40 protein-coding genes are annotated in these 41,255 nt (G+C 40.4%); 23 read left to right on the top strand and 17 right to left on the bottom strand.

Going from position 1 to position 41,255, the window contains the following annotated elements:
* Positions 1-175 precede the first annotated feature (175 nt).
* The 4 genes from nadD to leuS form a co-directional block, all read right to left on the bottom strand.
* Entirely contained in the window at positions 176-826 is a 651-nt protein-coding gene (nadD, locus tag PE36_RS17690) for a nicotinate-nucleotide adenylyltransferase (protein WP_006033427.1), read from the bottom strand.
* A 33-nt stretch (positions 827-859) separates the two neighbouring features.
* Positions 860-1,897 (bottom strand): DNA polymerase III subunit delta, encoded by a 1,038-nt coding sequence (holA, locus tag PE36_RS17685; RefSeq protein WP_006033426.1) that lies wholly within the window; start codon positions 1,895-1,897, stop codon positions 860-862.
* A complete protein-coding gene (lptE, locus tag PE36_RS17680) occupies positions 1,897-2,571 on the bottom strand; it encodes an LPS assembly lipoprotein LptE (protein WP_006033425.1) in 675 nt (224 codons plus the stop codon). The genes holA and lptE overlap by 1 nt, the downstream gene beginning before the upstream one ends.
* Positions 2,572-2,800: 229 nt before the next feature.
* Positions 2,801-5,395: a leucine--tRNA ligase gene (leuS, locus tag PE36_RS17675; RefSeq protein WP_006033424.1), complete on the bottom strand. Its 2,595-nt coding sequence runs from the start codon at positions 5,393-5,395 to the stop codon at positions 2,801-2,803.
* 317 nt (positions 5,396-5,712) lie between these two features.
* Here leuS and PE36_RS17670 point away from each other — a divergent pair, with 317 nt between their 5' ends.
* Positions 5,713-6,219, top strand: coding sequence for a hypothetical protein (locus PE36_RS17670; protein ID WP_006033423.1), 507 nt, complete (start codon positions 5,713-5,715; stop codon positions 6,217-6,219).
* Positions 6,220-6,346: 127 nt separating this feature from the next.
* Here the strand turns inward: PE36_RS17670 and PE36_RS17665 are convergent, their stop codons facing one another.
* A complete protein-coding gene (locus PE36_RS17665) occupies positions 6,347-6,580 on the bottom strand; it encodes a hypothetical protein (RefSeq protein ID WP_006033421.1) in 234 nt (77 codons plus the stop codon).
* A 286-nt stretch (positions 6,581-6,866) separates the two neighbouring features.
* Here PE36_RS17665 and PE36_RS17660 point away from each other — a divergent pair, with 286 nt between their 5' ends.
* Both PE36_RS17660 and thiI read left to right on the top strand, forming a co-directional pair.
* The gene (locus tag PE36_RS17660; RefSeq protein ID WP_006033420.1) at positions 6,867-8,108 is read left to right on the top strand and encodes a DNA ligase NAD-dependent; all 1,242 of its coding nucleotides are present in this window, start codon (positions 6,867-6,869) and stop codon (positions 8,106-8,108) included.
* Between the two features lie 173 nt (positions 8,109-8,281).
* Complete coding sequence (gene thiI, locus PE36_RS17655) at positions 8,282-9,736, top strand: tRNA uracil 4-sulfurtransferase ThiI (RefSeq protein WP_006033419.1); 1,455 nt, start codon at positions 8,282-8,284, stop codon at positions 9,734-9,736.
* 105 nt (positions 9,737-9,841) lie between these two features.
* On the opposite strand, the gene PE36_RS17650 is transcribed toward thiI, so the two are convergent.
* Complete coding sequence (locus PE36_RS17650) at positions 9,842-10,744, bottom strand: ketopantoate reductase family protein (RefSeq protein ID WP_006033418.1); 903 nt, start codon at positions 10,742-10,744, stop codon at positions 9,842-9,844.
* Complete coding sequence (locus tag PE36_RS17645; RefSeq protein ID WP_006033417.1) at positions 10,737-11,084, bottom strand: VanZ family protein; 348 nt, start codon at positions 11,082-11,084, stop codon at positions 10,737-10,739. Before PE36_RS17645 ends, PE36_RS17650 begins: the two co-directional genes overlap by 8 nt.
* A 139-nt stretch (positions 11,085-11,223) precedes the next feature.
* Between PE36_RS17645 and PE36_RS17640 the strand changes: the two genes are divergently transcribed.
* Positions 11,224-11,706, top strand: a complete 483-nt coding sequence (locus PE36_RS17640; protein ID WP_006033416.1) for a YajQ family cyclic di-GMP-binding protein — start codon at positions 11,224-11,226, stop codon at positions 11,704-11,706.
* 87 nt (positions 11,707-11,793) lie between these two features.
* Here the strand turns inward: PE36_RS17640 and PE36_RS17635 are convergent, their stop codons facing one another.
* Positions 11,794-13,173: an MFS transporter gene (locus PE36_RS17635; protein ID WP_232286605.1), complete on the bottom strand. Its 1,380-nt coding sequence runs from the start codon at positions 13,171-13,173 to the stop codon at positions 11,794-11,796.
* 119 nt (positions 13,174-13,292) lie between these two features.
* The gene (locus tag PE36_RS17630; RefSeq protein ID WP_006033414.1) at positions 13,293-13,634 is read right to left on the bottom strand and encodes a hypothetical protein; all 342 of its coding nucleotides are present in this window, start codon (positions 13,632-13,634) and stop codon (positions 13,293-13,295) included.
* A gap of 350 nt (positions 13,635-13,984) precedes the next feature.
* Between PE36_RS17630 and PE36_RS17625 the strand changes: the two genes are divergently transcribed.
* Positions 13,985-14,509: a peptidylprolyl isomerase gene (locus PE36_RS17625; protein ID WP_006033413.1), complete on the top strand. Its 525-nt coding sequence runs from the start codon at positions 13,985-13,987 to the stop codon at positions 14,507-14,509.
* 114 nt (positions 14,510-14,623) lie between these two features.
* Here the strand turns inward: PE36_RS17625 and PE36_RS17620 are convergent, their stop codons facing one another.
* Both PE36_RS17620 and PE36_RS17615 read right to left on the bottom strand, forming a co-directional pair.
* Positions 14,624-15,184 (bottom strand): YajG family lipoprotein, encoded by a 561-nt coding sequence (locus PE36_RS17620; protein ID WP_006033412.1) that lies wholly within the window; start codon positions 15,182-15,184, stop codon positions 14,624-14,626.
* Between the two features lies 1 nt (position 15,185).
* Positions 15,186-16,313 carry a methyltransferase gene (locus PE36_RS17615; protein ID WP_006033411.1) on the bottom strand — a complete coding sequence of 376 codons (1,128 nt, stop codon included), beginning with the start codon at positions 16,311-16,313 and terminating at the stop codon, positions 15,186-15,188.
* A 74-nt stretch (positions 16,314-16,387) separates the two neighbouring features.
* Here PE36_RS17615 and PE36_RS17610 point away from each other — a divergent pair, with 74 nt between their 5' ends.
* The 17 genes from PE36_RS17610 (at position 16,388) to cysQ (ending at position 34,760) form a co-directional block, all read left to right on the top strand.
* Positions 16,388-16,699, top strand: a complete 312-nt coding sequence (locus PE36_RS17610; RefSeq protein ID WP_006033410.1) for a BolA family transcriptional regulator — start codon at positions 16,388-16,390, stop codon at positions 16,697-16,699.
* 413 nt (positions 16,700-17,112) lie between these two features.
* Positions 17,113-18,453, top strand: a complete 1,341-nt coding sequence (locus PE36_RS17605) for a Na(+)-translocating NADH-quinone reductase subunit A (RefSeq protein WP_006033409.1) — start codon at positions 17,113-17,115, stop codon at positions 18,451-18,453.
* A gap of 2 nt (positions 18,454-18,455) precedes the next feature.
* Positions 18,456-19,664, top strand: a complete 1,209-nt coding sequence (locus tag PE36_RS17600; protein WP_006033408.1) for an NADH:ubiquinone reductase (Na(+)-transporting) subunit B — start codon at positions 18,456-18,458, stop codon at positions 19,662-19,664.
* Positions 19,657-20,430, top strand: a complete 774-nt coding sequence (locus tag PE36_RS17595) for a Na(+)-translocating NADH-quinone reductase subunit C (RefSeq protein ID WP_006033407.1) — start codon at positions 19,657-19,659, stop codon at positions 20,428-20,430. The genes PE36_RS17600 and PE36_RS17595 overlap by 8 nt, the downstream gene beginning before the upstream one ends.
* The gene (locus PE36_RS17590; protein ID WP_006033406.1) at positions 20,423-21,052 is read left to right on the top strand and encodes an NADH:ubiquinone reductase (Na(+)-transporting) subunit D; all 630 of its coding nucleotides are present in this window, start codon (positions 20,423-20,425) and stop codon (positions 21,050-21,052) included. Before PE36_RS17595 ends, PE36_RS17590 begins: the two co-directional genes overlap by 8 nt.
* A 3-nt stretch (positions 21,053-21,055) precedes the next feature.
* Positions 21,056-21,664: an NADH:ubiquinone reductase (Na(+)-transporting) subunit E gene (nqrE, locus tag PE36_RS17585; protein ID WP_006033405.1), complete on the top strand. Its 609-nt coding sequence runs from the start codon at positions 21,056-21,058 to the stop codon at positions 21,662-21,664.
* 48 nt (positions 21,665-21,712) lie between these two features.
* On the top strand, positions 21,713-22,933 hold the full coding sequence (gene nqrF / locus PE36_RS17580) for an NADH:ubiquinone reductase (Na(+)-transporting) subunit F (RefSeq protein WP_006033404.1): 1,221 nt from the start codon (positions 21,713-21,715) through the stop codon (positions 22,931-22,933).
* A 45-nt stretch (positions 22,934-22,978) separates the two neighbouring features.
* Positions 22,979-23,968, top strand: a complete 990-nt coding sequence (locus tag PE36_RS17575; protein WP_006033403.1) for an FAD:protein FMN transferase — start codon at positions 22,979-22,981, stop codon at positions 23,966-23,968.
* 8 nt (positions 23,969-23,976) lie between these two features.
* Positions 23,977-24,201: a (Na+)-NQR maturation NqrM gene (gene nqrM, locus PE36_RS17570; protein WP_006033402.1), complete on the top strand. Its 225-nt coding sequence runs from the start codon at positions 23,977-23,979 to the stop codon at positions 24,199-24,201.
* Positions 24,202-24,469: 268 nt separating this feature from the next.
* Positions 24,470-26,692: a M4 family metallopeptidase gene (locus tag PE36_RS17565; RefSeq protein ID WP_157517810.1), complete on the top strand. Its 2,223-nt coding sequence runs from the start codon at positions 24,470-24,472 to the stop codon at positions 26,690-26,692.
* A gap of 400 nt (positions 26,693-27,092) precedes the next feature.
* Positions 27,093-27,740, top strand: coding sequence for an outer membrane protein OmpW (gene ompW / locus PE36_RS17560; RefSeq protein ID WP_043994710.1), 648 nt, complete (start codon positions 27,093-27,095; stop codon positions 27,738-27,740).
* Positions 27,741-27,953: 213 nt separating this feature from the next.
* Positions 27,954-29,006 (top strand): DNA polymerase IV, encoded by a 1,053-nt coding sequence (gene dinB, locus PE36_RS17555; protein ID WP_006033399.1) that lies wholly within the window; start codon positions 27,954-27,956, stop codon positions 29,004-29,006.
* 175 nt (positions 29,007-29,181) lie between these two features.
* Positions 29,182-30,090, top strand: a complete 909-nt coding sequence (gene cysD / locus PE36_RS17550; protein ID WP_006033398.1) for a sulfate adenylyltransferase subunit CysD — start codon at positions 29,182-29,184, stop codon at positions 30,088-30,090.
* 15 nt (positions 30,091-30,105) lie between these two features.
* A complete protein-coding gene (gene cysN, locus PE36_RS17545) occupies positions 30,106-31,527 on the top strand; it encodes a sulfate adenylyltransferase subunit CysN (protein WP_006033397.1) in 1,422 nt (473 codons plus the stop codon).
* Between the two features lie 9 nt (positions 31,528-31,536).
* Entirely contained in the window at positions 31,537-33,267 is a 1,731-nt protein-coding gene (locus tag PE36_RS17540; RefSeq protein ID WP_006033396.1) for an SLC13 family permease, read from the top strand.
* A gap of 7 nt (positions 33,268-33,274) precedes the next feature.
* Entirely contained in the window at positions 33,275-33,910 is a 636-nt protein-coding gene (cysC, locus tag PE36_RS17535) for an adenylyl-sulfate kinase (protein WP_006033395.1), read from the top strand.
* Positions 33,911-33,983: 73 nt separating this feature from the next.
* The gene (gene cysQ, locus PE36_RS17530) at positions 33,984-34,760 is read left to right on the top strand and encodes a 3'(2'),5'-bisphosphate nucleotidase CysQ (protein ID WP_006033394.1); all 777 of its coding nucleotides are present in this window, start codon (positions 33,984-33,986) and stop codon (positions 34,758-34,760) included.
* Between the two features lie 2 nt (positions 34,761-34,762).
* Here the strand turns inward: cysQ and PE36_RS17525 are convergent, their stop codons facing one another.
* The 6 genes from PE36_RS17525 to metN all read right to left on the bottom strand — a co-directional run bounded on the left by PE36_RS17525 (position 34,763) and on the right by metN (position 40,144).
* Positions 34,763-35,590, bottom strand: coding sequence for a TIGR03899 family protein (locus tag PE36_RS17525; RefSeq protein WP_006033393.1), 828 nt, complete (start codon positions 35,588-35,590; stop codon positions 34,763-34,765).
* 198 nt (positions 35,591-35,788) lie between these two features.
* The gene (locus PE36_RS17520) at positions 35,789-36,337 is read right to left on the bottom strand and encodes a YtfJ family protein (protein ID WP_006033392.1); all 549 of its coding nucleotides are present in this window, start codon (positions 36,335-36,337) and stop codon (positions 35,789-35,791) included.
* Positions 36,338-36,489: 152 nt separating this feature from the next.
* The gene (locus PE36_RS17515) at positions 36,490-37,476 is read right to left on the bottom strand and encodes a hypothetical protein (protein WP_043994706.1); all 987 of its coding nucleotides are present in this window, start codon (positions 37,474-37,476) and stop codon (positions 36,490-36,492) included.
* Between the two features lie 149 nt (positions 37,477-37,625).
* Positions 37,626-38,432: a methionine ABC transporter substrate-binding lipoprotein MetQ gene (metQ, locus tag PE36_RS17510; protein ID WP_006033390.1), complete on the bottom strand. Its 807-nt coding sequence runs from the start codon at positions 38,430-38,432 to the stop codon at positions 37,626-37,628.
* Positions 38,433-38,463: 31 nt separating this feature from the next.
* A complete protein-coding gene (locus PE36_RS17505; RefSeq protein WP_006033389.1) occupies positions 38,464-39,120 on the bottom strand; it encodes a methionine ABC transporter permease in 657 nt (218 codons plus the stop codon).
* Positions 39,110-40,144, bottom strand: a complete 1,035-nt coding sequence (gene metN, locus PE36_RS17500) for a methionine ABC transporter ATP-binding protein MetN (RefSeq protein ID WP_006033388.1) — start codon at positions 40,142-40,144, stop codon at positions 39,110-39,112. The genes PE36_RS17505 and metN overlap by 11 nt, the downstream gene beginning before the upstream one ends.
* Positions 40,145-40,409: 265 nt before the next feature.
* On the opposite strand from metN, the gene gmhB reads away from it, so the two are divergent.
* Positions 40,410-40,964 carry a D-glycero-beta-D-manno-heptose 1,7-bisphosphate 7-phosphatase gene (gene gmhB, locus PE36_RS17495; RefSeq protein WP_006033387.1) on the top strand — a complete coding sequence of 185 codons (555 nt, stop codon included), beginning with the start codon at positions 40,410-40,412 and terminating at the stop codon, positions 40,962-40,964.
* The last annotated feature ends 291 nt before the right edge of the window (positions 40,965-41,255 follow it).

Genomic DNA, 41,255 nt, shown 5'->3' with positions numbered 1-41,255 from the left:
ACAACTTGGATGTCGCGGGCTTTCATGTCTTCAATTTTATCTAGTACAAATGCTTGCAGGTCAGAAATTTGCAAGGGTCCTCCAGAGGAACTTTATCGAGTTAACCGCGAATTATAACAGTGAATAATGCCTAAATATATACCTAGCTTGTATCTGAGCGAGTATCTCTTGCAGTTTATTTATATAAGCTATTTTTATGTATATAAGACAGAACATTATCAGGCAGTAGATATTGAGGGCTTTGCTGATGTTTAATCAACTGACGGATCCGTGTCGCCGATATTTCTAATTGCGTGCTTGGCCAGAGTAAAATCCGGCCTTGTTTTTGTTGCTGTAGGACTTTGACATCCATTGTTTGCACTTGTTCAAATAATTTTTGCACTTCTGGCGCTAATGTTAACTTGTAATTGGGGCGATAACTGACGACAAGGTGACAATAATCGAGCAGTTCTTGCCAACGATACCAGGTATGTAGGCTGTTGAGTGAATCAAGACCAATCAAGAAACACACTGGCGTGGTTGGATTCTCTGCTGCAAGTTCAATTAACGTATCAATAGTATAAGACGGTGTTGTACGGTTTAACTCTCGGGTATCTACACTCAGCTCATCACAATGTTCTACCGCTAATGTCGCCATCGCTAAGCGGTGCGCTGAATTTGATCCCGGTGCTGCACGATGTGGCGGAATGTGGTTGGGCATCAGCCTTACTTCAGCTAAATTAAGCTGCTGTAATAAATCTAAGCAAGGACGAAGATGGCCATAATGTATCGGATCAAATGTACCGCCTAAAATACCGATAGCGCGAGTCGGGGTAAAATCAGTCATAAGTAGCCGTTCGTTATTATTCCTGACACAAAATTAATTAATGTCGGAATGATGAAAGTTGGGTAACAAAGTAGAGTCAGCAAAGCTGATGCTCAACATTTGTAACGATAACCAAGGATCAACACTGGTACTGGTTTTAATTGCACTATCAACACTTGAACACAGGATTAACATTTGCTCTATTTTACTTAATGATAAACGACTTAAACAGGCATTAATAATTTGTTGTCGACCCGCCCATAAACGCTGTTTTTTCATTTCGTCAATCACCGAAAGTCCTTGCTGCTGCATCAAACTGTAATGATAAAGCTGATTGATTTCTTTATTTAGCGCCCAGTTAATGACGATAGGGTCGACACCTTCTGCCTGTAGCTGTTGCAGGATCCGCTGGCCTCGGTTGACCTTACCCGCGAGTAGGGCATCAACCAGCTGAAAGCTAGTGAAGTGTGAATGCTGGGTTATTGATTGCTGCAATTGTGCCAAGCTTAATGTCTGACCAGGGTAGAGCAGAGATAATTTATCTATCTCTTGTTGGGCCGCTAGTAAATTACCTTCAAAACTCCGGCACAGTAGGGTGATCACATCCGCTTGCGGTTCTAAATTTGCACGTTTAAGACGATTGCGCATCCAGTTGGCAAAAAAGCGCCCTTCGGGATGTCCGACGGGTATGTAAAGTGCGTTTTTGAAGTACTGGGTAAACCATTTCGCATTTTGCTGTGCTTTGGTCAAATATGGACCACTGAGTATTAAAATAAGATCAGGGTTTAGCAGCTTAAATACATCATTAAGCTGGCTGATATCTTCTTTCGCTGGTCGTTTTTCGAAGATAAGCTCGACCGTTTGACGACTAGAGAACAGTGACATTGATTGACAGGTATTAAAAACCGCAGGCCAATCCATGAGCGGTTCGGCATGAAACTTGTGGTGTTCATCAAAGCCGACTTTTTTAGCGGCGGCTTTGATCTGGTCAATCGCTTCCATTTTTAATAATGGCTCTTCACCGAATATTAAATAACAGGGTTTGAGTTCAGTTTTTAAGTATTGATCGAGTTGCTCTGGATAAACGCGCATTAGTTAGCTTCAAACTCTGTATTTAGCTCTATTTTATTATCACTATTACCGATTGTTTTTGGTTCGATAATAACTTGGCTTAGGGTTCGAACAACTTGTTGTGCCGCCGCTTCGCGCAGTTCTCGTATTAATAATTCAGATTCGCGTGAACGAGCAAGTGCTTCTTGTGAGTTATTTAGCTGATCACGTTGCAGGGCAATGGTGAAGTATTGTGGTTCTTGCTCGGGTAAGCGTACTTCTATTTTGATGACGTAGCTAAGTTCATACTCGGCTGCCGTTGCATCAGAGTAGAGTGACACAGTACGTGATCCTGTACTTTCTGACATAATTCTGAGTATGGGTGTTTGCGAGTTTAATAACGCGGGGTCCATTGCCGTTGTTCTCGTTTGGGTTGAATCTTCACCCATCACATCAGAAGCATCATCGGTTTCTGTTGTCAGCGATGCCATACTCGTTATTTTCGGTTCAACGAGATTGATTTGGTTGTAGCGTAATTCTTGTTTGATGAGGCGGGTTAGATCTGAATACTTACTTGATACTAAGGTTAAATTGCGTAATTCATTTGGAATGCCACTGCCATTTTTTAAATGGAAGCCGCAACCGCCGAGCACTGCAGTAACAAGAAAGATGCAAGTTAGTCGAATAAAACGTGGTCTTAGTGCCGATGCGATCATAATGCCTACAAAATAAATAAGTTAATTGTAGCTAATTTTACACGTAATCTAAAAACAAAAAAGCCCTAGACTCTACTATAAAAATAAAAGCAGAATGAAGGGCCTATTATTTGTGTACTATTTACATCTAGCTGTGCGATTAATCGACTAAAGACAGCGCTAATTAGTCATCGAGTAACGCTGTCGCTAGTGCTGATAAATAGTCTTAGTTTGCAACTTATTTTGTAACTTAGTTAGCAACGATATTTAGTAGTTTACCTGGTACGAAAATTACTTTACGTACTGTTTTACCATCGGTAAATTTAGTCACGTTTACATCTGCATTTGCTAATGCTTCAACAGATTCTTGTGTTGCGTCTGCTGGTACCGTTAATTTAGCGCGTAGCTTACCGTTCACTTGTACAATGATCAGTTTTTCAGACTCAACCATAGCCGCTTTGTCTGCTACAGGCCATTGTGCTTCGTCGATGGTACCTTCTTGACCAAGTTTGCCCCACAGTTCAAAACTGATGTGTGGCGTGATAGGTGCAAGTAGACGAACAACCGCTACTAATGCTTCTTGAAGTAGTGCGCGATCTTGCTCTGCTTCTTGCGGTGCTTTAGTAAGCTTGTTCATTAATTCCATCACTGATGCAATCGCAGTGTTGAACGTTTGACGACGATCGATATCGTCAGACACCTTCGCAATTGTTTTATGGACTTCACGACGAAGTTCTTTTTGTTTGCCGTTAAGTGCTGCAACGTCCAGATCGGCAACGTCACCTTTGCTGATGTGATTGTAAGCAAGTGTCCAGATACGACGTAGGAAACGGTGTGCGCCTTCTACTGCCGAGTCTTGCCATTCTAGTGTTTGGTCAGCGGGTGCTGCAAACATCATGAATAGACGTACTGTATCAGCGCCAAAACGATCGATCATGGTTTGCGGGTCGATACCGTTGTTCTTAGATTTAGACATTTTAGTCATGCCGGTGTGAACAAGTTCGTTACCTTCATTGTCGATGTATTTCGTTGCTTGACCTTTTTCGTCACGCTCAGCGGTAACGTCTAATGGCGAAACCCAAACACGACCGCCATTTTCGTTGGTGTAGTAGTATGCATCAGCAAGTACCATACCTTGACAAAGCAGACGTTTGAACGGTTCGTTGCTATCAACCATTTGCTCATCACGTAATAGCTTGTGGAAGAAACGTGCATATAATAAATGCATACATGCGTGTTCAATACCACCAACATACTGATCAACTGGTAACCAGTGATTTGCATCTTCACGGTTTAGCATTTCAGTTTCTGATGTGGCGCTACAGTAGCGTGCGTAGTACCAAGATGATTCCATGAAGGTATCAAATGTGTCTGTTTCACGTAGTGCAGGTTGACCCTTGTATGTTGTTTTAGCCCATTCTAAATCTGCTTTAATTGGACTTTGAATGCCGTCCATTTTCACATCTTCAGGTAGGATCACTGGCAGTTGGTCTGCTGGTGTTGGCACAACAGTACCGTCTTCAAGTGTTAACATTGGGATTGGCGCGCCCCAATAACGTTGACGAGAAACCCCCCAATCACGTAGACGGAAGTTAACTTTCTTGGTGCCTTGACCGCTTGCTTCTAATTTAGCTGCGATGGCATCAACTGCTGCGCCAAATTCTAAACCGTCAAATTCGCCCGAATTAAATAACACACCTTTTTCAGTGAATGCCACTTCAGAAACGTCTAGTTCACTGCCATCGCTAGGTTTGATTACTGGAACGATATCGATGCTGTATTTTGTTGCGAATTCATAGTCACGTTGGTCATGAGCTGGAACCGCCATTACTGCGCCTGTGCCGTAACCCATTAATACGAAGTTTGCTACGTATACTGGTACTTTACGACCATTTAATGGATGAATAGCGTATAGGCCAGTAGCCATGCCTTTCTTTTCCATTTTTTCTAAATCAGCTTCAGCCACTTTCATGTTTTTACATTCAAGGTTGAATTCGGCTAGTGCAGGGTTTGTTAATGCTGCTTTTGTTGCCAGTGGGTGACCTGCTGCGATACCCACATACGTTACGCCCATTACTGTGTCTGGACGAGTAGTGTATACAGATAATTTGCTTAGCGCAGCATCGCTTTCGCCTTCAACAGTGAAGTCTAATTCAATACCTTCACTGCGACCGATCCAGTTACGTTGCATTGTTTTAACTTGTTCAGGCCAGCCGTCAAGATCATCAATTGACGTCAGTAGTTCGTCTGCGTACTCAGTGATTTTAATGAACCACTGTGGAATTTCTTTTTGTTCTACTGGGGTATCACAACGCCAGCAGCAACCGTCATTGACTTGTTCGTTAGCCAGTACCGTTTCATCGTTCGGACACCAGTTCACTGATGACGTCTTCTTATAAACTAAACCTTTATTGAACAGTTTAGTGAAGAACTCTTGTTCCCAACGGTAATATTCAGGTGTACATGTTGCGATTTCACGCTTCCAGTCATAACCAAAGCCTAACGACGTTAGCTGACCTTTCATGTAATCAATGTTTTCATATGTCCAAGGCGCTGGCGCCGTGTTGTTCTTGATTGCTGCATTTTCAGCTGGCAGACCAAATGCATCCCAACCGATAGGTTGTAATACGTTTTTGCCTTGCATACGTTGGAAACGTGCGATCACGTCACCAATTGTGTAGTTACGTACGTGGCCCATGTGCAGTCGACCACTTGGGTATGGGAACATTGACAAGCAGTAGAATTTCTCTTTAGTTTCGTCGTTTTGTACTTCGAATGTTTTATTTTCTTGCCAGTGTTTTTGAACCTGAGGTTCGATACTGCTTGGAGTATATTGTTCTTGCATGGGTAATATCCAGTCTGTTCTTGGTAGGATTTATAAACAAAATTTTGCCATAGAATACCTTAGCACAGAGAGGGCAACAAGTTTCATTTACAGATAGCGATAAGTTATTCCTGAACAGGCTCTCATATTTAGTTATTTTGCCGTTAAACTTGTGAGTTAGCCCGCTTGTTGACTATGCTTTTTGGCATATACTTAATATATACCCAAACTACTTCAAGGTGCTATATCAGCGATTCGCTCGGATATAGTAATGATAACTTTTGGTTGATTAATACAGCTTGATTGTATAATTAACTTAAATTAATTCGGAGGTTTATATGGCTAAATCTAACACTCAGTATCAAAATTCAGTGAGTAAATTATCTGTGCACCCTTTGGGTTATAGGGGACTGCATCCGCTTATTGAGAATCGTTTCACTCGCCGATTTGTGGTTAAAACAGAGGCGTATTTAGGTGCTGCGGGAGACTTGACGAAAAAAGAGTTAGCCGAAGCATCCGCTTATATTCGTCATGATATGGATGAACTTAGCAAAGATTACCATACAAGTATCGATAGTTTTAAACTCTCGGCTTGGTATCAGGCTTGGGACAAAATAACCTGGGGTACGTTAGCATCAATTACTGATAAGACCCAAGTTGAATGGACCGAGGTAGGGGATGATTTGCAACATCAAGGACGTTACTGCGTTGGTGATGAAGTCGGATTCGGTATATTGACCTGTGTTCGTTGTGGTTATAAAAAAGAATTATTTCATCCGACCAAGGTCCTTTCTTGTGCTAATTGCGACGGTGGCGAGTTTATGCGTGAAAGTTTTGAACCTTAAATTACACCCGTCAGGTATTTCTGGCCGTGTGGTCATTCAACGATATAGTCAGCTCGCAATGGGCGCTGGCTATATCGGTTGACGTCTGGTTATATCGATTGAGGTAACGGCAGAGAAGTAAGATGAACTAAAATGGCTCATCTATCCTAACACTGGGAAATCCGACTTGCTGAGCTGTTGCTGTGGCGATATCTAAATTACGGTAACATTTTTCGTGACCACTAAAATCGGTTAGTGGAATAATGTCACCATCCTCTGTTTTAAATTCGACAATCCAGCCATTAGCAATTAATGATGGCTCGACAATTGCCTCGACTAATTCATGTCTGTGATACATGCTTTTGATATCTGAAAGTTGCATCGCAACACCTCCCTCGGCAGAACATTAGGATCCATACTGTCAGTTTAGTCGATAAAAAAGTAACTTCAAGCAAGCTTATTTTTTGTATGCTTGGTTAAGCCGTAGCAGAGCGTTAATCTGTCGCTAGCTGTTTTGCTATTTTAATATTGATGTGTGATGAACTACGATTAATACTCTTTATTATCACTTGTTTTGCGATACTTCTGGCGACTGCTTTGAAATTAATCCGTTAACTTCCATTCTCTTTATCATACTGAGTTGTATCATCATATTGTTTGGAACTCGGATGTTCATTCGCACTTATTCATTACTCGTCTCATTATTCGCCTCAAGCACTCAGCAACTGTTAGCCGCCGATATAATACCACCTTCATCAAGTCATTCATCAACAGCAAGTACAGTGACACATTCCCGCTGTCCAAGTGTACTTAATCAGCATCGTATTAGTTATTTAGAAACGCAAATCATTAAACATCGGCGTATTTATTACGCTGGTCAAACGCCGTTATTACATGATGGTGAATTTGATTTATTAGTGGATGAATTAACGGTGTTATCGCATTGTTTATCCCCGGTATTAACTCAGATCGGAGGCGGAAATCTGCAGCATAATGATACTCGCCAACGTGATCGACAGCCGCATCGACAACAAATGTTAAGTTTAAATTCAGTGCGAGAAAGAACCGCCGTGGATAAATTTTACCAGCTGCATCAAGATCAGCAGTTACTGATCCAACCTAAATTTGATGGTATGGCTATTGAGTTAGTGTATGAAAAAGGCATGCTTGTGGGCGCATCAAGTAGAGGCGACGGCAAACAAGGTAAGGACTTGCTGGCGCTGATGTTACGCAGTAATGCAGTTAATAGTATGATTGCTTATCCGTATACATTAGTGATCCATGGTGAGCTATATGTTGGACAACAAGATTGGCAGTTGCGCGGTAAATATGTGTCTTCGCGTCATATGACTGCCGGTATTGCCAGCCAGTTGTCGCCAGCCCAAACTGATGTCATGAGCTTGCGCTTTATGCCTTGGCGTTGGATAGATTCTCCCTATAACAATGAACTTATGGGGTTGGCACAATTAGCCATGCTTGGCTTTGCTGACATGTCGAAAATGAGTCATGTCATCGACCGGCCTCAAGACATCGATTATTGGCTCGCGCACTATCAAAACACAGAAGCGTTCTTACTCGATGGTATTGTGCTTAAATTAGCGAACAATACACTGCAACGTCAATATGGCCACACTCAGCATGCGCCACGTTGGGCGCTGGCGTTAAAATTTACCGGTCCGAAAGGGTTAAGCAATGTTATTGATATTACTTATCAGGTGGGTAAAAGCGGTCGTGTTACCCCGATTATTCACGTGCAACCATTAGCGCTGTCTGGGCGTCAAGTAACCCGTGTTTCGGGACGCTCTCAGCCTTGGTTATTACAGTCTAAGATTGAAGTCGGTAGTCAGGTCGAAATTGAACTGGTAGGGAATGCGACACCGCAATTAACCCGGTTAGTGAGCGATCGTTAGCATCTTGCATATTTAGGCATTTTGAGTATACTGCTGCCGAGTAACTGCAACGGGCTAACTTTAAGGTTGGCCCGTTTTTATTTTGATTGAAATGATCGAATATATCAGCGAAACACCCGGCTCGATGAAATGCTGGGCCACCTGTTTGTTTGAACTATGATGTAGGCAAAACCATGAAATTTATTGTAAAAATATTCCCAGAAGTAATGATGAAAAGTAAATCTGTACGCAAGCGTTTTAGTAAAATGCTGCAATCGAGTTTACGTAATATTCTACGCCGTGAAGATGAACATGCACGCGTGATCCTTGAATGGGATAAAATTGTTGTCCGCACCACAGATGACAGTGAGAAAAACCGCGATTTTTATTGTGAAGTATTAAGAAATACCCCAGGGATTGCCCATTCACTCGAAGTTCAAGAGTCAACTTTCACCGATCTGGATGATATTTTCCAACAAGCTTTGCCTGTATATAAAGATGTACTTGCAGGTAAAACATTCTGCGTACGTGCTAAGCGTAACGGTAAGCACGATTTTACCTCGATTGATTTAGAGCGTTATGTTGGCGGTGGCTTAAATCAGCATACTGATGCAGCGGGTGTAAAATTAAGAAAACCACAAGAAACAGTTAAAATTGAAGTTGAGAATGATAAACTTTACCTGGTGACTGAACGTCATGAAGGTTTAGGTGGTTTCCCTATGGCAGGACAAGAAGATGTGCTGTCATTAATGTCAGGTGGTTTTGACTCTGCGGTATCAAGTTACTTAACCATTAAACGTGGTAGCCGAACGCATTTCTGTTTCTTCAACTTAGGCGGTGATGCGCATGAGATTGGTGTGAAACAAATTTCATATTTCTTATGGAACAAATATAGCTCATCACACAAAGTTAAATTTGTTAGTGTACCGTTCGATCCTGTTGTTGCTGAGATCTTAGAGAAAGTAGATAACTCACAAATGGGTGTGGTACTTAAACGTATGATGATGCGTGCCGCGTCTAAAGTAGCAGAACGTTTAGGTATTGAAGCGTTGGTAACCGGTGAAGCGGTTGGTCAAGTATCAAGTCAAACTATCCGTAACTTATCGTTAATCGATTCTGTTACCGATACACTGATCTTACGTCCGTTGATCGTTGCTGATAAACAAGACATTATCGATACCGCGCGTAAAATTGGTACTGCTGAATTCTCAGAAACAATTCCTGAATACTGTGGTGTTATCTCGAAAAAACCAACCGTAAAAGCAGTGAAAGAGAAGATTGAAGCAGAAGAAGCTAAATTTGACATGAGCTTGATTGATCAAGTTGTGATGGATGCTAAAGTGATCGATATTCGTCAAATCGCAACAGAAGCACAAGAGCAAGTCAGTGATGTTGAAGCAGTAACTGAAATTGCCGCAAATGAAGTGATCTTAGATATTCGTAGTATTGACGAAGTTGAAGATTCACCACTTGACGTTGATGGGCTTGAAGTTCAGCACATGCCTTTCTTTAAGTTAGGTAATCAGTTCAGTGAATTAGATCAAGACAAAACGTACTTACTGTACTGTGATCGTGGCGTGATGAGTAAGTTACAAGCGCTTTACTTGATTGAAAAAGGTTATGGTAACGTTAAAGTTTACCGTCCTTAATGATCATTTAGGTAAGGTTAGTATTTAGCTTTGCCTTCAATGATGGATGAAAGCCAGCAAGAGATTGCTGGCTTTTTTGATCGTGATGTTCAATATACTCTATTGTTACGAGACTAGTTTAGTTTCTTGCTGTTTGATTTGTTCATACAGGGCTTGGTTCGCTGGCACTGGGATACTGTAGGCATTCGCCACCTTCAATACATAGCCGGTAATATAATCAATTTCGGACTGGCGATTGAATTGCTGATCTTGATGCATCGAAGAATAATTTTCAGCAGTGCGGTTTATCACATTATCCACTTGTGCTTGCAGCTCTGCATAAGCCCAAGGTAAGCGGGCTTTTTCACAAACAAGCGCTAACTCTTGCACCACCTTAACCACATGCGGGTATAACGCAGGACAGGCCAATTCGCCATTCTTACAGTGATGAATGGCGGTTAATGGGTTGATCGCACAGTTAATCACGAGTTTAAGCCATAACTTCTCTCGAATGTCCTCGCACCATGTTAATTCTTCAAGTGCGAATAATTGCTTGGCAATATCCTTATAACGTTTAGCTTGGTTATTAAATGGCCCTAACCAAGTCACACCAGCGCCCGTGTGGCGAATATGATCGTCAGAGACCTTTAATACCCCATTGGATGTGGTACCCACCATGATAGCGTTGCGTGGGAATAGTTTCTCGGTTTGTTCGGCGGTGCCCATACCATTATGCAAAAGCACGATACAACAATGTTTATCAATTTGTGATTGTAATAAGGTCAGCGCCGGCAGTACATCTTGCGCTTTGAGGGTGACCAGTAAAAAGTCACATTTAGGCGTGAGTTTGCCTTGTGCCATGACGGTATTACTGGTGTTTTCACCCGTTAAGTTTTCAAAATTAAAACTGCGAATATGCGCATCACTCTCGGGACGTAATACAAAGGCGGCATGTTGACCTGATTTTAGTAATTTTTCTGCGAAGAAATGCCCGATAGCACCGGCACCGAGAATGTTCCAATTAGCCATGTATTTTTGCCCGTAATGGTTGAAGAATTAAGTAGCTGGTAATACCGATTAAATCGGCGACAATATCCCAATGGCTCGTGGTGCGACCAGGTATCATACCTTGAATGAACTCAATAAAAATACCGAATCCAAGTAATGTCATAAACAGCGTTATGGTTCTGTTTGGGAAACTATAATCAAACAGCAATGCTAATGTTACAAAAGCCATTAAGTGATTAAACTTGTCGTAACCAAATTCAGAGATATTACTCGAAGGTTTACTAAAAGCAAGCAGACAGATGACGAGTATAACAATGACAAATAGCAGGCGAAACCAGAGTTTATATTTGTACAATGGCATACTTGTCTCAATAAAATATGAACGTAATAGCAATTATAGTCAGTTAATGCGAGCAAGTAGCTCACTTCTGTAGTTAATGGTTGAATTACAGCTAGTATCTATTAGATAATCAACCCATTATAAATGATAGGATATGAAGATGCCTCAATTTGATATTATTTCTGAAGTTGACATGGTTGAAGTGAAGAACGCAACCGACAATGCAAACCGTGAACTAAGCACTCGTTTTGATTTCCGTGGTGTTGACGCCAGCTTCGAGCTAATTAAAGAAAAAATAAAAATGCGCACCGATGAAGATATGCAACTTCGTCAAATGGCTGATATTTTACGTAGTGCTTTAGTGAAGCGTAATATAGACAGCTCTTCGATGAGCGTCGGTAAAACTGAATTCTCGGGTAAAACTTGCAGTGCCGATGTTGAATTTTTGCAAGGCGTTGAAGGCAGTGTTGCTAAGAAAGTTGTAAAAGCAATTAAAGACAGCAAGATCAAAGTACAAGTGTCTATTCAAGGTGACAAAGTGCGCGTTGTTGGTAAGAAGCGTGATGACTTGCAAGCCGTAATGCAATTAATTCGTACGTCAGATCTAGGTCAACCGTTCCAATTTGATAACCAAAGAGATTAGGCGCTGAGCGTTTAATGTTGAAGTGACTGAGTTCTAAATAGTCATAAAAAGCCTAACGTATCGATACACGTTAGGCTTTTTTTATACCTATGATTCAATCCATTTAAAGCGCTTGGTCATTTGCATATAGACTAATATGACAATAAAGACCACCGGAATAATGCCTAATATCGCGGTACCAATGAAGAAGGCTGAATAATCCCATGCATCGACCACCACCCCTGAGAATCCTGCAATAAACTTAGGCAGCAATACCATGATTGATGAGAACAAGGCATATTGGGTTGCAGTAAATTGGGTATTGGTTAAGCGTGATAAAAACACCACGAAGGCGCAAGTGGCAATACCCGCACTGAGGTTATCAGCACTGATCACTAAGGTTAATAGCAATACAGCAGGGTCTTGTGTTTGCAACCAAGTATCCGGCAGTATTAATGCAAGCACTGTCATTAATTGTGACGTTGCCATGCTACCGGCCATCCAATGAAACAACACATTAGTCAACGCAGCAAGTACACCGCCTAATAATAAGGTAGAAAGTAAGCCTAAACCATTGACCAATAACCCTCCGAGCCCGGCACCAATCAGAGTCATTATCACCCCAAAGACTTTTGCTACCGTGGCTACTTCAGCCTTCGAATAACCCATATCCACATAAAATGGGTTAGCCATGATCCCCATGACAATGTCACTAATACGATAGGTGATGACAATGCCCAATAATAGTAAGCAGGTTTTACCGTATCGCTGGAATAGATCGGTAAGCGGCTTTACTAGCCCGGTGATAAGAAAGTCGCGAATATTATGGACATGATGTATTTTATGTTTTGCGATGGGTTCTTTAGACAGTAAGGTCGCAAAAATACCAAATAACATAAATAGCGCCATACAAGCATAAGCGAACTGCCAAGCTGCAGCATTATAAACCGCACTATTATCATAGAACGCAGCAATGGCTAATGAGCCTGCGCCCGCAACAATCATGGCAATACGATAGCCTGTCATGTAAGTGGCTGCCATGGCACCTTGTAAACGCGTATCCGCACTCTCAATTCGAAAGGCATCGACAACAATATCTTGAGTCGCTGAAAAAAGTGCTAAACCAAGTGAGGCGATAATGAATAAGATCACGCTTTGTTGCGGATCTTGAGTCGCCATGATCATCAGCATTACAATGATCATTATTTGCGTGAATAGCAGCCAGCTTCGACGTCGTCCCAATTTAGTGTGTAGCCAAGGCAGCTGGATCTGATCGATCAATGGTGACCAAGCCCATTTAAAGCCATAGGTAAGTGCTATCCAGCTAAAGAAACCGATACTGGCACGATCGACACCGGCTTCTCGTAGCCAAAATGATAAGGTAGAAAAGACCAAAAGAATGGGTAGTCCAGAGGAGAAACCAAATAATCCCATAAACAGTACACGGGGATTAAGGTAAATAGATAAGGTTTGAAGAATAGTCGGCAATGTCAGCAGTCCATCTAACGTAAGTATTTGCTGATACTACCGTATTTTAAGGTATTTAATAAGCCCGACAGCAGACTGGGCTTATTTTAATTACTGTATGTAGTCATTATATAGCGAAATTAGTCCAAGTATTCCGTGATAGGTCTAATACCAATACAGTTGTATGGTTTAACGCCTTGACCTTGCAAAAATAAAGCGCCGGTATGTAATTGTTGGCGCAATATACGGTTAGAAAAAATCTGTTGGCTTGACCAATTTTTTAGCTCAAATAGCAGAAACCAAAAAACCTGTTCCTTGCAGCTAGCGGTAGACTCGTCGTAAATATCCAAATTGTCCCATTCTCGTAATGTATCCCATAGAAAATGGTTTAATTGTGAATAACTCAGTTTCCTCATCAGAAAAAAGTCTAGGTATTCAGCTAAAATGCCAGATTTCTCGTCAATGAACTTTTTCGCTTCCATGCAAATATCCTCATTTGTTAGTATCTGCTTTTAATCCTAGACTAAAAAGTTACACTGTCATTAATTAGCGTATTGTTAATGCAGATTGATGAGAAAAGTGTGAATGATCTCAAAAGATTGGTTTTAGTCGGCGATTAACTTAAAAAATTAACAAAATTTCATTTTTATGGCATTGATTCCGTCAACAATTTTTAAGTTATTGATTGTGCACTTTGAGGTAGCTTGGATATATATATCAAACATCTGATATAGTGCGAGTAATACGCTTATTTTTATCACGGAATGGAAGTTACATCATGCGATCAAATCATTTTTTTACCAAATTACTGTTAATTTTGTGCTCAACATTTATGTTTAATACTGCCTTTGCAGCGGAGACTAAAGCCCTAATCAAAACCAATCTGGGTGATATTACGGTTGAGTTATACCCAGAACAAGCACCTGTATCTGTTGCTAATTTTATCAACTATGTTGAAAGTGATTTTTATAGTGGCATTATTTTTCACCGTGTGATCCCTGGATTTATGGCTCAAACGGGTGGTTTTAATGAAAACCTAGAAAAGCAGATATCAGGAAAGCCAGTCATTAATGAAGCAAACAATGGCTTAAGTAATGAGCGTGGTACGCTGGCGTTAGCACGTACTAACAATCCTAACTCGGCGACATCACAGTTTTTTATTAATCTCAAAAATAATAACTTTTTAAATCGTTCGGGTTCAAGCCCATCACAAGCGGGTTATGCTGTATTTGGTCGTGTGGTAGCTGGAATGGATGTGGTGGATAAAATAGCAAAACAACCAACAGGTAAAAAGAAGTATTACAGTGATGTACCATTAACAAACATTGTGATTAAAAGCATTACGATGTTGAAGTAGTCTCGCGCATTACGGTTACAGCTATAGTTACAGCTACAGCGTAAGAAAATAAAAAGCCTCGCAGGATGTCTTGCTATAAGACATCCATTGCGAGGCTTTTTGGCATCAGTAACATTAACGCGTTAAGTAATCACTGATTTGTTGATCATTAAATACATCGTTTAGTAGTGACGATAATTGCTGAGAAAACTTAGCTTCCAGCTCACTCATTGATGGACTAAACGCGCCCGTTAAAATCGATGCACTACGGAATTGTTTTGTCAGTGTTTGACCTTGATTCTCAATTGAGATAATCAACACTAACGTTGAATCCGCTTGATGCTCGAAGCTATCTTGTTGCACATCGATCCGCGCCGTTTGCAACTCAAGATTAATGGCGATATCTGCAGCCGCAGTAAATACTAACCCTTGTTGTTCCCAGCCTTGTTGTAGCTTAGCGGTAGTAAGGTTAATCAGTGAGCGTTGGTTATTCAGTAGCTGCGCGGGATCTCCGACTTTGTGGACCGCAATTAAGTAATTGGCATCACGAATATCTTTGCTCGTTAGGTTAACCTGAGTGCCGCTATATTGCGTTGTCAGTGGTGCTAACTCAGCCGTAATATTAACTTGCTTAGGTGCACTGGCGCAGGCTGTTAATAATACTAAACCGGCAGTTAATAGTAGTTTTTTTAGCATGTTATTTTTGCGCCTTAATGATCACAAACTTGGCATTTGATGCAATTACTTCATGATTATCAAATAAACGGTCAAGTTTAATATGATAATCAAGATGACGGTTACCAACAATGTAAAGTGCACCGCCCCAAGCTAATGCACGGTGGGCATCTTTAAACATTTGCCATGCAATATGGTCCGTAATGGCTTTTTCTTGGTGGAATGGAGGATTACATAACACCAAGTCCACACTGTGTGGTTCGTAATCGTAAAGACAGTTATTTACTAAGAATTCAACATCCTGTTCGTGGCTGGCAATATTGGCCGCTGCATTTTCTTTCGCTGATGCAATTGCCATGAATGATTCATCAACAAAAGTGATTTTAGCTTGTGGGTTTAAGCGGGCAGCGGTAATACCGATAACACCATTACCACAACCTAGGTCGATAATATGCTGGTATTCACCTTTTGGTAAATACTGCATAAAGAAGTTGCCGCCAATATCTAAATTGTTACGTGAAAATACATTGGCATGATTAGATAACGAGATATTTGTTTTTGCCACATCCCAAGTCACTGGTGCTGGGATCTCTAATGCTTTCGTTTCTGTGATCGTGGCGAAGATCAAACGCGATTTTTTCTTCGCTAATGATGTTTTCGTCTCGCCGAGGTATTTTTCAAATAACGCTAAGGTAGAATTATGAATATCTTTGGCTTTTGCACCCGCAATAATCGTTGTGTTTGGTGTAACAACGTGGCTCAGCATGGCAAGTTGGTGTTCTAATAGAGACAAGGTGCGTGGGATCTTGATTAATACTAAATCAACATTTTCTGGTAATGCAGCAAGACAGTCTTGGACTTTTACTTGTTCTGTGCTTAACTCATTTTCATCTAGATTTTGCGCGATTGCCGCGTGGCTGATCCATGAGTCACTCACTGTGGTGACGTTATGCTGATTATAAGCACACGTAAGTGCACCAAAACTATCATTAAAGATAAGTACTGAAGATTGTTTAGCAAGCGTTAAATCTGCAACGGTATTAATAATATATTCATCGGCAGAGTCCCATGCTTGCAGTTGTTCAACGCTACGTTTAGGGTAGCGGTACAAAGATAATTCGGTACTTTCAAGAGATAGTTCAGTGTTCATAGTATGTTCCAGTTAAGGTTGATCGTGCATTTTACACTGTTATTTTACTAAATATATAAAGAAGAGGTTTTTAAATGTCATTAGGTAACGATATTAAACAGCAGTTGTTGGCGAGCTTTGATATTCAGCATTTAGATGTGGTTTGTGATAGTCATAAACACAATGTACCACCGGGCACCGAAATTCATTTTTCGGTCGTGATCGTAGCGACGGAATTCGAAGGGAAAATGTTGATTGCGCGTCATCGGATGGTTAATACTGCGCTGGTGGCTCAATTTGAAGCGGGTATCCATGCGCTATCAATTCATGCCTATACGCCGGAACAATGGGCTAAGAAAAATGATCAAGATCAAAAAATACCAGAATCACCAGATTGCTTAGGTTAATTAACTGTTAATTTATAAAATTGATTAATTAAATGTTGCTAATTGTGAGTTTATGTTAATTTTTCACGTTTTTATTTTAATTAATCGAGATATCCTAATCTATGGCTATAATCAGTGCAACAAAATAACTGGTTTTGCTTAAACGTTTATTATTAGCATCTTTTTAACTTCTTAAGTAACTGTTTTTATTATGTTATATTTTCACTTTTAGACAGCTAAAAAAGTTTGTCTTATTAGCGTCTGTTACTTGATGAAGTGCGAGCAATCGTCTTAAATTAGTGCTAGAATAACCCCAAATTTTTTGTTAATAAAAACACACCACCTTGTGAATACTCATTTTTAGGTATCTTCGTGTGTGGTTTTTGTTAGCAAAAGTGTTCTTTATCTTCCTAAAAAAAGTAGTGCATGTGAGTATGATTACGATAAAAAAAGGACTGGATCTACCTATCGCAGGTAAACCTGAGCAAGTGATTCATGATGGCCCTGCTATCAAACGAGTTGCTGTTCTAGGTGAAGAGTATATTGGAATGCGTCCAACGATGAAAATTAAAGTTGGTGATCGTGTTAAGAAAGGTCAGGTTCTTTTTGAAGACAAAAAGACGCCGGGCGTAAAATATACTGCCTTCGCTGCAGGAACAATTGCTGAAGTTAACCGTGGCGCTAAGCGGGTCTTACAATCGGTAGTGATTGACGTAGACGGTAACGAGAGTGAGAAATTCGCTCAGTTCAACTCAACTGAAATTGCTAATCTTGACCGCGATGTAGTGGTTAACAATCTTGTAGACTCAGGTTTATGGACTGCATTACGCACTCGTCCATTTAGCCGTGTTCCTGCAATTGACAGTAATGCATCAGCAATCTTTGTTACGGCAATGGATACCAATCCATTAGCTGCAGATGCTGCATTAATTATCAATCAAAACAGCGATGCATTTGTTGATGGTTTAAATGTTATTTCACTTTTAACAAGCGGTAAAGTTTACGTTTGTAAAGCGGAAGGTACATTACCTAAATCAACGGCATCAAATGTTGAAGAGCAAGCATTTGCTGGCCCTCATCCTGCTGGTCTTGCTGGTACACATATCCATTTATTAGAATCAGCTGGTACGAACCGTACTGTTTGGTCTATTGGTTATCAAGATGTCATCGCTTTCGGTAAGTTATTCACTACTGGTGAACTACATACTGACCGTGTTATTTCACTCGCAGGCCCTGCGGTGAAAAATCCACGTTTAATTAGCACTCGTCTAGGCGCATCAATCACAGAATTAACTGCAAGTGAACTTAATGCTGGTGAAAATCGCATTATTTCAGGTTCTGTATTAAACGGTGTTAAATCTGACGGTGTACATGCTTATCTTGGTCGTTATCACAACCAAATCAGTGTAATAACTGAAGGTCGTGAGAAAGAGTTCCTTGGTTACATTAAACCTGGTAGCGACAAATTCTCTATCGCTAACGTATTTACTTCTGCATTCAACCGTGCACGTCAATTCAACTTTACTACAACCACTGGTGGTAGTGATCGTGCAATGATGCCAATTGGTAACTATGAGCGCGTTATGCCATTAGATATCTTACCGACTATGTTACTACGTTCATTAGTAACGGGTGATACAGACGAAGCGATTACGTTAGGTTGTCTTGAATTAGACGAAGAAGATTTAGCGTTATGTACTTTTACTTGCCCAGGTAAGTACGACTTTGGTCCAATTCTACGTAATTGTCTAACGACAATTGAGAAGGAAGGTTAAGCATGGGTCTTAAGAATTATATCGAAGGGATGGAACATCACTTCGAACCAGGCGGTAAACATGAAAAATGGTTTGCCCTGTATGAAGCAATTGCAACTGGCTTATTTACACCTGGCTTTGTAACAAAAGGTAAAACACACGTACGTGATAATATTGATTTAAAACGTATCATGATCTTAGTATGGATGTGCGCACTCCCTATGGTTTTCTGGGGTATGTACAACATTGGAGCTCAAGCAAATACGGCTATCGCATCAGGTGCTGGTCAGGCATTTGACGACTGGCATGTTGCACTACTAAATATGTTTGGTGTTACGATTGGTGAGGGCGCCGGTGTCATAGCAAGTATGCTATACGGTGCGGTTTACTTCCTACCTATCTACGCGACAGTGTTTGTGGTTGGTGGTTTCTGGGAAGTATTATTTGCTGCCGTGCGTAAGCATGAAGTGAATGAAGGTTTCTTCGTAACATCTATCTTATTTGCACTTATCCTGCCTGCTAACATTCCATTATGGCAAGCGGCTGTCGGTATTACTTTCGGTGTTGTAATCGCCAAAGAAGTATTCGGTGGTACAGGTAAGAACTTCTTAAACCCTGCATTAGCAGGTCGTGCGTTCTTATTCTTCGCTTACCCATCTGATATTTCAGGTGATGCTGTTTGGACTGCGGTTGACGGTTTCTCTGGCGCTACAGCACTAAGCTCTGCGGCTGCTGGCGGCCTTGAAGGCCTAACTAGTTCATTGACTTGGGCTGATGCGTTCATTGGTAATATGCAAGGTTCTACTGGTGAAGTATCGGCGTTAATTATCCTATTATCGGGTAGCGTCTTACTTTTCGCAGGTATTGCATCTTGGAGAATCGTTGCTGGTGTATTTATTGGTATGGTAGCAACAAGCTTACTATTCAATATGATCGGTTCTGATACTAATCCTATGTTTGAAGTACCATTCTACTGGCATTTAGTTATCGGTGGCTTTGCGTTTGGTATGATGTTTATGGCGACTGATCCTGTATCAGCTTCATTTACTGAAAACGGTAAATGGGCATACGGTCTGCTTATCGGCCTAATGGTTGTACTTGTTCGTGTAGTTAACCCTGCATTCCCAGAAGGTATGATGCTAGCAATCTTATTCGCTAACTTATTCGCACCTCTATTTGATCACTTTGTTGTTCAAGCTAACATTAAACGGAGACTTGCACGCAATGGCTAGTAAAGAAACTCCACTGAAAACTATCACAGTCGTTGCGGCGCTGTGTTTAGTATGTTCAATCATCGTATCTGGCGCAGCTGTAGGCTTACGTGATGCTCAAAATGCTAACAAAGCATTAGATAAGCAAACGAACCTACTTTCTGTTGCTGGCAAGTTAGAAGAAAATGCGAACGTTGGCGAAATTTACGCTAAGTTTGTTGAAGCGAAATTTGTTGATTTAAGTACGGGTGAGTATGTTGACGAGAATGCAGCGACATTTGATCAACTTAAAAACGTAAAAGATCTAACGAAAAGTACCGACCTAACTGGTAAAGATGTTGCTGGTATCAAACGTCGTTCAAATATTGCTGATGTTTATCTTGTAAAAGATGCACAAGGTAATGTTGAATCTTACGTTCTGCCTGTATACGGTCGTGGCCTATGGTCAACGATGTATGCATTCGTTGCAATCGACAAAGATGGCAAAACAGTGATACGCATTCAGTACTATGACCAAGGTGAAACGCCGGGTCTAGGTGGTGAAGTGTTAAACCCACTGTGGACAGCTAAATGGGAAGGCAAACAACTATTCGATGCGAATGGTGATGTTGCAATCCGTGTCGTGAAAGGTGGTGGTCAAGATAAGACTCCTTCAGGTATTGATGGTCTATCTGGCGCGACGCTAACTAGCCAAGGTGTTGAAAATACATTCCAGTTCTGGATTGGTGAAAACGGTTTTGGTCCTTTCTTGAAGAAATTGCAAAACGGAGGCTTAAACAATGGCTAAGTCTGACTTAAGAGAAGTAGTTACTTCACCCATAGTTACTAACAACCCTATTGCATTACAAATCTTAGGTGTTTGTTCTGCTCTGGCTGTAACAACTAAAATGGAAACAGCGTTTGTAATGACAATCGCTGTAATGGTAGTAACTGCCTTTTCAAGTTTCTTTATCTCATTAGTACGTAACATGATCCCGAACAGTGTGCGTATTATTGTGCAAATGGCGATCATTGCATCACTTGTAATCGTTGTTGACCAAGTACTTAAAGCGGTAGCGTTCCAGTTATCAAAAGAGCTTTCGGTATTCGTTGGTCTGATCATTACAAACTGTATCGTAATGGGTCGTGCTGAAGCATATGCAATGAAGAATAAACCTATCCCAAGTTTCTTAGACGGTATCGGTAACGGTTTAGGTTACGGTGCTATCTTACTTGCTGTTGCGACAGTGCGTGAAATCTTTGGTTCAGGTACTTGGTTTGGTATTGAAATCTTACCACTAATCCAAAACGGTGGTTGGTACCAATCAAATGGCCTATTACTACTTCCGCCAAGTGCATTCTTCATCATTGGTTTATTGATTTGGGCTCTACGTACGTGGAAACCAGAACAAGTTGAGCCAAAGGGGTAAACGATGGAACATTATATTAGTTTGTTCGTACGTGCTATTTTCATTGAAAACTTAGCATTATCATTCTTCTTAGGTATGTGTACATTCCTTGCGGTATCTAAGAAAGTGACAACAGCGATTGGTCTTGGTGTTGCAGTAACAGCTGTACTTACCATTTCAATCCCTGTTAACCAAGTTATCTATAGTGGCGTACTTGCACCAGGTGCACTTGCATGGGCTGGTTTCCCAGAAGCAGATTTAAGCTTCCTAGGGTTCATCACGTTCATTGGTGTAATTGCTGCACTAGTACAAATCTTAGAGATGGTGTTAGATAAATACTTACCAGCTCTCTATAACGCACTGGGTATTTTCCTACCGTTGATCACAGTAAACTGTGCAATCTTCGGTGGTGTATCTTTCATGGTACAGCGTGACTATAACTTCACAGAATCAGTTGTTTATGGTTTTGGTAGTGGTCTAGGTTGGATGTTAGCTATCGTTGCGATGGCTGGTCTTCGTGAGAAAATGAAATATTCAGATGTGCCAGATGGACTACGTGGTTTAGGTATTACCTTTATTACGGCAGGTCTTATGGCGCTAGGTTTCATGTCATTTTCTGGTATTCAGTTATAACAAACAGCTGGCTTCGGTCAGCATGTTTCAAGAGCAAAGGATAAGTCGATGGAAATCATTCTCGGCGTAGTCATGTTCACGGTTATCGTTTTGGCACTAGTAACAGTAATTCTGTTTGCTAAGTCTAAACTGGTAAGTGAAGGTGATATTACAATTAGTATTAACGGTGACCCTGAGAAATCTGTGGTTACTGGTGCAGGCGGTAAACTTCTTGGTTCACTATCTGCGAGCGGTATTTTCGTTTCTTCAGCTTGTGGTGGCGGTGGCACATGTGGCCAGTGTCGTGTGACAGTTAAATCGGGTGGTGGTGATATTCTACCAACTGAACTTGATCACATCTCTAAAGGTGAAGCACGTGAAGGCGAGCGTTTGGCATGTCAAGTTAGCGTAAAAGTTGACATGGACATCGAGCTACCAGAAGAAATCTTTGGTGTGAAGAAATGGGAATGTGAAGTTATCTCTAACGATAACAAAGCAACGTTCATTAAAGAGCTTAAAATGGCTATTCCAAACGGCGAAGTGGTTCCTTTCCGCGCCGGTGGTTACATCCAAATTGAAGCGCCTGCTCACCATGTTAAATATTCAGATTATGATATTCCTGAAGAATATCGTGGTGACTGGAAGCACTTTGGCTTCTTTGACATCGAGTCTAAAGTTGATGAAGAAACGATCCGTGCTTATTCTATGGCTAACTGCCCAGAAGAAGCGGGTATCATCATGCTTAACGTGCGTATTGCTACGCCACCGCCGCGTAATCTTTCTTTACCTGCCGGTAAGATGTCTTCGTACATCTTTAGCTTAAAGGCTGGCGATAAAGTAACGATTTCAGGTCCATTTGGTGAGTTCTTCGCGAGAGAAACTGACAATGAAATGGTATTTGTTGGTGGTGGTGCTGGTATGGCGCCTATGCGTTCACACATCTTTGATCAACTTAACCGTCTGAATACAGATCGTAAAGTTTCATTCTGGTATGGTGCTCGTTCTAAGCGTGAAATGTTCTATGTAGAAGATTTCGATATGCTTGCTAAAGAAAACGAAAACTTTGAATGGCATGTTGCATTAAGTGATCCACAACCGGAAGATAACTGGGAAGGTTACACTGGCTTCATCCATAACGTGATCCTTGAAAATTACCTTGCAGATCATGAAGCACCAGAAGATTGTGAGTACTACATGTGTGGCCCTCCAATGATGAATGCTGCTGTTATCGGCATGCTGAAAGATCTTGGTGTTGAAGATGAAAACATCTTACTAGATGACTTTGGTTAATCTTTTTTGATTCAATTAAAATCGATGTATCGATGGCTAGCTCTGATGGGGCTAGCCATTTTTATTCTTGGTTGTAGTGAGCAAAAAAGTACCGAAGAAGTACTTTTCTCTGGTCCTACTATGGGTACAACTTATCACATGAAAATAGTGGGTTTCCCACTGTCTGAACAAGATAAGCAAGATATCCAAATTGAGATTGATAGACGTTTAGAATTAGTCAACGATCAGATGTCGACTTATCGTCCTAATTCAGAGTTATCGCGCTTTAACCAAAGCGTGGCGGTTACTGATTTTGAAGTATCTCGTGATACTGCAAAAGTCGTGCTAGAGGCTCTTCGTTTGAATAAACTGACGAATGGTGCACTGGATGTTACTGTTGGTCCTTTGGTTAATCTTTGGGGATTTGGTCCAGATAATAAACCGGAAAAAATACCGTCACAGCAACAGTTAGATATTGTTAAGCAACGTATTGGTATTCAGCATTTAGCGGCGACAGAAACCACGTTAAGCAAAGACATTGACGGTTTATACGTTGACTTGTCTTCGATTGCTAAAGGTTATGGCGTAGATGTTATCGCTGAATATTTTACTTCACTAGGGATTGTCAATTACCTGGTTGAAGTCGGCGGTGAACTGCGTATTAATGGTGTGAATGCACGCGGTATTGATTGGCAAGTTGCGATTGAGAAACCGACCGCAAGCGATCAAAGTGTGCAAGAAGTAATTGCTGTTGGTAACAATGCAATTGCAACATCAGGTGATTATCGCAATTACTACGAGCTTAATGGTGAGCGTTTTGCGCATACCATTGATCCTGTAAGCGGTAAACCGATTAAACATAAGCTTGTTTCTGTGACTGTTATCCATACTTCATCGATGACTGCTGATGCACTCGCTACGGCGTTAATGGTGATGGGTGAGAAAGACGGTCTTGAGTTTGCCAAACAGCAAGAGTTAGCTGTATTGATGATCTCGAAGTCAGATTCAGGGTATAATGAAGTGTATACCAAACAGTTCGAACCTTATTTACAATAGAGGCTAATATGGCTTATTTTGCTGCAACATTTGTTATTTTTGCGCTCGTTATTGCGGGTATGTCGATTGGCTATATCGTGCAAAAGAAATCGATCACAGGTAGCTGTGGTGGTATTAGTAACTTAGGCATGGACAAGGCGTGTGATTGCCCCGATCCATGTGATAAGCGTAAAGTTAAAATGGCAAAAGAAGAAGCTAAACAAAAGATGTTAAACGAACACCGTATCATCTAGTTTATGCCAAGCACCTAGCTATAAAGTGCAGCACGCACTTTATAGCTTGTTCTTCTTTATCTTTCCTGATCCACCTCCCTCGAAGACAACTAATTTATTCCTCCGTTCTTATATCGAAGTAGATTTTTTCAAGCATGTTTACGATGTCTTATTTAACGATAGCTATGAGATCTTGGCAATTCAGCAACACCCAACCGGACTGGAAGAACCACCGAATTATTCTATACTTTACTCTCACATGTCTTAACCGACTTGGTAGGGAGTGGTTGTGAATTTACATCTATTGTTTAGTTTTGTCGTCATTGTTTTTAGTTTATCGAGTGGTTCTGCTCTGGCTGCAAACAGTACATCATTAACTAGATCATTAAATAAGTCACCTCAGGTGTTGCAGATAATTAATGACAGCGCGACTCTCCATGAAGCCTTTAATCTCTCGCCACACGACACACTAATCAAGTCAAAGCAGCGCGTTGATAAACGTGGATTCAGCCATACGCGTTATCGTCAAGCGTATCGTGGGGTACCGATATGGGGTGAAGAGATCATCATTAATCGGGATCGATCAGGCAGAGCCATATATGTTAACGGGCGCCTTATCCATAACCTTGCCGACTCACAGCTTGATACCATGCCGCATATCAGTGCCAATAGCGCGCTCAATACCATGCAAGCTCGAGTTAAAAACAGACCAAGCAATAATAGCCCGCTTATATTCCGTAATGAATCGTCGGAGCTGGTGATATTCCTCGCAGCGGGTAAGCCTAAGTTAAGTTATGCTGTGAGCTTTTTTGCTGATAGTCGTGATGGAGGCCAGCCGACACGCCCGACTTTTCTGGTTGATGCGCATGACGGTTCGGTATTATTCGAATATGAAGGCTTAACCCATGTTCAAATGGCAACTGGACCAGGTGGTAACGCTAAAACTGGCCTCTACAGCTTCGGGGACGAATTCGAGATGCTCGACGTAGATATCGATATGGCTGCGAGTAGCTGTACGATGAACACGCCAAATGTTAAAACCGTTGATCTTAATCATAGCGAGTCCGGTTCAACGGCTTTTTCATTTACCTGTAATGAGAATAGCGTTTATATAAATGAGCATAAATTTATTAATGGTGCTTTCAGCCCGCTCAATGATGCTCATTATTTTGGTGGCGTAGTGTTTGATATGTATAACGAGTGGCTAAATGAATCTCCGTTAACGATACCGCTGATGCTGCGCGTTCATTACAGTACCAACTATGAAAATGCTTTCTGGAATGGTTCTTCGATGACATTTGGTGACGGATTAACAACCTTCTACCCATTGGTCAGTTTAGATGTCATGGCGCATGAGGTCAGTCATGGTTTTACCGAACAACATTCTGGACTGATTTATTCCGGACAGTCTGGTGGTATCAATGAGTCATTTTCTGACATTGCCGGTGAAGCTGCTGAGTTTTATATGAAGGGCTCTGCAGACTTTAAAGTCGGCGCTGATATTATTAAGGATCCCGATGGTGCACTGCGTTATATGCAAGATCCAACATTGGACGGTTCATCAATCGGCCATGCCGCTGATTATTACAATGGCATGAATGTGCATTACTCCAGTGGGGTATACAACCGCGCATTTTATCTGTTGGTGCATACAGAAGGTTGGGATGTAAAGGAAGCATTTATACTGTTTGCGACAGCGAACCGAGATTACTGGAGTCCAAGTGATGGCTTTGATAAGGCATATGATGGTTTGTTGGCAGCCGCCAGTGGTCTGGGCTACGACCAAGCTGATATCACAGCAGCATTCCAACAAGTCGGCATACCAAAACCACCCCCAGGCCCTGTGTGTGATAATAGCAATACTGCCACGTCATCTTTAGTTAATGGATCCTCGACGGACAATTTCAGTGGCGTTGCTGGCGAATGGCGTTGTTGGGTACTTGAGGTAGGCGCTGAAGCGACAGATCTAGATGTAGTGCTGCGCAATACTGCAAAAGGTAAAAAAACCAATCCTGGTGATGCCGACCTGTATATTAATTTTGGCAGATCCCCCTTGGTTGACCCATCAATCCCTGATGGGGTATTTGATTGTGGCTCGTATACACCAAGTAGTGATGAAAGCTGTTTAATGACGAGCTCAAACATCCCGACAATAGAGAGTTCACTATATATTGCTGTTTATGCTTACAGTAGCTTCCCCTCTGTCAAGCTCACGGCGAATTATTCCCCGGATACAAATGGTGAGACTCCTCCATTACCAACCAGCGATATAACATTGACTGCCACTGAAAAGGGCGGCCGTAATAAAAAATTCGTATCGTTGAACTGGACAGGTGCAATAACAGAGATGGTAAATATTTATCGTAAAGATAGAGACCAAGATAATTATAGCCTTTTAACTGAAACTCAAAACGATGGGGCTTATAAGGATAACGATGGAAGTAGTTATAACTCTTATCAACTTTGTGATGTTGGGCAAACGAGTCAGAGCTGCTCCAATGTGACACCGTAGAATTGGTCTCTAGTGTCTATTAATACATAATGGGAAATAAACTAAACAAAAGATGTTAAACGAAATTGTATCCTCTCGTTTATGCCTACTATTTAGCTATAAAGTGCAGCGTGCACTTTATAGCTTTGTTTTCTGCACATTCTTTCCTACCTACCTTTAAACGTGCACTCTCTACCTGCTTATTTATCATCCCTTAGTACATCAATCCTCTGGTTTAATATAAATGACGTACTCATTAGTGAGTATTTTTGTTGTCTTTGATATGGATCAATCTGATATTTTATTTCTGTGGCAAAGTACGCGTAAGTTAACCGTTTGTTACCAAATGATGCAAAAGAACATCAGGTGTAATCAAACTGTATTTGAAATGAAAAACATACCCGTATTGATGGAGCACTACATGAACAAGAAAACCTTATCAGGATTAATCACCGCGTCTTTATTATCTGCAACGCTTGCAGCCCCTGCCTTCGCTCATCAACAAGGGGATATTATTGTTCGTGCGGGTGCCCTTATGGTTGCGCCAAATGAGTCTAGTGATGATGTATTAGGTTTAGGTGAATTCCAAGTGAGTGATAATACTCAACTTGGTCTGAATTTTACCTATATGGCAACCGACAATATTGGTATTGAGCTAGTTGCAGCAACGCCATTCACCCATGAAGTAGCGCTTGAAGCGACTGGTGTGATTGCTGAGGTACATCAGCTACCACCAACGCTATTGGCACAGTATTATTTTGGTAATGCGGACTCTAAATTACGTCCTTATGTCGGTGCTGGTATTAACTTTACTATTTTTTATGATACTAAGTTTAATGAAACAGGTACTGGTGCGGGCTTAAGTAACTTAGATATGAGTAATTCGGTTGGTTTAGCGGCGCAGCTTGGTATTGATTATATGATCAATGATAAGTGGTTGGTGAATGCATCGGTAATGTATGCAGATATTAGTACTGATGTAACATTTGATGTTGGTGCTGATAGCTATAAAATCAAAACAGACATCGATCCATTAGTGTACATGGTTAGTATAGGTTATGTATTTTAATTAGCTTTTACAGTTTCTATTAGCTAAAGATAACAAGGTGCATCTGCACCTTGTTTGTTATTAATTTTACTCTATCCCATTCTTATAACAGCCTATCAAGCCACTTTAATTTTTCCTCATTACTATTTATGATTTGTCCTCGGCTTTATTTTTACTTATAATTAACTGGTCTTTTATACAGTGCTACTTAGTTGGTGATGACTCGTTAAGCTTATGAAAAAAATTATTCATATCGATATGGACGCTTACTTCGCAAATGTCGAAGTACGTGATAATCCCGCTTATAAAAATATTCCTATTGCCATTGGAGGCATGAGTGATCGCCGCGGTGTGATAGCGACGTGTAACTATATAGCCCGTCAATATGGGGTACGTTCTGCCATGTCTTCTTACAAAGCAATGCAACTCTGCCCGGATTTAACATTAGTCCCGTCACGTATGCAGGTATATAAAGACGTCTCGGCCCAGATCCATGAAATATTTTCTCGTTATACCGATTTGATCGAACCGCTATCGTTAGATGAAGCTTATTTAGATGTCACTGATTGTGAATTATTTTCTGGTAGCGCCACGTTAATTGCCGAAGATATTCGTAAATGCATTGAATCTGAGTTGGCACTCACTGCGTCTGCGGGTGTTGCTCCAGTCAAGTTTTTAGCTAAGGTAGCATCCGACATTAATAAGCCTAATGGTTTGTTTGTGATCACGCCATCGCAAGTAAAAGCCTTTGTTGCTGATTTACCACTTAATAAGATCCCAGGGGTGGGGAAAGTGACTTGGCAAAAGCTCAATCGTGTCGGTTTGTATACTTGTGCTGATGTGCTTAAATTCCCTGCTGAAGATATTATTGAGAGTTTTGGCAAGCTCGGGCACAGTTTATTGGAGCGCTGTCAGGGTATTGATAATCGCCCAGTTTGCAATGAACGTCACCGTAAATCCGTGGGTGTTGAAATAACCTTACCTGAAGACATTGTTACGTTAGAGCAATGCATGGCGTTATTTCCTAACTTATACCAAACCTTGCTGCAACGTCTGCAAAAAGCTTCCCCTGATATGCGGATCACCAAGCAAGGTGTAAAGCTCAAATTTAATGATTTTACCCTTACCAGTGCAGAGCAAAGCATTACCACTCTCGACGAGCACCTCTTTACTGACTTATATGTACAAGCGATGACAAAGCAAGAACAACGTGGTATTCGTTTAATCGGTTTATATGTCGGCCTTGCGGGTGATAATGACAGTGAACAATATAACCTGCTGTTTTAGCATTACATTTATTCCATTCAATAATTATCTTTAGCTTTCTATAATCGTTCTGTTATTTCTCTATATTCCTAAAAGTTATTAAGAATCAGTTTATGTTCTTTGGCGGTTATAAGTAAAGGGGCTATATTGATCCATACAATATGAAATTATCCAATTTGGTCTGATGGAGTAGAAGATGAATCAACAGAGGTTGACCCACCTTAAACAGCTGGAAGCTGAAAGTATCCACATAATCAGGGAAGTTGCGGCAGAGTTTGATAATCCGGTAATGATGTATTCAATCGGTAAAGACTCGTCAGTGATGCTACACCTGGCTCGTAAGGCTTTTTACCCAGGTAAGATCCCGTTTCCATTATTACATGTTGATACTAACTGGAAGTTTCGCGAAATGATTGAGTTTCGTGATAAGGCCGTTGATAAATACGGTTTTGATCTGTTAGTACACCAAAACCCTGAAGGGATCGCGATGGGCTGTAGCCCGTTTGATCACGGCAGTTCGAAACATACCGATATTATGAAAACCCAAGGTCTGAAGCAAGCGTTAGACAAATACGGTTTTGATGCGGCATTTGGTGGCGCACGACGTGATGAAGAAAAATCGCGTGCCAAAGAGCGTGTGTATTCATTCCGTGATAAGCATCATCGCTGGGATCCAAAAAACCAACGACCTGAATTATGGCGTACTTATAACGGCCAAGTTAATAAAGGTGAAAGCATTCGTGTGTTCCCATTATCAAACTGGACTGAACTGGATATTTGGCAATATATCTACCAAGAACAAATTGAAATTGTGCCACTTTACCTTGCAGCTAAACGTCCTGTTGTAGAGCGTGACGGTGCGCTGATCATGGTTGATGATGATCGTATGAAGTTAAAAGAAGGCGAGAAAATAGAAGAAAAAATGGTGCGTTTTAGAACCCTCGGCTGTTACCCATTAACAGGTGCTGTGGAGTCTGAAGCGACAACATTGCCTGAAATTATTGAAGAGATGTTACTGGCGACGAGCAGTGAACGACAAGGACGTATGATTGACCATGATTCTTCTTCTTCAATGGAACAGAAGAAACGTCAAGGTTATTTCTAGGTAGGAGCAGGGCAAATGAACACTCAAATAGCAAATGAATTAGCACAAACAGATATCGAAACCTACTTACAACAACAGCAACATAAGAGCTTATTGCGATTTTTAACCTGTGGTAGTGTTGATGATGGTAAAAGTAGTCTGATCGGTCGTTTATTACATGATTCACACCAGATCTATGAAGATCAATTAGCAGCATTGCATGTTGATAGCCAAAAGTCAGGTACTACAGGTGAAGCGATCGATTTAGCCTTATTAGTTGATGGTCTTGCTGCAGAGCGTGAACAGGGGATTACCATTGATGTGGCATACCGTTATTTCTCGACCTCTACACGTAAGTTTATTATTGCTGATACACCGGGACATGAAGAATACACCCGTAATATGGCAACCGGTGCTTCAACGTGTGATCTTGCGGTGATCTTAATTGATGCGCGTAAAGGGGTGTTAACACAAACTAAACGTCACTCGTATATCGCGTCATTACTGGGTATTAAACATTTTGTTGTAGCGGTGAATAAAATGGACCTGGTTGATTTCTCTGAGCAGCGTTTTGAAGAGATCAAAGAGGAATACTTAGGGTTTAGCGAAAAGTTAAATGACATCACCATCGAATTTACCCCGTTATCGGCATTATTAGGGGATAACGTTGTTGATCGTTCTACGCACACACCTTGGTTTAAAGGTCGTACATTATTAGAATGTTTAGAAGCGGCAGATACATCCGATGAAACACTTGATAAACCATTCCGTTTACCTGTGCAATATGTGAATCGTCCTAATCTCGACTTCCGTGGTTTTGCCGGTACGATCTCTGCTGGCCAAATCAGTGTCGGTGATGAAGTGGTTGTTTTACCATCGGGTAAATCAAGTACGGTAAAATCGATTGTTACCTTTGATGGTGATCTCGCTTCTGCACATCAAGATCAAGCGATTACCTTAACGCTTACTGACGAAATTGATGTGAGTCGTGGTGATATTCTTGTTGCTGTTATTGATCAACCTAAATTATCAGATTCGTTATTGGCGAATGTGGTATGGATGTCAGATCAAGCATTACAAACCGGCCGTCAATATGACATTAAACTGGCGAGTAAAAAAACCACGGGTCAGTTTAATTTTATCCATCATAAGATCGATGTGAATACCATGGCTGAGTCTGCGGCAAGCACATTAGCACTCAATGAAATCGGTTTATGTGAGTTAACGCTGACTGAATTGGTACCTGCTGATATTTATAAAGATGTGTCTGACACCGGTAGCTTTATTGTTATTGACCGTTTAACCAATGTAACTGTTGGTGCCGGTATGATAGAGCAAGTACTCGATGCAACAGTGAGTACTAACTCGCATGAGTTTAGTGACTTTGAAGTTGAGTTGAATGCATTAGTGCGTAAGCACTTCCCGCAATGGCAAGCTATCGATATTAGCAAGCTGTAGGATGTTGTTATGAATGTGATACAGGGAAGCATTTTAGTCTCACTCGTGATCTTCATTGGTTTGCTTATCTCAGGTAAGTTTCGACCATCGAGTTTATTTGGTGGGATGGTTATTTTAGCTTACTTGTCTGGCGTTATTGAAATGCCACAAGTCATGGCTGGATTTACCAATCCTTCTCTTATCACATTAATTTTATTATTGCTTATTTCGATTACCATTGAAAAAACGCGTCTAATTAGCTGGATAGGGCGGCAGTTATCCACGGGACGTTTTACTGTGGTGGTTGCTAAACTCGGTATTTCTACCGCGTTACTCTCTTCTTTTACCAATAATACCGCTGTTGTTGCATCACTCATTGGTGCAGTGAAACGTAACAATACCCATGCGCCCACTAAATTACTTATTCCACTTTCTTATGCTGCGATCTTTGGTGGCACGCTGACGCTAATTGGCACATCGACCAATCTGATTGTGAATAGTTTTGTGGTTGATGCTGGGCTTCCCTCATTAGGTTTTTTTGAATTTTCTATTGTCGGTTTAGCTGGTTTTGTTGCTGGCATGATCGTACTTATTACCATGAGCCATCGATTACCCGATCATACCCAAGATGAGAGTGAAGAATTAGTCTATTTTTTAGAAGCACATGTAAAACCTAATTCAGACTTGGTTGGCAGAACCATTGCTGAAAATAATTTACGTGCGTTAAAACAATTATATCTTGCCGAAATACAGCGAGAGGGCGATGTTATTTGTCCCGTCTGTCCAGACGAAGTATTGCAAGCGAATGATCAACTGCTCTTCTGTGGCGATGTTGACTCGGTCGGTGTACTGCAAGATATTAAAGGATTGAAACTGTTTGGCCAAGGTGAACTTAATGGCCAGCATCTCGTTGAAGTGATCGTCAGTCATTCCTCCAAATTAAACGGCTTAACCTTAAAAGAAAGTAAATTTAGAGAGCATTTTGATTCTGTGGTAGTAGCTATCCGCCGAGGGCATAGTCCGTTACGCGGAGGCTTAGGGAATGTGCGATTACGTGCAGGTGATACCTTATTATTAGCCCCCGGTGCCGAGTTTAAAAACAGTAAAGATCTGAGTCGTGATTTTGTCGTGATCAGTGGTTTAGATGTTGCCACACGGTTAAGTGATAAACGTAGTATTGGCGTATTAGCGGGATTTGTTGGCACGATTGCGTTGGCACTAACGGGCACATTACCGTTATTAAAAGGTTTAGTTATATTCGTATTGCTGCTGTGCATGAGCGGTACTTTATCCCTGCAAGAGATCCGCAGACGTTTACCCATTGATCTTTGGATTGTGGTTGGCAGTGCACTCGCGTTATCTAATATGCTACAAACCAGTGGTGTTTCAGATTTATTAGCGGACTCTTTAATACAGGCTTTTAATGGTTGGGGGGTATTAGCCGCATTTATTGCGACTTATTTTGCGACATTATTATTAAGTGAATTAATCACCAATAATGCCGCAGCCGCCTTGGCATTCCCTATTGCATTTAGTTTGGCCCAAAGTTATGGGGTGAGTGAATTACCTTTCATTATGGCCGTTATCTTTGGCGCCAGTGCCAGCTTTATTTCGCCTTACGGTTATCAAACCAATCTAATGGTTTATAGTGCAGGAAATTACGCGCTATCAGACTACCTTAAACTCGGTGTCCCGACATCGATTGCTTATTCCTCTGTGGTATTAGTAATGATCCCATATGTATTCCCATTTTATCTGTGAGCATGTAATGACAACAATTATCAATGAAAGCAATGCTGATACAACAGCAACTGAAAATATCGTGTGGCATAAGCATACTGTAGATAAAGCCGCAAGAGCTGCGAACAAACAACAGCAACCTTGCGTGTTATGGTTTACTGGCTTAAGTGGCTCGGGTAAATCGACAGTGGCGGGTGCATTAGAGAATGAATTACACAAAGCGGGTTATCATACCTATTTGTTAGACGGCGATAATGTGCGTTTTGGTTTATGTGGTGATCTGGGCTTTAGCGATGATGATCGTAAAGAAAATATTCGCAGAGTGGGAGAAGTGGCAAAGTTAATGGTTGATGCGGGTGTTATTGTATTAACAGCCTTTATTTCTCCACACCGTCAAGAGCGTGAACTCGTTCGTGCATTATTGGGTGACAGTGAGTTTATCGAAATACATGTTGATGCCGATCTTGCGATTTGTGAGCAGCGTGATCCTAAGGGGCTTTATAAGAAAGCGCGAGCAGGTGAGATCAAGAATTTTACCGGTATTGATTCTGTTTATGAAGCGCCAACTAAACCTGAATTGTATCTAGATAATGGCAATAACCCAGTTTCAAGCTCAGTTCAACAGATCATGACTTATCTTTCACAGCAAGGTCATATTAAGTAACCGTTTTCTAAGATTAATATTAAGTAACTTTGTCATAAAAATCGTTTGTAAGTAAGGGAGTCGTAGCGAATAAATGGATAGTTCAATAGAGAGTTCAATCGATCATTTAGTCAGTCAAGTTAATGATATCGCTGTTGCAGCAGGACAAGAGATATTAACGATTTATCAGCGCGATTTTAAGGTTGATACCAAAGATGATAACTCACCAGTGACAGAAGCTGATATTGCAGCTAATGACATCATTGTTGCCAGTTTACGTACTATTACCCCTGATATTCCCATTTTGTCTGAAGAAGGTGCAAGCATCCCTTGGGACGAAAGAAAGCAATGGCAAACATTTTGGCTTGTTGACCCCTTAGATGGCACTAAAGAGTTTATTAAACGTAATGGTGAATTTACCGTTAATATCGCCTTGATCCACAACCAACAACCAATATTAGGTGTTGTCTATGCACCAGTATTAGATAAGCTTTATTATACTAATTCTGATGGTGCTTTTTTATTGCATGGCGGTGAAACCGTTAAGTTAGCTGCACTACCCATTCCTAATGATGACGTCGTTAAAGTGGTCGGTTCCCGTTCTCATGCCAGTCCTGAAATGGCATTGTATTTAGCTCGTTATAAAGAAACAGATATTATTCCGGTTGGTAGTTCATTGAAGTTTTGTTTGATTGCCGAAGGGAGTGCACATTGTTATCCACGATTAGGCCCAACTTGTTGGTGGGATACCGGCGCTGGACATGCGGTTGCTTGTGCTGCAGGAGCCAAAGTAGTACAGCTTGATGGTTCACCGTTATTGTATAACCACCAAGAGTCAGTGCTAAATCCGTTCTTTGTTGTAGCTAAATAAACTTAAAAATTAAATGCATTATGTAAATGGCTGGTTAGCTCAGAAAAATATTCCGGGTTATTCTCATGCGGGATGAGCTTAGCCAGTTCATCACCAATATTAGTAAAGCGATAATACTTCATGCGTGATGAACGGTTTTTGACTTTCATTGTTAACTTTTCTTCCCCGTAGCTTATTGGTAAGTCTTTATCTAAAGGAAGATTCACCATTTCTAATTCATTATGATGAATTAATCCCAACTCCGACAAGGTTAAAAAGCTATTGTAAGGTAGTTTGTGTCGACCTAAATTAATCGACTTAAATTGCGGCTTGTTAAACAATAAGAAACTTTTATTGTTATTTTGGCAGTTCAGGACAATCTTACGGTTAGTGTCGTAACCGATTTGAGAACTTAAATTACAAGCTGCTTGAAACATTTGCGCTTCACGTTGGGTCATTTGGTTGAGTGTGCGTAATGATTTAACCGAGAAGCTACCGGAATGGCTTAATTCCAATGCAAAAATATGACCCCATAATGTTTGCATATGTGGGCCTGAAATATCTTTTGCCATCGACATGAAAGCACTGAGCCAATCGGGATCAATATTTTCACTAGTCACGTCATCACAAAAATTATTGGCTCGCATGACAATACTTTCTAAGTTTTTCTGCTGTTTGATCTGCTCTTGATTAACACGCTGAATTGCCCTGTGTTCAAATGTCGTATGCTTATTTACCGTTAGCATGCCATCGATGCCTCTATCTTTGGCAACTTGACGTAGTTGTTGAATACTGTTTAAAATATTCGATTCAATTTTATTTATATTGGTATCAGTATCAGTAACGGACATAGTAAACCTAACGGCGTATTAAGAGGGAGTGAATATAAGCTTTATTTATACCTGATATGGCAATAAAAGTATTGTTTTGGTGTTTAAAATTGATGGATAGTGAGAAATATTTTTATGATGGTTTATACAAATAAATTATTTGGACGAGCGTTGTAATAATAAATCGGCGTCGACTCGTCCAACCCTCAATGGTAACGTTTATATATTCGCGTTGATAATTCCGATAACGGTATCGATTTCTGTTGGGTTCATTTCACCATCTTTGACATATAAGATCTTACCTGCCTGGTCTAATAAAATGATCGCTGAGCTTTTTTCGGTTAATGCCCAGGTTTTACGCATAGCACCTTCACTATCGAGTACAAAAATAGCATCAGGAAACTCTTCCTTGTTACTTTTCACCTGACTAGCCACGATCGCGCCTGTCCCCCAGATAGATTCATCTAAATTGACTAATGTCGCGGTATTATATTTTTCAAACGGAAAATCGGCGGCAATAACAGCGTCAATCATAGGGTCATTGAGTTCTTTTGCGGATGTCCGCCCTGCTATGTGTTGAATTAAAATAACTTTATTTTGTAATTCAGCTGAAGTCCACTGGCGGTATTCGAAATCACCTTCCACTAAATCAACATAACCTTTGTCTGTAATTGTTACTTGGGGTAAATTTTCACCTACTGTTAGGCTATGACTTAAAGCGACAAAAGAAGTGAGTGAGAGGGCGATAACCGTCAGAATTTTTTTCATTATTAGTATCCTTTTAAATATGAAAATGGGTATTAAACCGTTTCAATTCGATAGTTGTGCTGGATTTGAGTAATGAGCAGTATCGAATTATATGATTTTCACATCTTATTCTATTTACCAGGGAAATGTGGCAGTAAAACGTAATTATGTGGTCAATATAATGATTCACTAATCAATTTTGTGTTTGAAGAAAGCATTTTATCTAACTTTATTTTTGATCCTGATATCACCGTATATTGATTTTGATTGATCATGATTTTTTGGCCTTCTACGCCACTTTTACTATCAATAGTTAGCCATACAGGAGAGACACTGCCGATACTGGTTGATGGATAAAGCATGAACAGCTCATACTCAGGTGCGAGCTGACTAATTAATGTCGCTAATAGCAGCGCTTTTTCATCACTGTCTGCTTCATTGGTTTTTAATACGCTAATCGGCGAGAAGAAACTGTTGTCATGTTCCTCTCTATCTGGGATAGCGTAGACCCAATGTCGTGCATTGTTTACAGCTGTACTGAATGATTGCTGTTTAGCTAACTGTGTCGCGATATCTTTTAGATATGCTCTATATTCATAAAATAGTTGAGAGTAATTAGGCCTCACACAAGGTAACTCTTTGTTATTTGGATGTACACAAGGGGTTATTTTGAGATGATAAAAGGCATCATTTTGATATTGGTTATACGCCTGCCAAAACAACTGTGATGCATTACTCTCGTTTTTATTTGTGAATGCGTATCTTATGTCTGTTATTTTATCTTGATCATCTGGAGTATAAAAATTAATACGTTCAATCGCAAATTCAAGTCGGGGAGTTAAGTAGGTATGAATTGCTTTGATAGGATGGCTTAATGAAAACGAAAGCTTATAGCTGTCTTGTAACGAGGTTTCGACGACATCGGTATCAAAGAATGATTTTACATTTATGTTTTTACCTTCGTGATCGGTCCATTGCCAATTAATTGAAAATGAGTTCACTTCGCTATTAGGTAAGCTTATTTGCTTGGCAGAGGATAGTTTGTTGCGCTCATCGGTGTCACCAGAAAGAGAGGCCATTACAGGTACAGACAGAAAAATCATTATGCTTGTGGTTAAAGAAGGCCACAAAGATGCTTTGTTAAAAAAAGAGTGGGCCATTTAATGAATCTCTGATGATAGCGATTCATTAAGCTTGGTAGAAAATGTGATTGATATCAAAAAAAATACAGAATAATTTTTGTTAGCAACCACACCTTATCATCATTATGTTAACTATTACGCGAACTTATTTGCGAGTAAGTAACTGATTACCAGCCTTTTACAATGGCATTGTTGAACAGTTTATTTGCTTCGTCATACACTTCTTGAGTTTGGAATGCAGCGATGAACTGTTTTACTTGTTCAGAATCTTTGTTGTCATTACGTGCAACAATCAAGTTTACGTATGGAGATTCTTTGTCTTCAACGAATACACCATCTTTAGTTGGCGATAAACCAATCTTTGTTGCAAATGTGGTGTTGATAACAGCAAGTGTTACGTCTTGTAAGTTACGTGCTAATAAAGCCGCTTCTAATTTTACAATCTCAATACCAAATGGATTTGCAGTAATATCTAATTCTGTCGCTTTAATACCAACACCCGCTTTAAGTGCAATGATACCTTGCTGTTCAAGTAGTAATAATGAACGGCCTAGGTTGGTTGGATCATTTGGTATGGCAATTTTATTACCTTCTTTTAGTTCGTCAACGTGTTTGATTGACGTTGAGTATGCTGCAATTGGATAAACAAATGTATTTGCTACGGCTGTAATATCATAACCACGTTGTTCGATTTGCGCATCTAGATAAGGTTTATGTTGGAATGCATTAACATCAATACTGCCTTCTTCCAGTGCTCGGTTTGGTGTTACATAATCTGTAAATGTGACAATTTCAATATCTAGGTTGTATTTCTCTTTAGCAATTCTTTTTGCAATTTCAATTACTTCCGCTTCTGGGCCAGCCATTGCACCCACTTTTAATACTGTTGAGTCTTTGTCGCCACTACATGCACTTAATAGCACACTTGATGCAATTGCTGTAACTGATACTAATTTCTTTAGTGAAAATTCCATGATTATTATTTCCTTGAGTTGTTAAAGTTTATTATCTGTGGTCGACTTTACTGATTAAGCGTTCACCGACGGATTGAATAATCTGTACGATGATCACCAGTAAGATAACGGTAATTAGAATAATAGTCGGGTTAAAGCCAATGTAACCATGTTGAATACCAACATCGCCGAGACCGCCGCCCCCGACTGTACCTGCCATTGCAGAGTAGTTTACAAGTGTTACTAACGTGATTGTGATGCTATTTATGATCCCTGGCATTGCCTCTGGGATTAACACTTTCATTATAATCTGTAGTGGGGTAGCGCCCATTGTTTGTGCTGCTTCGATCAGACCTGCTGGCACATCTAATAATGCACCTTCGATTAATCGTGCAATGAAAGGGATTGAGGCTACGGTTAATGGCACTATCATTGCGCCTGTGCCAATTGACGAACCGACAATCAAGCGTGTAAATGGAATAATGGCCACAAGTAGAATAATGAAAGGTACAGAACGACCTATATTAACAATCACACTTAATGCATTATTTAATTTTTTGTTTGCTAAAATACCGTTCGTTTTTGTTACATGTAACAAGATCCCGGTTGGCATACCAAGTAAACATGCAATGGCAGCTGCAATACCAACCATGGCTAACGTTTCGAGGGTTGCGTTAAAAAATAAATTAATCATTTGCTCAGTCGACATAACCGATAACCTCTACATTAACTGCGTGTTGTTGGAAAAAAGCCTTTGCTGCGATAGTATTTTCTTTATCGCCTATCAGTTCAGCTAGCATATAGCCAAATTTGATACCGCCAGCGAATTCAATGTCGGCACTTAAAATATTTACATCGACGTTTAATGTTCTACTTACTTCTGAAATTACCGCTGTATCAACGCTATCACCTGTAAAGCCTAAACGCACTAATGGCATTGAGTTTGCTTTTCTATTTAATGACAAGCGTTGTTTATACTCATCCGGAATTTCTAAGTTTATCGTTGCTTCTATAAAGAGCTGCGCTAATTCCGTTTGTGGATTCGCGAAGAACTTCGCGACGGTGTTTTGTTCAATCAATTCACCTTTATCAATGATCGCAACTTTATGGCAGATATTTTTAACCACTTCCATTTCGTGAGTAATAAGCAGAATAGTTAGGCCTAGTCGTGCATTAATATCTTTTAATAGCGCTAAAATTGATTTGGTTGTGGTTGGATCAAGCGCTGATGTAGCTTCATCACAAAGTAGAACTTTAGGCTCTGACGCTAACGCGCGTGCAATCGCAACACGTTGTTTTTGGCCGCCACTTAACTCAGAAGGGTAGGCGTTATGTTTTGTTTCTAAACCAACGAGTTCGAGTAGCGGTGCGATCTTGTTTTTTATTTCCGCTTTATCCACACCAGCTAATTCAAGTGGTAATGCCACGTTATTAAACACGGTACGTGATGATAATAAATTGAAGTGTTGAAATATCATGCCGATCTGACGTCGTGCAGCACATAGCTCTGTCTTATTTAATTTTGTTAGTTCAACGCCATCCAGCTGAATTGAACCTGATGTCGGTATTTCAAGTAAATTAACACAACGTATTAATGTACTTTTACCTGCACCTGATGAACCAATTACACCGAATATTTCGCCTTTATTGACGCTTAAACTCACGTCTTTCAAGGCATAAACAGGCTTGTCTGTAGTTTCAAATATTTTATTGATATTTGCTAATTTGATCATTTCAACGCCTAAAACGAAAAATAAGAATCGATATATAAGATTAGATATTAATTCTTCATTTATGAGTAACAACTGGATACATATGCTAGTTATTAAGTTGCTCAAAGTCAATGGCCTTTTTTACATCTAGACGGCCGTACGGTGTTTTATTCCTATTGAGGTAGTTTAAGTTTCTTAGGTTTGCATGTAGAAGGTATGGATTGCGTAATTTTTATGACGTGAAATAATGTGTAATTAGAATGATCGATAATAAAGGTAATAAATAGTGGCAACTGCAGCTGTATTCTTAGACCGTGATGGTGTGATTAATAAAGATAAGGGTTATGTTTCACAAATTGATGATTTTGAATTCATTGATGGCAGCATTGAAGCAATGCAACTACTGAAGGCGCATGGTTATCTATTAGTTGTAATAACAAATCAATCTGGTATCGCACGAGGTTATTATACTGAAGATGAATTTATGGCACTAACAGAGTGGATGGATTGGTCACTTGCTGATCGTGGTGTCGATCTGGATGGTATTTATTATTGTCCTCATCATCCCGAAAAAGGCATTGGTGATTATAAGCAAGATTGTTTATGCCGTAAGCCAAACACAGGGATGTTAGATAGTGCAGGTAAAGAGCTTGATATTGATTTTGCTAACTCGTATTTAGTCGGTGACAAATTATCTGACATTCAGGCAGGGCTGAAATCAAAGCTTAAAGCTAATTACTTAGTGTCGACTGGCAAAGTCCTGTGTGAAAGAGGTGCTGAAGCAGCAGATGGCGTATTTACAGACCTATTATCTGTGGCTAAAGCGATAGTTAACGGCTAAATTAGCACGGGTTGATTACTATTTGAGCGATTGCGTTTAATTTAATAAAAGAACTTGCCAATGTAACCCAGATCTCTATAATCGCTCCCACTGACACGGCAACAGCCGCTCAGTATGCTCTTTAACAATTTATTCAAGCAATCTGTGTGAGCACTTGCAGAGATATAATGACCAAATATTATATCAATGTAATTGTGAACATTAAATTAAATCGAAAGATTTGGTTTTATAAACAACAAACTTCGGTTTGTTGTTGAAGTACAGAATTCATTGAGCCGACTTAATTGCTTA

Source organism: Moritella sp. PE36 (assembly GCF_000170855.1).
Lineage (GTDB): Bacteria > Pseudomonadota > Gammaproteobacteria > Enterobacterales > Moritellaceae > Moritella.
This window is presented reverse-complemented; position numbering and strand designations above follow the sequence as displayed.

Excerpts from the sequence above, each read along its gene's own strand:
- PE36_RS17590 (WP_006033406.1), top strand. The coding sequence starts at position 20,423 with ATGGCTAAGTCTGACTTAAGAGAAGTAGTTACTTCACCCATAGTTACT.
- PE36_RS17645 (WP_006033417.1), bottom strand. The coding sequence starts at position 11,084 with ATGCCATTGTACAAATATAAACTCTGGTTTCGCCTGCTATTTGTCATT.
- PE36_RS17610 (WP_006033410.1), top strand. The coding sequence starts at position 16,388 with ATGTCATTAGGTAACGATATTAAACAGCAGTTGTTGGCGAGCTTTGAT.
- cysQ (WP_006033394.1), top strand. The coding sequence starts at position 33,984 with ATGGATAGTTCAATAGAGAGTTCAATCGATCATTTAGTCAGTCAAGTT.
- PE36_RS17540 (WP_006033396.1), top strand. The coding sequence starts at position 31,537 with ATGAATGTGATACAGGGAAGCATTTTAGTCTCACTCGTGATCTTCATT.
- PE36_RS17575 (WP_006033403.1), top strand. The coding sequence starts at position 22,979 with ATGGGGCTAGCCATTTTTATTCTTGGTTGTAGTGAGCAAAAAAGTACC.
- PE36_RS17605 (WP_006033409.1), top strand. The coding sequence starts at position 17,113 with ATGATTACGATAAAAAAAGGACTGGATCTACCTATCGCAGGTAAACCT.
- leuS (WP_006033424.1), bottom strand. The coding sequence starts at position 5,395 with ATGCAAGAACAATATACTCCAAGCAGTATCGAACCTCAGGTTCAAAAA.
- PE36_RS17650 (WP_006033418.1), bottom strand. The coding sequence starts at position 10,744 with ATGGCTAATTGGAACATTCTCGGTGCCGGTGCTATCGGGCATTTCTTC.
- holA (WP_006033426.1), bottom strand. The coding sequence starts at position 1,897 with ATGCGCGTTTATCCAGAGCAACTCGATCAATACTTAAAAACTGAACTC.
- nqrM (WP_006033402.1), top strand. The coding sequence starts at position 23,977 with ATGGCTTATTTTGCTGCAACATTTGTTATTTTTGCGCTCGTTATTGCG.
- PE36_RS17515 (WP_043994706.1), bottom strand. The coding sequence starts at position 37,476 with ATGGCCCACTCTTTTTTTAACAAAGCATCTTTGTGGCCTTCTTTAACC.
- metQ (WP_006033390.1), bottom strand. The coding sequence starts at position 38,432 with ATGGAATTTTCACTAAAGAAATTAGTATCAGTTACAGCAATTGCATCA.
- PE36_RS17615 (WP_006033411.1), bottom strand. The coding sequence starts at position 16,313 with ATGAACACTGAACTATCTCTTGAAAGTACCGAATTATCTTTGTACCGC.
- nadD (WP_006033427.1), bottom strand. The coding sequence starts at position 826 with ATGACTGATTTTACCCCGACTCGCGCTATCGGTATTTTAGGCGGTACA.
- lptE (WP_006033425.1), bottom strand. The coding sequence starts at position 2,571 with ATGATCGCATCGGCACTAAGACCACGTTTTATTCGACTAACTTGCATC.
- cysN (WP_006033397.1), top strand. The coding sequence starts at position 30,106 with ATGAACACTCAAATAGCAAATGAATTAGCACAAACAGATATCGAAACC.
- nqrE (WP_006033405.1), top strand. The coding sequence starts at position 21,056 with ATGGAACATTATATTAGTTTGTTCGTACGTGCTATTTTCATTGAAAAC.
- metN (WP_006033388.1), bottom strand. The coding sequence starts at position 40,144 with ATGATCAAATTAGCAAATATCAATAAAATATTTGAAACTACAGACAAG.
- PE36_RS17620 (WP_006033412.1), bottom strand. The coding sequence starts at position 15,184 with ATGCTAAAAAAACTACTATTAACTGCCGGTTTAGTATTATTAACAGCC.
- PE36_RS17600 (WP_006033408.1), top strand. The coding sequence starts at position 18,456 with ATGGGTCTTAAGAATTATATCGAAGGGATGGAACATCACTTCGAACCA.
- PE36_RS17665 (WP_006033421.1), bottom strand. The coding sequence starts at position 6,580 with ATGCAACTTTCAGATATCAAAAGCATGTATCACAGACATGAATTAGTC.
- PE36_RS17670 (WP_006033423.1), top strand. The coding sequence starts at position 5,713 with ATGGCTAAATCTAACACTCAGTATCAAAATTCAGTGAGTAAATTATCT.
- PE36_RS17640 (WP_006033416.1), top strand. The coding sequence starts at position 11,224 with ATGCCTCAATTTGATATTATTTCTGAAGTTGACATGGTTGAAGTGAAG.
- PE36_RS17520 (WP_006033392.1), bottom strand. The coding sequence starts at position 36,337 with ATGAAAAAAATTCTGACGGTTATCGCCCTCTCACTCACTTCTTTTGTC.
- cysD (WP_006033398.1), top strand. The coding sequence starts at position 29,182 with ATGAATCAACAGAGGTTGACCCACCTTAAACAGCTGGAAGCTGAAAGT.
- nqrF (WP_006033404.1), top strand. The coding sequence starts at position 21,713 with ATGGAAATCATTCTCGGCGTAGTCATGTTCACGGTTATCGTTTTGGCA.
- PE36_RS17625 (WP_006033413.1), top strand. The coding sequence starts at position 13,985 with ATGTTTAATACTGCCTTTGCAGCGGAGACTAAAGCCCTAATCAAAACC.
- thiI (WP_006033419.1), top strand. The coding sequence starts at position 8,282 with ATGAAATTTATTGTAAAAATATTCCCAGAAGTAATGATGAAAAGTAAA.
- PE36_RS17630 (WP_006033414.1), bottom strand. The coding sequence starts at position 13,634 with ATGGAAGCGAAAAAGTTCATTGACGAGAAATCTGGCATTTTAGCTGAA.
- cysC (WP_006033395.1), top strand. The coding sequence starts at position 33,275 with ATGACAACAATTATCAATGAAAGCAATGCTGATACAACAGCAACTGAA.
- PE36_RS17660 (WP_006033420.1), top strand. The coding sequence starts at position 6,867 with ATGTTCATTCGCACTTATTCATTACTCGTCTCATTATTCGCCTCAAGC.
- PE36_RS17505 (WP_006033389.1), bottom strand. The coding sequence starts at position 39,120 with ATGTCGACTGAGCAAATGATTAATTTATTTTTTAACGCAACCCTCGAA.
- dinB (WP_006033399.1), top strand. The coding sequence starts at position 27,954 with ATGAAAAAAATTATTCATATCGATATGGACGCTTACTTCGCAAATGTC.
- PE36_RS17525 (WP_006033393.1), bottom strand. The coding sequence starts at position 35,590 with ATGTCCGTTACTGATACTGATACCAATATAAATAAAATTGAATCGAAT.
- ompW (WP_043994710.1), top strand. The coding sequence starts at position 27,093 with ATGAACAAGAAAACCTTATCAGGATTAATCACCGCGTCTTTATTATCT.
- PE36_RS17595 (WP_006033407.1), top strand. The coding sequence starts at position 19,657 with ATGGCTAGTAAAGAAACTCCACTGAAAACTATCACAGTCGTTGCGGCG.